Source organism: Deltaproteobacteria bacterium (genome assembly GCA_009692615.1).
GTDB lineage: Bacteria > Desulfobacterota > Binatia > UBA9968 > UBA9968 > DP-20.
Genome location: SHYW01000029.1, coordinates 1 through 49,908 on the forward strand (window position 1 = coordinate 1; position 49,908 = coordinate 49,908).

Below are 49,908 nucleotides of genomic sequence, written 5' to 3' on the forward strand. Positions count from 1 at the left end.
CGGCCTCAACCACGGTGATCTCGCTGCGATATACTCGTTGAATTACGTCTAGTCGTTTCTCGTCTTTCATTGTCAGGGTTGTCATCCTTCCACCCTGACATAATTACGTTGCCGTTAACCCCTGACATAATCACTTTGCTACAACAGGGTTATTTGCGAATAGACAAAGGTAAGAGTTATATTGGAAACATGAATTTCAATTTGCCTGGTGTACAAATGGAAGTGAGTTTTCCTACCGGAGGCAAGGTATGAGAAAAACCATCGACATAAAATCGTTAACGTCAAGGACTCTTACACGCCCCAGGGGGACAGAAGCCTTCCAGCAACTTTTACCCTTGCTCTTGTCGAATGCTGAGATTGAGCTGTCACTAACTTCGAAAGACCCTGTTTCCAGTTCGTTTCTTGATGAAATTGTTTTGCGGAGTTCCGAGAAGCAGGTACTCAAAAGAATCGTATTTGTAATCGACTCAGCTGAATTACTGAGAAAATTGGAACGAATATTCTCGTTCCGTCTTGAGTGTGGCAGGTATCGGTGGGTCAATGAGAATACCGTCAAGAATATCGATGCCATTTCGTCTGAGATGGAAAGTCCCTCGGAAGAAATAAAGGATAGGCTTTAGACGAGATTTACATTAGAAGGATTTCACCAAATCTGTCTCGCCATCTCCACGATCGTATCTAGCTTCCGCCACATCTCGTCTTCGCTCAAAACTTTCGAGTCGATGCCGCCAAAGCCACACTGGGGGCTGAGGGCTAATTGTTCTAGCGGCAAGTATTTGCTTGCTTGATCGATGCGGCGTTTTAGGTCGTCGACGGTTTCCATGTCGGAGTTTTTTGTCGAGACCAAACCGAGGACAACGACTTTGTCTTTCGGCACCAGGCGGAGCGGTTCGAAGCCGCCGGCGCGGTCGCTGTCGTATTCTAACAGCAAGCGTTGGTGTTTGAGGGTGTTGAAGAGTTCTTCGGCGATGGCGTCGTAGCTGCCTTCACGGTGCCATTGGGGGACGAGCTTGCCGGTTTTGGGATCGATCGTGCGGGCGTTGCCGCGGCAGATGTGAATGCCAAACGTCACGCCGGGGAAGCCTTCGATGAGTGCGTTGTCGGCGTCGATGGAGCGTTGGAAATTTCTTTCCGGGTCTTCGCCGCGGGAGCGCATTCTCTCCAGCGAGACTTTGTCGACGTAGGCGGTGTAGCCTGGGGCGTCGATTTGAATGTACTTACAGCCGGCGTCTACTAGTTCCGCGATGATCTTCCTTTCGATTGCGACGAGATGTTCGACGAAGTCGTCGAGGCCTTTGTAGACATTCAACGACGCTTCCCATTTGAAACGCTGGGCGATGCGGTCCGGGCCGAGGACCGTGACCTTGGCCGGAACTTTGGCGACGCTCTGAGCGTAGCGAAACTCTTCCAGCGGCAAGTTGCGTACGAGCGTTAGCCGCTCAGCGGCGCCGCGCCGGGTGATGATCGCCGGGCCGGCTTCTTCGAAGTTTTGCTCGGCACGCTCCAGCGGCGTTTCGTTCAAGTCACGCTTCTCGTAGTAGAGGCCAATGTTCTTCGGCACGTCGAAACCGGTGACGCATTCGGAAAAACTTTCTTGAAAGCTGTGGCGGCGAAACTCGCCGTCAGTGACGACGGGGAAACCGTGGGCTTCTTGCTTCTCGATGACGTCGCGAATCGCTTGGTCCTGGGCCTGCGCCAATTCAGCTTTCGACGCTTGACCGCGGTCGTAGCGGGCGAAGACATCTTTCAAATTTGCCGGACGCACCATGCTGCCGATGTGATCGATGCGCAGGTTGTTCAATTCATTTGTCATAATTTCCTCCAAGAAAAATCGCTGATCGCTGAGACTACATGAATTCGACGAAAATTGAATTGGCGAGCATCAACCCCTTGGGCGTCATGCTGAGAAATTTGCCGCGCTGTTGTAAAAATTCAGCTTCGAGCCAAGTGGCGATGCGCGGATAGAATGCTTCCGGCGATTTGCCGAATCTGCCGCGAAACAATTCGCTGGAGATCCCTTCGGTCAGCCGCAGCCCAAGAAACAGAAACTCGCCGGCGGCCTTGGCGAAATCTATCTCTTCATGTTCGGCGATCGCTTGGTTGGTTTCTTTCACCTGCGCCATGTAACGGGCGGGATTTTTTTCGTCGCTCCAGCGCCGGCCGGTGACGCCGTCGGCGTTGCGCCGGTAACTATGGGCGCCGGCGCCGATGCCGAGATAGTCGCCGATGCGCCAGTAGTTGACGTTGTGGCGCGAGTGCAAACCGGGGCGCGCGTAGTTGGAGATTTCATAACGCGGCAAACCGGCGGCGCTGAGTTTGCTCTCGATCAATTCCGCCATGGCGATCTCGTTGTCTTCGCTCAGGTGCGCCAGTTTTCCCGAGCGATAGTCGTGATGAAAGGGCGTGCCTTCTTCGAAAGTTAAATTGTAGGCGGACAAATGGGGCGGTTGAAATTCCAGCGCGATGTCTAAATCGAGCGCCAATTCTTCGACCGTTTGCCCAGGATTGGCGTAAATCAGATCGAAGCTGAAGTTGTCGAAGCCAGCGTTTTTGACAATCTTGAGCGCTTGCTTGGCTTCCTCAGCGTCATGCACCCGACCGAGAAATTTCAGCAGCCGCGCTTGGAACGACTGCACACCGACGCTGATGCGGTTGACGCCAGCGGCACGATAGCCGGCGAAATAGGCCGCATCGACGGTGCCGGGATTGGCTTCCATGGTGATTTCGCAGTCGGCGGCGACGGGAAACGTCGTGGTGGCGCGCTCCAGTAAAGTCGCGATGCTCGCGGGTTTGAAAGTCGACGGCGTGCCGCCGCCGAAAAAGATTGTCTGCACCGTACGGCCGTGCCAGTCATCATTCGCGCCGTAAAACTCCAGCTCGCGCAGCAAGGCGCCGGTATAACGGCTCTCCGGAATGTCCGCGACGACGTGGGAGTTGAAGTCGCAGTAGGGACACTTGCTGATGCAGTAGGGAATGTGGATGTAGAGAGAAAACGGTTCGGCGGTCATCTTGGTGTCATCTTAAGCGCAGGCCCTGGCTCAGTTCAAATCGATTACTCAGTCAGTTTGCCATTTGGACGAGCGATTGTGTACCATGAACGTCACTTTCACGTCCGATTGAGCGACGACAATTCCAATCGATGGAGGCAGCTTGGCAACGACCCTGGCATCGCAAACTCCAGCGCTTCAACCACAAGCGCATCCCTCGCCGGTTTCCGCAATTGGTTTTCACGGCCAGGGCGGTACGCTGTTCGGCATTCAGATCGTCAATCTGTTTCTAATCATCATTACTTTGGGAATTTATTCCTTTTGGAGCCGCGTCCGAGTGCGTCGCTATATGTTGAGCCAGACCGAGTTCGAAGGCGATCGCTTTGCCTATCATGGCACCGGCCGAGAACTGTTCAACGGCTGGCTCAAGGCGATGTTGATCTTCGCCCTGCCGTTGACGGTTCTGGGCGTGTTGCAGGCGTGGGCCGATATGGAGTCCGGTTTCTACGCGCTGCTGCAAATTCTTGCCTACATGATCGCGGTATTTTTTATTCCGATTGCCACGGTGAATGCGCGCCGTTACCGGCTCAGTCGTTGCTCTTGGCGCGGCATTCGTTTTTCGTTTCGCGGCGGGGTACGCGACTTCGTCAATATTTATGTCAAAGGCTGGTTGCTCACGTTGATCACCTTTGGACTCTACTATCCGATCTGGCAGAATCGCCGGCAGAGCTTTCTCCTCGGCGATTCCTATTTCGGCAATCAACGATTGGCCTTCGATGGCCGAGGCAAAGATATCTTTCTTGGCTTTGTGCTCCATTTGCTGCTTACTTTACCGACGCTGGGACTGTGTTGGGTTTGGTATGGGGCGCGGGTGCAGCGTTACTTCGCGGCGCACACGCTCTTTCAAGCGGCGCGTTTTCGCTCCAGCGCCACCGGCGGCGGCATTCTCGGTTTATGGCTCGTGAACGCGCTGCTATTCGTTTTCACGCTGGGCTTAGCGTGGTCGTGGATCACGGTGCGTAACGCGCGCTACTATCTCGGCCATCTCGCGGTGGTCGGCGATTTCGATGTTACGAACGTGACCCAAGAGGCGCAGAGCGCAACGGCGACCGGCGAGGGGTTGTCCGGCTTTCTCGATCTTAACTTCGATCTCGGTTAGTGGATAATTTAAATTACTATGCAGCTGCAATGGTCCGGCCACTATCTCGACGGCAAGAGCGCCAAGCGCCAACGCGCGGCGATCTATCTGGAGCCCACCGGTTTGCGTATCGATATCGATGGCGGCGCAACGCTGCTCTGGCCCTATGGTGAAATCAATCAGACCCAGGGCGCCTATGCCGGCGAGCAGGTGCGGCTTGAACATGGCGGCGATTTGGCCGAAGCGCTGCTGATCGACGATGAAAGATTTTTAACTTCCTTCCACGAATTATTATTGGGGCGACCGAGCGGATTCTTCGATCCGCGCACGAGTAATCGGCGGCTGCGGCTGACCGTCGTCGCGGGCTGTGCGTCAGTCGTGCTGGTCGTCAGTCTTTATTTATGGGGCATTCCGACGCTGGCGCGCGTGGCGGCGCCCTGGGTGCCGGTGTCGTGGGAAGAGCGACTCGGGCAAAACACGCTCGAATATATCGCGCCGGAAAATCAGCGCTGCCACGATCCGGCGCGTCAGGCGAAGATCGAAGCGATCGTGCAAACGCTTTTGGCGGCCCAGGGCGAGAGCAATTATCGCTTCAAGATTTACATCGTCAATCAACCGATCTTCAACGCGCTGGCGGCTCCCGGCGGCCATATCGTGATTTTTCGCGGCCTGCTCGATCGCACCGAGAATGCCGAGGAGCTTGCCGGAGTTCTCGCCCATGAACTGCAACATGTGCTCAAGCGCCATGTGACCCGGGCGCTGCTCGAATACGCCTCCTCGAGCTTTCTTTTCGCCGCGCTGGTGGGCGACGTGAGCGGCATCGTCTCCTTCGGTGTCGAGGCGGCGCGGATGCTGGCGCAGATGCGCTTTAGCCGGCAGCATGAACTGGAAGCCGATGAAGCCGGTGTGAAGATGCTCCATGCGGCGCGGGTCGATCCCGCCGGTATGATAGCTTTCTTCGAAGCGATTAAAAAAGAAGAGGGCAAGCTGCCGGCGGCGCTCGCCTATATTTCCACCCATCCGCAAACCGACCAACGCATCGCGCGCTTGACCGCACTCACCGCAGCGACCCCAACCAAAGCGCAAAAACTCCTACCCAATGATTCATGGGATGATTTGAAAAAACTCTGTCCGGCCCCAGCGAAAACTGCGAAAGAGTAGAAAATTCAGTGGTTTGAATTCACCCAGAGCGGTTGTTATAGTCGCCGCTGGAAATTCGATCGAGAGAATTCTAGCGAGGCGCCCATGGCGGTTCACGAGCATAAAGAAAAAGGCAAAAAAAGCATTCGCTGTTTCGTCATTACCGTGAGCGATACCCGCGACGAGACGAGCGACACCAGCGGCCAGACGATCAAGCAGTTTTTAATCGACGAAGGCCATCCCGTCACGGGCTATCGGATCGTCAAAGACGAGCCCGTCGACATTAACGCACTACTCGAGCAAGCGCTGGGGCAAAGCGATGTCGATGCGGTGATCGTCAACGGCGGCACCGGCATTTCGCCGCGGGACGGCACGTTCGAAGTGGTCGATCGCTTCTTAGAGAAAAAACTCGACGGCTTCGGCGAACTGTTTCGCTACTTGAGCTATCTCGACATCGGTTCGGCGGCGATGATGAGCCGCGCCGCCGCCGGTACGGCGCGCGGCAAAGTGTTGATCTCTCTGCCCGGCTCCAAAGGCGCGGTGACTTTAGCGATGGAAAAGTTAATCTTGCCGGAAATTCGCCACATGGTGTCGCAGCTTCAGGGCAAATAGGGCAGATGAAGATTCGCGTCAAATTTTTCGCCATCCTGCGCGAGCGCGCGGGCTGCGGCGCCGTGGAAAAAGAATTGGCCGACGGCTGCACGGTTGCCGATCTGTGGCGCGAGCTGCAGAAAGATTATGCCAAGCTCGATGTGCCGGGGATTCGCATGTTGTACGCCGTCAACCAGAACTATGTCGGCGTCGATCAACAGCTCAAGGATCAAGACGAGGTGGTTTTTATTCCGCCGGTAAGCGGAGGTTGTTAAGAATGTTTCAGGTCACGAACCAAGCGATCGATTTGCAGAAGCTGATCGACTACGTCACCGACCCCGAGGCCGGCGCCATCGCGACGTTTATCGGCACGACGCGCAATAGCAACGAAGGCCGCAAAGTCATCGCGCTCGACTACGAAGCTTACGGCGAGATGGCCGAGAAAGAGTTGGCGCGCATCGGCGCCGACGCGGCCAAGAACTGGCCGATCTGCCGTATGGCGATCTTGCATCGTCTGGGGCCAGTGCAGATCGGTGAAGCGAGCGTGGTGATCGCGGTTTCCTCGGCCCATCGCGATGCGGCGTTTGCCGCTAGCCGTTTCGCCATCGAAGAGATCAAGAAAACCGTGCCGATCTGGAAAAAAGAAGTATTCGAGGGCGGCGAGGTGTGGATCGGCACGCAGACCGGACAACGGCTGCCGCAGAGATAGAGAATCGAGACAGAGACAGAGACAGAGAGGGGGGAGGCGGAGCGGTCTCTGTCTCTTCTCTCTGTCTATTTTTATCACATGGAACCTACATTGTTCGCCGCGTTCGGCTTGGGGCTGGTATTGGGTATTCAGCATGCTCTCGATCCCGATCATTTGATCGCGGTGTCGACCATTGTTAGCGAGCAGAAAAATTTCAAGTGGGCTTCCCTGATCGGGGCGTTCTGGGGCTTGGGCCATACCACAACGTTGTTTTTGGTGGGTCTAGTCGTCATCGGTTTGCGTGTGACGATTCCGCCGCGGCTGGGATCCAGCTTAGAACTCTTGGTCGCGCTGATGTTGGTGATCCTCGGCGTCAATGTCCTGCGCAAAACCTTCGGCGCCGAGCGCGTGCATTTACATACCCATAGCCACAACCCGGAAACTCACACGCACTTTCATGTGCATGAAAACCCGCAGCAAGACCACGGCCATCTGCATCAGTTCAAAGCCATGCGCCGGCCGTTCATCGTCGGCATGGTGCACGGCTTGGCCGGCAGCGCGGCGCTCATGCTGCTGGTGTTGTCGACCATCGAATCGCCGCTTGGCGGCTTGCTCTACATCGTGATTTTCGGCTTGGGCTCGGTGGGCGGCATGCTGCTTTTGAGCGGCATCATCAGCTTGCCGTTCATTCTCACGGCGCAGCGATTCACCGTGATGAACCGCTGGATTAGAATTTGCGCCGGCATCGCCAGCATCGTTTTCGGAATATTTTTAGTCTGGGAGATCAGCACCGGGCTCGGCTTGCTTTGATCCAATCCATGCCGATGGCGGGCTACGTCAATCGCTATACTCGAGCCGTCAGGCAATCCGCTGCACGGAATCTTGTGGTAGGGAAGCGACGAAAGCTTTCAACGCACGATCGAGATATTCAGCGTCCTTCGATTCCAAGGTCACTTTAACTTTGTACTCCGGCAGATCGAGCACCGGATAGGAGCCGAGCATGAGCTCGGGAAACTTGACCAGCAGATCGTTCAACATGGTCGCGATGACGCCTTCGCCGTGGCGCACGTAGACATTCTTCAAAAAATAGGGCGCGTCACGGAACAGCTCTTTAATGGCGTGAAAACGTTCTTGTAAAATCTTCGGGATGCCAGGGAAAACATAGACATTGTGCATCTGCACGATGGGCGCAAACGGCGCCTCGGCGCAGAGCAGCGCGGCGCCCTCGGGAACATTGGCCATGCGCAGCCGGGCTTCGTTCAAATCAGTGCCGAGGCGCCGGCGCATGCGCGCTTCGATGTCGGGATGGCGCACGACTTTGACGCCGAAACCATGGGCGATGCCTTCGATGGTGACATCGTCATGGGTCGGACCGATGCCGCCGGAGGTGAAAACGAAATCGCAGCGTTGGGAAAATTCCAGAACCTCACGGCCGATCAACTCGATTTCGTCCTGGATGGTCGAAATCTTTTTTACTTCGACGCCGAGCTGGCGCAGCTCGGTGCAGAAAAAATGCGAGTTGATGTCTTGGGTTTTGCCCGAGAGGACTTCGTTGCCGATGATGACGATGCCGGAGGTTTTCGCCATAGTGGGTATTCCTTAGCGCAAAGGGATTGAGTTCGCCAGCGGTTCCACATCACAGGTCGAATTCACTACAACTCATGAAAAAATTACATTTGGCGCTGGGGCAGACGTACTTGCACTTCTGATTGACCAGCTTGGTATTGCAGATGGGACAGAAGTCCCACCAGTTTTCCGGCTCTTCGGGCTCGGTTTCCGACTCATTCATACGAGTTAGCTCCGGCAATGTTCTCTGAATAGCCAAACAATAACTCACTGCGGTGAAACTTTAAAGCCGCGGCGCGCCTTGGCGTGGCAGAATCCATGAATATTTCCTTTGATTGAACCGCAAGTTACTTTATAATTCTAACTTCGGACAACGACGCGAGACAAATGCACGAACTTGGGGTAATTCTATTGGCTGCGGGGCAGGGTACTCGGATGCGCTCGGCTCTGCCCAAGGTCCTGCACCCGCTTGGCGGTAAAGCGCTATTTCTTCACGCTTTGGAGCGGGCCCAACAGTTGAAACCAAAGCGTATCGCCGTGATCATCGGCCACGGCGCCGAGGCGGTACGCGAAGCTTACACCGGCAGCGATGTCACTTGGGTGATTCAAGAGCAACAGTTGGGCACGGGACATGCGGTGCTCTGCGCCAAAGATGGGTTTAAAGATTTTGCCGGCGAGCTGCTGATTTTGAGCGGCGACGTGCCGCTGATTCGCGAGCAAACCTTAAGAGCGATGCTCGAGCGTCATCATCGCGCGCAGGCAGCGGCGACGTTGCTCACCGCGGTGCTGGAAAATTCTCACGGCTATGGACGGATTGTGCGCAGCGGCGCGGGTGCGATTACCGGTATCGTTGAAGAGAAAGATGCCAGCGACGACCAGCGCCGGATTCACGAAGTGAATGCCGGCGTTTACGTCGTTTCGGCGCCGTTTCTGTTCGCCGCCTTGGGCGGGGTGAATAACAACAACCGGCAAGGCGAATATTATTTGCCCGACATTGTCGCCATCGCTCTGGAACAAAATAAATCGGTGGAAACCTTTGAAGTCGACGACCGGCGCGAAATGATGGGCGTCAATACGCGACAGGAGCTCGCCTTTATGGAAAAGACTTTACGCGAGAGCGTTAATCATAAGTGGCTGCTGGCAGGCGTCACCATGAAGGATCCTGACACCACTTACATCGATGAGGGCGTGGTTATTGGCAAAGACACGGTGATCGGCCCTAACACCCAGCTGCGCGGCAAAACCGTCATCGGCGAGCGTTGCCAAATCGACGGCAGCGCATTTTTAACCGATGCCGAGATTGGCGACGACGTGCATATTCGCTTTTCCGTGGTGATGGCGAGCTGCCGGGTGGAACAGGGCGGCATCATCGGTCCCTTCGCGCATCTCAGACCGGGCACGGCGCTCGGCCCCAACGTGCACATCGGTAACTTTGTCGAAGCGAAGGAAGCGAAGTTGGGCGCCGGCACCAAGGCGAACCATCTCACCTATCTCGGCGATGTCACCATCGGCCGCGACACCAACATCGGCGCCGGCACGATTACTTGCAACTACGACGGCTTTCAAAAATATAAAAGTAAGATCGGCGATCGCGTCCAGGTCGGCAGCGATACCACGTTGGTCGCGCCGATTACGTTGGGCGACGATGTTTACGTCGCCACCGCGAGCACGGTGCGCCACGACGTGCCGGCGGGATCGTTGGTGTTCAACACGCGCGAAGAAAAAGTGCGCGAAGGGTGGACAGCGCAAAAGCGTCAGCAAATGAAAGGTAAGAAAAAATAATGTGCGGGATTGTCGGCTACATCGGTCATAGAGAAGCGGCGCCGTTGATTTTAGCAAGTCTGCGCAAACTCGAGTATCGCGGCTACGACTCGGCGGGTATCGCGGTCTTGCACGACGGCCAGGTGGCGATCCGGCGCGCCGAGGGCAAACTCAATAATCTCGAAACTTTACTCCAGCGCCAGCCCATGACCGGCGCCGTCGGCATCGGCCATACCCGCTGGGCGACCCATGGGCGGCCAGCGGAGACCAACGCCCATCCGCATCGGGCCGGTGATGTCGTCGTGGTGCATAATGGCATCATCGAAAATTATCTCGAACTGAAAGAGCAGCTGAGCAAGCGCGGCACCCATTTTAGCTCGGAGACCGATTCGGAAATCGTCGCCCATTTAGTCGCGGAGAAAGTTGCCAAGGGCGTCGATTTTCTCGACGCGGTGCGGCGCACGCTCAAAGAAATTCACGGCTCCTACGCTTTGCTGTTTCTCAACCGGCGTGATCCTGAGCGTTTGATCGTGGCGAAAAACTCCACGCCCATCGTCATCGGTTGGGGCGAGGGCGAAACTTTTATCGCGTCGGATATTCCGGCGCTGCTCGATCACACGCGCAAAGTGACGTTTCTCGAAGATGGCGAAATCGCCGAAGTAAAGGTCGGTTCCTATCGATTGCTCAACGGCAAGGGGCAGACGATTCGCCGGCCGGTCAAAGAAATCACCTGGGACGCGGTGGCGGCGCAGAAGGGCGGCTATGCGCACTTCATGCTCAAAGAGATCCACGATCAACCGCGCGCCCTGGCCGATACGTTTCGCGGCCGCATCGCTCTCAATGACGGCCGGGTGTCGCTGGAAGATATCCAGCTCAAGGCCAGCGAAGTGAAGCAGATCACTCGGGTTCATTTGGTCGCTTGCGGCACCGCGTGGCATGCCTGTCTCGTCGGCAAGTTTTTGCTCGAGGAGATCGCCGGCATTCCCGCCGAAGTCGATTACGGCTCGGAGTTTCGTTACCGCTCGCCGTTGATGGATCCCAAATCGATTCTACTCATGGTCAGCCAGTCCGGCGAGACCGCCGACACGCTGGCCGCCACCGATATCGCTCAAGCGAAGAAGGCGAAGATTCTCTCGATCTGCAACGTCATCGATGCCTCGATCCCACGTAAATCCCATGGCGTGCTTTACACCCACGCCGGGCCGGAGATCAGCGTCGCAAGTACTAAGGCTTTCACCACGCAGTTGACAGCGCTTTATTTATTGGCCGTGGCTCTCGGTCGGCTCAACGGCAAGCTCAAAGCTGGCGCGGCGCGAAAATTACTCCGCGACTTGATGCATCTGCCCAGTTGGATCGAAAAAGCTTTGGAGTGTGAAGAGCAGGTCAAAGAGCTGGCGCAGGATTTGATGCATAGCCGGGATTTTCTCTACCTCGGCCGGGGCATCAATTATCCGATCGCGCTTGAAGGCGCGCTCAAGCTCAAAGAGATTTCTTATATCCACGCCGAGGGTTATCCCGCCGGCGAGATGAAACATGGGCCGATCGCCTTGATCGATGAAACCATGCCAGTGGTGGTGCTGGCGCCGCGCGATCGTTACTTTCAAAAAACCGTGAGCAATCTGCAAGAAGTCCACGCCCGCGGCGGCAAAGTGATCGTTCTCACCGACGACGCCAAAGCCGCTCGTGAGTTAAATGCCCACCGGGTCTTGACGCTGCCGAAGGCTTCGCATTATCTTACGCCCATCGTGATGACGATTCCGCTGCAACTGTTGGCTTACTATATCGCTGTGCAGCGCGGCACGGACGTCGATCAACCACGCAATCTCGCCAAAAGTGTAACCGTCGAATGACGGCGCTGGGCGCGCGCGGATCAGCGCAACTCCAGCGCACACTGATTTCGCTGCGTCATCGTAACTTCCGATTGCTGTTCTGCGGCACCAGTCTTTCCCACGTCGGCGATTTCATCCAAGCCATGGCCCAAAGCTGGCTGGTGTGGACCATGACCCATTCACCGTTTCTGCTCGGCGTCATCGGTTTTTGCCAAGCGGTACCGCGCTTGCTGCTCGGCGCCGTCGGCGGCGCCATCGTCGACCGCTTGGAGCGGCGCCGCTTGTTGATCACCACTCAAGTGTTGGCGATGCTGCAAGCGTTTTGCTTTTGGGCCTTGGTCTATTTCGAGCTGATTCAATTTTGGCATTTGGTGCTTTTGGTGTTGGCCTTGGGCACGATCAATTCGCTCAACCAGACCGCGCGCCATTCCTTGATCAACAATTTAGTGCCGCGCGAAGATCTGATGAACGCCATCGCGCTCAATTCATCGCTAGCCAACTTGGCGAAAATCATCGGCCCGTCCTTGGGCGGCGTGCTCATCGGCGTCATCGGCGTGGCCGGCTGTCTGTTCGTCAACGCCGTCAGTTTCGTCGCGATCATCGTCACGCTGGTGGTGATGGAGTTTCCCGAAATCAAAGGCCGGTCCATCGAAGAGACTCCGTTCTGGCAAGAGGTCAAAGAAGGGTATCAATTTTTACGCGGCGAACGCCGGCTCTATTCCGTTCTCTTGTTGACTTATGCGGTGGCGCTGGTCGGCACGCCCTATTCGCGATTTCTCCCAGTGATCGCCACCGACGTGCTCCACGCCGGGCCGACGACTTTCGGTTTACTCTTGGCCGCGCCGGGCGTGGGCGCGGTGATCGCCGGTTTGGGCATCGCGTCATTGGGCCGGCTGCGGCGCCGAACTCATTTTGTCGCCATGAGCGTGTTCGCCTTTTCGGCTTCCTTGATAATGTTTTCGTTTTCCCGCTCGCTGCCGTTTTCAATCTTGTTCCTCTTTCTCGTCGGTGCCAGCAACATCGCTTTTCGCGCGGTATCGAACTCCATCGTGCAGATGGAATCGCCACCGGAACTGCTCGGCCGCATGCTCAGTTTATTTTTCATGGACAAAGGGCTGTGGTCGTTCGGCACATTGTTTATCGGCAGCGTCGCCCATCTGATCGGCACGCCGCGGGCGATGACGATCTCTGGGATCGCCTGCGCGCTCGCCGCTTCGGCGTTGCTCTACCAACAGCGGCAAGTCAGAGACCTGCCGCCGCCGGAAAAATTAAAGCAGCACGTCGCGCAATAATCTCGCGGCGTCTTCCGGTGCCACCGAATTGATGTGCGATCCCGAGCCCAATTCAAAACCGGCGGCGCGTGACAACTGGGGCAAGATTTCCAGATGCCAGTGATAGTGTTGGCTGTGATTGGCATCGGTGGGCGCCGAGTGGAGAAAATAATTGAACGGCGGATTGTTCAATCCACGGTTAAGCCGGGCGATGATTTCGCGCAGGGCGCGGCCGAATTCAATCAAGTCTCGGTCGGCACACTCCTCAAAAGCAGCGCTGTGAATTTTCGGTAGAATCCATGTTTCGTATGCAAAGCGCGGCGCGAACGGACACATGGCGATAAATCTTTCCTGGCTGAAGATCACCCGTGCGGGCGCTGCGCTTTCGCGCTCAATGACATCGCAGTAAATGCATCGATTGGTTGCTAAGTAATGCACCTGGGCGCCGTCGAGTTCATCGGCGGCTTCTCTCGGTATATGGGGCAAGGCGATCAATTGCGAGTGAACATGCTCAAGCGTCGCGCCGGCGCGATCGCCTTGATTCTTGTAGAGCAAGAGATAGCGCCAGCGCCGGTCTTTGCTCAGCGCGCGCATGCGTTCGCGGTAGGCGCGCAGCAAGTTGGCAATTTCATCTTCATCGAGCGTGCCGATATTGACCACGTGCGCCGCGCTTTCGACGATCACATCATGGGCGCCGATGCCGTTCTCCGCTTGGTAGAAATCATCGCTCGCGCCCTGCCATTGGCTGGCGGTTTCCACCGCGGAATATTTGTTGGGGACCACGCGCACGCGCCAACCGGGTCCATTGGCTTGACTGTCGGGATCGCGTAACGCCCAGAGTTCCGGCGGCGTTTGCGCTTCGTTGCCGGCGCAAAAGGGACAGGGTTCCGATTGCTGCTCGGAGTTGTTCCTGCCCAATTGGCGCGGCCGCTGAGCGCGCTGGGTGGCGATGGTCACCCAACGATTGCTGATCGGGTCTTTTCGGAATTCCGCCACGTGTTAGACCGTTTGGCGCGCATTCGTCCTTCGGACAAGTCCTTTGGCGTAAAAATAAAATTCCGACGAGCCGTGGCGGGTGGCGTCCGGTTTGGTGCGCTGGACATCGGCGAACTGTTGTTTCAATTCCGCGGTAAAAATTTGCAGGTCGGTGCTGATGAAGCTTTTGATCAACAGCACGCCGCCGGGGCGCAACATGGCGTTGGCGACCGCCAGCGCAGTGCGATTCAATTCCAAGCAGCGCGCCATGTCGGCGTCGCGAATGCCGCTCAGCCTGGGAGACAGGTCGGAGAGCACGCAGTGAGCCGCGCCGCCGAGCAGTTCGTTGATCTGGCGCTGTACTTCGGCGTCGGTGATATCGCCGTTGATCAGCATCACATTGCGTTCGGCCAGCGGTTGGATCGGCTGGAGATCGACGCCAATCACCTTGCCGCTGGGGCCGACCAGCTTGGCCGCGACTTGCAGCCAACCGCCGGGGGCGGCGCCCAGATCGAGGACGCCGTCGCCAGGTTTCATGAGGCGGTAATGCTGTTGCAGTTCGAGCAATTTATAAGCGGCGCGGGAACGATAGCCATCCTGTTTGGCTTTTTTGAAATAACTGTCTTGAGGCTTATAGTGCATGGCCAGTTGTACAATTTATGCGGCGAAATTAAAAAGGCCCAGCCTGAGACGCAGACTGGGCCTTTTTAATGCGATTCAAATTTATTTCAGCGCGCGGCTTTGACTTGAAATTCGACGCGGCGATTGACGGCGCGCGCCCAGGCGGTGTCGGTGCCGATCAACGGTTTGTTCTCGCCCAAGCTGGCGGTCGAGATGCGGCCGGTGTCGACTCCCTGTGCGACGAGCTCTTTCATCACCATCTGCGCCCGCTGCAGGCCGAGTTTTTGATTGTAGTCGTCGCTGCCAAGGCTGTCGGCATGGCCTTCGATGACCACTGTCACGTCAGCTTTTTCCTTGAGCCGTTGGGCGGCCAAGTAAACCTGGCCTTTGCCGAGGTCGGTGAGATTAGCCGAATCGAAGGCGAAGGCGACCTGGGGAAAAACTAGTTTTTCGACTTCGACGATTTTCTGCACCTGGACTTCTTTGACGACGATTTTTTCAACCGGTACCTCGACGATTCTGACGGTTTCCGGTGGGGCGAGCGACGCCGGCGCTTTGGGCGGCACGGCGGCGAGCCGAGTCGGGGTTTGCGCTTGAGCTTGGGGCATTGAGCGAGAATAACTTGCACTTGACGCGCGGCCCGGTTCGACGAGCAGCGACGGATGGGGCCGATGACCGAAAAAGGCTTCCTGGGGCTCGGTGGCGCTGACAATGAAATGAAACGGCCGCATGACCGTCCACTCGGTGAGCCAGCCGATCGGATGCATCAGATAGGCGGCGAGGCGTAGTGGGTGGGACTGAGTGTCCTCGTAGTCGTCCCAAGCCGCCCACGCCGGCCGAGCGCTAAGCGCCAGGGCGCACAACGCTGCGCCGAGCAAAATTCGTGAAGCCTTCATGAGACCCCTCCTTAAAACAACGATTAAAAATGAGTTTAAGGGCTACCGTAATCGTTGTCAAATTTTTGTTTTGGCGGTTATTTCATCCTTCTACTTGTAACCGGCCGGTGCTTGGACTATGAGAAGAAGCGATTTTGCCGAAACCAATTCGATAGGTTGAGCGAGAACGATGACTATGGCTGTAAGCAGCGAAAAAAAAGGCCGAGCGTTGTGGATTACCTGGGAGCGGCCACCGCTCAATGTCCTCGATATCGGGCTGTTGCGTGAGTTGGACCAGGCGTTGGTCAGCTGCGCGGCGGACCCTGAAGTTGGCGTTGTTGTGCTTCAAGGCGCCGGCGTGCGCGCTTTTTCCGCCGGTGTCGACATCAAAGATCATAGCGCCGCCAAGGTGCCGGAGATGCTTGAGGTCGTCCATGGCGTGATTCGCAAATTACTCGCTCTGCCGCAAGTGACGATAGCTTTAGTGCGCGGCGTTTGTCTCGGCGGCGGCTGTGAAGTCGCAAGCAGCTGCGATTTCATCGTCGCGGCGGAGGATAGCGTTTTTGCCACGCCGGAGATTCTCGTCGGCTGCTATCCGCCGGTGGCGCTGGCGCGCTTTGCGCGCTTGATCGGCTATCATCGCGCCGCGGAAATGATTCTCACCGGCCGGCGCTTCAGCGCCCAGGAAGCACAAACCATGGGGCTGATAAATCGCGTCCATGGGGCGGGCGAGCTGGATGCCGGCATGCAGGCGCTGTTGGACGAGTTGCTGGGGAAAAGCGGTGCGGTGCTGCGCATAACGGTCAAAGGGCTTCGAGAACTATCCCTGAACGAATTCGACGCTGCGCTCAAGCGCTCCGAGCAAATCTATTGTCAGGAACTATTGTCGACCCATGACGTTGAAGAAGGTGCCCAAGCATTCCTCGAAAAGCGCCCGCCGCTTTGGCGCCATCGATAAAGATTTCCCAAGCATTTCAGGGAGCTAAGCGATATTCGCCGTTGTCAATTCAATTCCCTGTGCAAGTCGGTTTCCAAAACCTCACTCATATGTTAAGTTTTCGCTTCCATGGCTGATTTCGAGGTCAAGATCGCCACCGAGCCTGGTGAAATTGAAGAGGCGCAGCGCCTCCGCTTTGAGGTTTTTAACCTTGAGCTTAACAAGGGGCTTCAGGAGTCGTACGCGCGCGGCCTCGATATCGATGAGTTCGATCCGTTTTGCCAGCATTTGATCGTCCGCCATCTCAAAAGCGGCGACGTCGTCGGTACCTACCGCTTGCTGCTCGGCAGCCAAGCGCGCCGTCATATCGGCTTCTATTCGGAAAAAGAGTTCGACCTTAGCAGAATTAAAATGCTCGACGGCGAGCTGCTCGAACTGGGCCGCTCCTGCGCGCGCAAAGATTATCGAGATCGCGCCCTGGTGCCGCTCATGTGGGAAGCGATCACGGCTCATGCGCGCCAGCATAAGGCTCGTTACGCCTTCGGCTGCGGCAGTCTTTACACCACTGGAACGGACCAAGTGAGCGCCATGTTTGCGCTGTTGAAAAAGAAATATTACGCGCCCGAAGCGCAACGGGTCATGCCGCTGGAAGCTTGCCGATTCAAAGATTTGGCGGAAGATTTCATCATCGAAAATGAACCGGCGCTGTTTCAAAAGCTGCCGGGCTTGATCAAGGGCTATCTGCGCGCCGGCGCGGTGGTCTGCGGGCTGCCGGCGTTGGATGCCGAGTTCGGCACGGCGGATTTCTTCGTCATGCTCGATTTCGCCAAGTCGAAGAAAGAATATTTTAAGCGCTTGGGCATGGCGGCTGAAAAGGGCAATGATGCGCCTGCTTAAGTTAACCGCATTTCTATCGATCTGGGCGTTCTTTTTCGGCTTGGTCGCTACCGCCCATCTGTGGATTTGCATTCTCGGCCTGGCCAACCGTTGGAAGATCATCACCCGCTTGAATCGCAGCTTCACCTTGCTGATGCGGGCGATTCTCAATATCAAAGTTACCGTCGAAGGTGACGAGGGACAATTGGAACGGGGCGGCTACGTGATCATCGGCAACCACGTCAGCTACGTCGACGGCATCGTGCTCGGCAGTATTTTCCCCATCGTGTTCGTCTCCAAACGCGAGGTCAAAGGCTGGCCGGTGGTCGGCCAGTGGAACACCCTGTGCGGCTCGATCTTTATCAATCGCCAGCGCAAAGAGCTGGTCGGAGCGCTGGTCGAGGAAATGTCGCGTAAGCTCAAACAGGAAGCGAACATTCTACTGTTTCCCGAAGGCACTTCGACCAACGGCGAACGGATGTTGCCGTTTCAAACCGTGCCGCTGGCGGCGCCGCTGCGCAGCCGTTCGATCATCGTGCCGACCACCATCGCTTACACCAGCATCGACGACAAACCGATAAACGCGGCCAATCGCGATCGGGTCTTTTGGTACGGCGATATGGATTTCATCTCGCACTTTTGGAAGTTGCTGGGGCTCTGCAGTGTCGAAGTGTTGGTGACGATTCAGCCGAAGATCGAGTGCTTTCGCTACCCGGACAATTCCAATGGCAGAAAAAAACTGGCCGAGGACTGCTACAACAGCGTCCTCGGCCGGGTGACGGAAAACAAAGCGGAAGAGGATGACGATGGCGTGGAAGAAGGCGAGCCGCTGCAGCCCAGTTAGCTCAACTGCTTTTTAATATTCTCGACAAACTCTTTGAGCATGGAGTCGGCTTTTTTGCGGATGATCGGTTGGCCGAACTCGCCGATCTTGCCCAAAATATTCACATCGGTCTCGACCACCAGCTCGGTCAGATTGGCGCTAATCTCTTTCAGGCTCATGGTGGTTTTACCATTGACCGCGCCGGCCGCCATGCGGTCTTTGGCTTCGGCCCGTAGCGCGGCGCGCCAAGCGGTTTTATTTTGCTCTTCGAGAATGATCTTACCTTGAAGATTTAACTTGATCGGGCCGACGCGCACGGTGAGCGCGCCCTCGTAAGTGGTATCGTCGATCTTGCTGACGGAGTCCACTCCGGGCAGCGACTTGGCGACCTTCGGTACGTCCATGAGAAAATTCCACAAAGGTTCGCGGGCTACGGGAATCTGCGCGGTCTGGCTAAATTTCACTTCTTTTTGCCTTTCTTCTTGGCGCTTTTCTTTTTCGCCGCGGGTTTCGGCGCGGCTTTGACTTTCGCCTGTTGGCGAATGTCGGCGAGAGCTTTTTCCAGCGCGCGCCGGACAAACACCGCGGCCATGTCTTTTTTGTAAGCCGCCGAGCCCCGGAAATCGCTCACTGGGTCCACCGCGCCTTTGGCTTTCTCGCCGGCTTCGGCGAAGGCTTCGGCTTTGAGCGGTTGGCCGCGCAGCACCGCTTCCGCTTCGGTGGCGCGAATCGGCGTGACGCCGACACTGCCCAGGGCGATGCGGACATCGGTGATGATCTTATTGTTCTTATCGAGAGTTAACACCGCGGCTGCCGACACCGTGGCGTAATCGTCCGCTGTGCGCGGTAGAAATTTGATATAAGCCGCGCCGCTGTTGGCCGCCACTTTGGGCACGAACACTTCGGTGATGATTTCATCGGCTTTGAGCACGGTCTCATAATAATCGGTAAAAAAGGCGTCGAGAGGGATGATCCGGCTACCGTTGGCCGAAGTCACTTTCACCGTGGCGCCGAGAGCGATTAAGCTCGGCGGCGGATCTTGGTTGGGATCGGCATGGGCCAAGCCGCCGCCTACCGTCGCCATGTTGCGCACTCGTAGCGTGGCGACATGGTGATAGGTTTCCGCCAACATGGGCAAGCGCCGACGCACCAACGAGGAACTTTCGACTTCTCTGTGGGTGGCCAAACCGCCGATGCTCAAGCCGCCATCCTTGATTTCAATTCCGTTCAAACCGCGCACGTTGCGCAGTGCGACTAAGCAGCTCGGGCGCACGAGGCGCTGCTTCATCATAATCACCAGCGCGGTGCCGCCGGCGATCAACTTGGCTTCATCGCCAAACTCTTTCAGCGTCGCGTGGACTTCTTTGAGATTTTTCGGGGTGCGGTATTCAAAAGGTATCATGGCTGTGTCCTTATTATTTGGCGAATTGATGCGCTTTTTGAATCGACTCGATGATTTTGTAGTAGCCCGTGCAGCGGCATAGGTTACCCATCATCCAATCTTTGATCTCTTCTTCATTGGGCTTGGGATTTTCTTTCAGCAGGGCGGTGGCCGCGACCACTTGGCCCGGCGTGCAGATGCCGCACTGAAAGCCGCCGTATTGGATAAAACTTTTTTGCACCGGATTGAGTTCGCCGTTCTTGGCCAAGCCTTCCACCGTGGTCAGGTCGTGACCGTCTGCCATGACCGCGAGGGTCAAGCAGGAGCTGATCATGTCGCCGTCCATCAGCACCGTGCAGGCGCCGCAGACACCGACGCTGCAACCTTCTTTGGTTCCGGTGAGGCCGACATCGTAGCGGATGCAATCGATTAACATCCGGTTGGTCGGAACGTCTAATTCGACCTTTTTGCCGTTGACCTTAAATTTGATCTTCTTATTCATCGTGGTTCCTTTCTCGACAAACGCTGGCGCGGAGTTTTCAGTGCGGACCGGAAAAACTCGCTAAGGTTTGGTTATAGAAAGAAATAGACGAAACTGCAAGCCGTTTTTACACCAAATTTCATAGTAAATTACGACTTGTCGTCGAGTTCGCCGCGAGCTGATCGGCGCCGTCGCTAACTTAGAACTTGATCACCGAACGAATGCTTTTACCCTCATGCATGAGGTCGAAAGCCTCGTTGATCCGCTCCAGCGGCAGCGTGTGGGTGATCATCGGATCGACTTTGATCTCGCCGCGCAAATATTTTTCGACGTAACCCGGCAGCTGCGTACGGCCTTTGACGCCGCCGAAGGCGGTGCCGCGCCAGACTCGGCCGGTGACCAGCTGAAACGGCCGGGTGCTGATCTCTTCGCCAGCGGCCGCCACGCCGATGACGATCGCTTCGCCCCAGCCCTTGTGGCAGCATTCCAGCGCGGCGCGCATGGTTTTGACGTTGCCGATGCATTCAAACGAATAGTCGACGCCGCCATCGGTCAGATCGACGATGACTTGTTGCACGGGCGTGCCGTCAGCAGACGGAATGACAAAGTCGGTGGCGCCCAACTGCTTGGCCATTGCAAATTTCTTCTCATTGGTATCGACGGCGATGATGCGCTGGGCTTTCGCCATCACCAAACCTTGAATCACGCTCAAGCCGATGCCGCCCAAACCGAATACCGCCGCGTTGGAGCCTGGCCGCACTTTCGCCGTGTTCAGCACCGCGCCGATGCCGGTGGTGATGCCGCAACCGAGCAGGCAGACTTTGTCGAGGGGCGCGGCGGCATTGATTTTCGTCAGGGCGATTTCCGGCAGTACCGTATATTCCGAAAAAGTCGACGTGCCCATGTAATGCAAGATAGTGTTGCCGCCTAGCGAAAAACGCGAAGTGCCGTCCGGCATGACGCCTTTACCTTGGGTTAACCTGATTGCGCCGCAGAGATTGGTCCGTCCTGATTTGCAGAACTTACACTCGCCGCACTCGGGAATGTAAAGCGGGATAACATGATCGCCGGCTTTGACCGAGGTCACGCCGGCGCCGACTTCCATGACTGTGCCGCCGCCTTCGTGGCCCATGATCGCCGGGAACAGTCCTTCGGGATCTTTGCCCGAGAGCGTGTAAGCGTCGGTATGGCAAACGCCGCTGGCGGCGATTTTTACCAGCACTTCGCCTTTTTTCGGTCCGGCGACTTCAACTTCTTCGATGGCCAATGGCTTGCCCGCTTCCCAAGCGATGGCGGCGCGTGATTTCATAGACTCTCCTCTTTCGTTGGTTAAACGCTTACCGAAAACTCCTTTTTTCCTTACCAGGAACTCGGGTTAATTAAAATCGCCGGCTGCGATCCGAATTTCCCCCGCGTATGTCTCGCGCCACGGGCACCGATTGGTGGCGCGCCGCAGGGGCGCTGGTGCCCTGCGGAGCCGTCTCAATCGGCGCAATCGTCGTCGTCGCCCGATTACTTCAAAAAAAGCGATGGTGCGATTAACGACACATCGGGCCATTCGAGATTAGTTGGCCGCGAGTCGAAAGAATCTCCGCGCGGCATGGGAGCTGCTCTATGCAGCAGAAGCCCTCGGAGTATCCGGGTCGCGCGACGGACCGGCTCAACCAAGAAGGCGCGGTCCCTGGTTCGACGTTCGTGAGACGAGAATTTTGAGCATGAAAGCAGCGTGAAGCTAATGTTGGATCAAGCGATGGAATCGGAGTCGTCAATGTCAATTGCGTCAATTGCCAGCACTACAGAGCGCGGAGGTCTGCGTATGAAACGGTCGATCACAGCAGCGATGGTCGTCATGATGAGCATGCTCTATGCGGTGTTTTGCCAAGGGCAAATCCTCGGCACGGGGCAGCTCGGCACGGCGCGCCGCAGCCACACGGCGACGCTCATGCAGGACGGCAAGATTCTCATCGTCGTCGTCGACGACGCCAACGGCCTGGTCGGCCAGGCGGAAATCTTCGATCCCGCTTCGCTCACTTCATCTAATATAGCGGCGAGTCCGATCGCTTTGCGCACCGATCACACGGCGACTTTGCTTTCTGACGGCCGCGTCTTGATCATCGGCGGTGTCGACAGCAACGGCTTGCTCGGTTCCACGGAATTTTATAACCCTTCCAGCGTTCCCGCTCCTTCATTTAGCGCCGGCCCCGCGCTCATGCGCGCGCGCAGCGGCCATTCGGCGACAATGCTTAGCGATGGAAAAATTTTGATTGTTGGCGGCGAGTCCAGCGGCAGCGCAGAAATTTTCGATCCGGCGACGCAAAGTTTTTCACTAGCGAGCGGCAGCCTCAACACGCCACGCCAATACCACAGCGCGGCTTTGCTCAACAGCGGCAAAGTTCTGATCGCCGGCGGCGTGGTCGGCACCAACACCACGCTCATCTCAGCGGAAATTTACGACCCGCAAACGCAAACGTTCACTCCCGCAAGCGGCCAGATGCAAACTCCGCGCGGCTTCGCGCTGTTGCGCGTATTGCCGGACGGCAAAGTTCAAGTGATCGGCGGCGACGGCGAATTTTCCATGGAGATGTTCGATCCGGCGACCAATTCGTTCATCGCGCTCGCCCATATTCCGCTGCACCAAGATTATCTCGATAGCATTCTCGCCAGCCGCACGCGCTCGGCGTTGATCACCACGATCATCCAACAAAATCCCGTGCTCCAAGGACAGCCGGAATTGACCGCGGAAATCATCGCGCTGCTCAATCGTTTGGATCACACGGTAACGGAAATCCCGCAGTTGAACAAAGCCTTGATCGCCGGCGGCGTCAACGACGCCGGGCAGATCTTAAATTCCGCGACAATGGTGAGCAGCTCAGCCGCGACGATCACGACCGATAAATTCGACTACGCGCCGGGCCAGACGGTCACAATCACGGGCAGCGGCTTTCAGCCGAACGAAACGGTGTGGATGCTCTTCCACGAAGAGCCGGAGACACACGCAGACGTAACGATATCTTCGGTGGCCGATGGCCAAGGAAATTTTACCAATTTGGATTTCGCGCCAGCCGAGAACGATCTAAATAGAAATTTTACGCTGACGGCGATCGGTCAGTCTTCAGGTTTTACGGCGCAGACGGCGTTTAGGGATGCGCGGCAATGGACACTCACTCTTGCGGGAGCTGGCGCCGGCTCCGTGACGATCGACACGACTTCTGGCGCGAACCCAGGAACCGTCAATGCCCCTGTGTCTTGTGGCGGTACCGGTACCAATGTGACGTCTCAGACAGTCATGAGTACCTGCGCACCAAACATCTCTCTTTCCAACAACAGTGCGACTGGCACGTTGACAGCGACGCCCAATGGTACGTCGTTCTTCGCCGGGTGGAGCGCTGCTGCTAATTTTATAGGCTGCACTACCACGAGCCCGTGCAGCTTTAGTGTGACAGCAGCTAGTCCGGCGCTGACCGTCACGTTCAGCCCTAGAACCGCCACAACAACGACGGCAGCGAACGCGACGTCAACTTTCAAAACAACCAGTCAGACAGTGACATTGAGTGCAACGGTGACGTCAACATCGACCGTGAACGAAGGGACAGTCACCTTTACGGTGAAGGACGGCGCGACGATGATCGGCAGCGCGACGACATCGGGCACAGTCACTGCAGGAAGCGCCAGCGTGAGCTACTCATTGCCGGCAGCTACGGCAGCGAAGGTGTATACAATTCAGGCGGTGTACAATCCGGCTGCTTCGAATCCGCGGTTCAACACGAGCAGTGACAATACCAAGACGTTAACGGTCAACGCTGCGAGCACGACAACGACCGCGGCGAATCAGACGACGACGTTCAGCACGAGCGCGCAGAACGTGACTCTGTCGGCGACGGTGACTTCAGCGGCGGGAACGGTGAACGAAGGCACGGTTACATTTACGGTGAAAGACGGCGCGACGACGATCGGTAGCGCGACGACATCGAGCACGGTGTCCGGCGGCAACGCCAGCGTGAGTTATTCGTTACCCGCGGCGACGACGGCGAAGACGTATTCGATTCAAGCGACGTACAATCCATCTACCAATTACACGACGAGCAGCGACAACAATAAGACTTTAACGGTCAACCCAGCAAGCACGACGACATCGGCAGCGAATCAGACGACCACGTTTAGCCAAGGCGCGCAGAACGTAACTCTTTCGGCGACGGTGACTTCGGCGGCCGGCACGGTGAACGAAGGCACGGTTACATTTACGGTGAAGGACGGCGCGACGACGATCGGCAGCGCGACGACATCGAGCACGGTCTCCGGCGGCAACGCGAGCGTGAGTTACGCATTGCCAGCAGCGACGACGGCGAAGACGTACACGATTCAAGCGACGTACAATCCGGCTGCCTCCAATCCCAACTTTACGACCAGCAGCGACGCCACCAAAACGCTGACGATACAAAAGGCTGACACCACCACATTAGCGGCGAACAAGACGGCCACTTTCAGCAGCACCGATCAAACGGTGACTCTAACCGCGACGGTAACGTCGGCGGCCGGCACGGTGAACGAAGGGACAGTTACGTTTACAGTGAAACAAGGCGCGACGATTATTGGCAGCCCTGTGACTTCAGCGACGATCACCACCGGCAGCGCCAGCGCTAACTTCACGTTGCCTGGCGACACGGCGGCGGTCACGTACACGATTGAAGCGGCCTACAGTGGCGGCACCGACTTTAACACCAGCAACGACAACACTAAGACACTTACAGTGCAGAAGGCCGATACCACAACTGCAACGGTCAATGCCAGCGCTACGTTTAGCAACGCGGATCAGACCGTTTCGCTGAGCGCGACGGTAACCTCGACGGCGGGCACGGTGAATCAAGGCACCGTGACTTTCACGATTAAAACGCTGGACGGCTTGACCACCATCGGCACTCCGATCACTTCGGCCACGGTTTCAGGCGGCAATGCGAGCGCAAGCTTCACCTTGCCTGCAAACACAGCGGCTGGGGATTATAAAATCGAAGCAGTCTACAGCGGCGGCAGTAATTTCAACGGCAGCAGCGACACCACTAAGAAGCTAACCGTAACCAAGGCAGCGATCGTAACGACGGTTACAGTCGCCGATGCGACGTACGATGCATTACCACATGGCGGCACCGCCTCGGTGACAGGTCCTGGCCTTAACCAAGCGCTGACAGTCACCTACACTGGCATCAGCGGTACCACTTATGGTCCGTCGACGACCGCGCCGACCAACGCGGGCACCTACAGCGCGTCGGCGAGCTACGCGGAGAGTGCTAACTACTTCGGCTCAAGCGACAGTAAGAACTTCACGATCAACAAGGCCGACAGCGCGACCACGCTCTCGGGCACCGGCAGCTTTACTTACGACGCTCTCGCTCATGCGGCGACCGCGAATGTCACCGGCGTTGGTGGATTGAATCAGGCAGTTCCAGTTGTTTATAGCGGCAACTGCTCCGCGGCGCCGATCAACGTGGCTGAAACTCCATGTACCGTCACGGCAACTTTCGCAGGCGATGCCAACCACAACGGTAGCAGCGCAACGGGAACAATCACGATCACCAAGGCCACGAGCACAACGACGGTGACCGTCGTTGACGCGACCTATGACAGCAATCCGCACGGCGGCAGCGCAGTGGTGACAGGCGTGGGTGGACTCAACCAAGCGTTGACGGTTTACTACGCAGGCACGGGCAGCACCGTTTATCCTTCGTCGACAATTGCGCCGACTAACGCGGGCGATTACAGCGCTTCGGCGAGTTTTGCCGGCGACGCCAATCACAACGGTTCGAGTGATTCCAAAAACTTCACGATCAACAAAGCGGCTAGCATAACCACGGTCACAGTGGCGGGCGGCGTGTCGTTCCCCTACGACGGCAACTCGCATCCTGCGACGGTGTCTGTGACTGGCGTCGGCGGATTGAGCTTAACTCCAGCGCCGCTGTACAGCTGCGGCCATGCGCCGATCGATGTCGCGGACACCGGCTGCACGGCGAGCTACACCTACGCTGGTGACGCCAACCACAACGGTTCGAGCGATTCGAAGACCTATACGATCACCAAAGCGGCGAGCACGACCACGGTGACCGTCTCTGATGCGACCTACGACGGCAATCCGCATGGTGGGATCGCGAGTGTCACAGGTGTTGGCGGCCTCAACCAAGCGTTGACTGTTTACTACGCCGGCACGGGCAGCACGGCTTATCCTTCGTCGACAATTGCGCCGACCAACGCGGGCACATACAGCACGTCGGCAAGTTTTGCTGGCGATGCCAATCATGACGGTTCCAGCGATTCGAAAAACTTTACGATCAACAAAGCTAACCCAATCGTCACGGCGACGGGCAATACTTGCACCTACGATGGCAACCCATGCGCGGGTAGCGGCTCGGCGATCGGCGTGCAGGGTGAAAGCCTGACGCCGGTAACGGTGGCGTACAAGGATGCGCTAAACAATCTGCTGACCTCAGCGCCCGTGGCCGCGGGGGTGTACTTAGTGGCGGCTCGCTACGCGGGCGACGCGAACTACAACCAGAAGCAAAGCGCGCCGGCGGCGATTACGATCAACAAAGCCGCGAGCACGACGGTGGTGACGGTTGCCGATGCGACCTACGACAGCAATCCGCACGGTAGCAGCGCAGTGGTGACAGGCGCCGGTGGCCTCAATCAAGCGTTGACGGTTTACTACGCAGGCACGGGCAGCACGGTTTATCCTTCGTCGGCCATTGCGCCGATCAACGCGGGCAGCTACAGCGCGTCGGCGAGCTACGCCGGCGACGCCAACCACGATGGCAGTTCGGACTCTAAGAATTTCACGATCAACCAAGCGTTCCAGACGATCACGGTGACGCTGGAACCGCCGTTGAACGCTTACTTCGGTCAGACGTTTACGGTCGCGGCGACGGCGAACTCGGGTCTCGCGGTCTCAATCGGCAGCTCTGGAAGCTGCTCCGGTTCCGGCAGCGGCTCGGCGCTGATTACGATGAATGCGGGGTCTGGAAACTGCGCGATTACTTTCGATCAGATCGGAGATTCCAACTATCAAGCGGCGGCGCAGGTGTCGCGCAACGTCACCGCGCTCAACACCGCGCCGGTGGCGCAGGCGCAGAGCTTGACGACACCCGAAGACGCGCCGTTAGTGGTGACGTTAAGCGGCAGCGACATCGACAACAGCGGATTGACCTTCAGCATCGTCAACCTTGTCAACCTCCCGGCACATGGATCGCTCGGTATCATTGGCGCGCAGTCCTGTACCGCGAGCGGAATCGGCGCCAACTGCACGGCGACTGTGACTTACACCCCAGCGGCTGATTTCAACGGTAGCGACAGCTTTAGCTTCAAGGTCAACGATGGCCAAGCTGATAGCAACGTCGCCGCCGTCTCGATCACGGTCAGTCCGCTGAACGATACGCCGACGGCTAATTCACAGACGGTGACGGCTAACTCTGGCGCACCGCAGTCGATCAGCTTAACAGGGATCGACATTGAAACGCCCGACGGGTTCCTAACGTTGAAGATTGTCACGCTGCCCGGGCAAGGCACCTTGACGGATGGGCTTAATAATATTCTCGCGGTGGGCAGCACGCTCACCGGCAGCCCGGCGAGCGTAATTTACACGCCACTTTCGAGTTACGCGGGACCGGACAGCTTCAAGTTTACAGTGACAGACCGCGGCGACCCCGATGGTTGCGCGAGCGCTCCTTGCTCGCCTGCTTTGACAAGCCCGGAAGCGATGGTGTCGATCAGCGTCACGGACGCGACTGCCCCTGACACGATCATCACCAGCATGCCGGCGTCGCTGAGCAACAATCCTGCCCCGACCTTTGAGTTTACGGGTACTGACAACGTGAACACGGCGGGAGAATTAGTGTTTGAGTGTAAGCTCGACACCGGTGTTTTCCTGGCTTGCACGAGTCCAGTACATTATTCCGGCCTATCGGAAGGCGCGCACACCTTCCAAGTCCGTGCCAAAGACAGCACAGGTAATCTCGATGGCATAGAGGCGAGTTACACCTGGACGATAGATTTGACGCCTCCAGACACAGTGATCGACTCAGGTCCTTCGTCATTCAGCAATACCGCGACGGTCACCTTCACTTTCCATTCGACGGAGAACCGCAGCACGTTCCTGTGCACGGTTGACAGTTTGCCAGTGGCCTGCGGCGGTGGAACCTACACCACCGCCAGCTTGAGCGATGGCCAACACACTTTCACCGTGGCCGCCGTGGACCTGGCTGATAACGTCGATCCGACTCCTGCCACTGCGACCTGGACGATCGACACGTTGGCGCCCGATACCACCATCAACAGCAATCCAGCCAATCCGACGACCAGCACCAGCGCGACGTTCGTTTTCAGCAGCGCCAATTCGCCGGGCGACACCTACGAATGTCGTCTCGATGGAATCCCAGCTAGTTTCACGCCGTGCTCAAGCCCGGCCAGCTACACCGGTCTTGCCATGGGCACCCACACCTTCGAGGTCCGAGGTAAAGATGTTGCGGGGAACATGGAAACCAGCCCGGCCATGTACAACTGGACGATCGGCGCAGTCACGCTGGAGAACTACACCATGGACAGCAACTTCAAGCGCTTCGACGGCTTCGATGTGGTCTTTGGCAAGGGCTCGGGATCGTCTTTAAAGATCAACAGCACGAATCCCGATTCGTTCCACTACCAGATCAAGCTGACAAACAATACCGGCACGCCGATCGGCGCCGCTTACGGCAACTTGGCGACGGCGATCATCACCGTACCCGGTTTGACCTCCTGCGGCGGCGTGCCATGTAGCACGATGATAAGTTCTTCGTTGGCAGATCCCGCTTTCATCGTTAGGGGTAAAAAGGTCGTCCATGTGTCACCCGGCCATCACGAGCGTGATGACGGCGACGATGATGACGACATGCCGGTCACGATTCAGTACAAAAGCAGTGGTAGCTGCGAGGTCAGCGGCGGCTACAGCTCGACGCTGCCGTCGAATGGCGCGCCCAAGTGCATCAAGATCACCGGTTTCTCGATCCCGGTGAAACACGCCGCGCGCATTCGTCTCAACTTCCAATTCCGCCTTAAGGGCACGGACGGTTGGAATGCCAATGCGCAGCAGCTCTTCTACGCGGGCTTCGTGTTCCGCGCGGCGACGTCAGTGAACTTTGGCGGGAACATTCAAACCGCTACCGACGCCACAGGCCTCGTCGGCGCTGGCAAGAAGGCGACAGCGATCGGCGGTTACGCTTTCAACAACCTGGGTGCGCCGCTCAGCGGCTACGCGGTTCGCATATTCACCAAACCTGGCTATGCCTCCTGCACGGACAACTCAAAGCTGATCGCCCAAGAATCGGTGGATACCAACGGTTTCTACTACATCTGGCGGTCGGGCCTGAGCCAGACCAACACTAACGCGCCCAGCTTACCGTCGGGTGTGCAGTACGCGGTCCAACTCTGTAACGGCGCCACGCAGGTCGGCTTGAAGTCGATCGACAGCAAGCTGCGCGACAAGGAGTTCGAGCAAGTGGACTTCGATTTGTAAAACTAAGCCAGTCGATCGATAGATTGGCGCCAAGCAAAAAGGGGGACTCCGGCGAGTCCCTCTTTTTTTGCTAAAATCACCAGCAGCAAGCCGTTGGCCGATCCACTCCGATGGCCGCGAAACCGGGCGTTGCTGTTGCAATTCTTCGGTCATTTGTGGGAAAGGTTAGAGACTAATTGAAGGAGGTGACGCGATGTTTCTTGAAATGAGAACCTATGTGTTGAAACCCGGGATGACGAATAACTTCGTCGAACGGTTTGCCGAGGGGTTGACGGCTCGGCTGCAATTTTCCAAATTGCTCGGACTATTCTGCTCGGAAGTGGGCGGGCTCAATCGTGTGACTCATGTCTGGCCCTACGAGAGCTTCGAAGAGCGCGAGCGGATCGGCGGCGAGGCGCGCAAGACCGGCAAGTGGCCGCCTAAGACTCAAGAGTTTATCGTCACGCAAGAAAATAAAATCATTCAGCTGGCGCCCTACTCACCGCCGCTGCCGGAAAAGAAAATGGGCGAACTTTATGAGTTTCGTACCTACACCTATCAGCCGGGCGCGATGCCGACGGTCTTTGAGCGCTGGGGCAAAGTCATCGGCGCGCGCACCAAAGTCTCGCCGCTGGTTTTCGCCGGGCAGACGGTCATCGGGCCGCTTAACCAATATATTCATGTTTGGGCCTACAAAGACGCTGGCGAGCGCGAGCGCCTGCGCGCCGAAGCGTCCAAGACTGTCGAAGGCTGGCCGCCGCCGACCCGCGAGTTGTTGGTCATGCAGGAAAACACCATCATGACTCCCGCGCCCTGCGCGCCGTTCAAATAAGCCAACAATCGATTCGCTCGTTTCACCGCGCGCTACGACGGCGGCGGTTAGGATTTTACGCGGGAGAGCTCAACGGCTCTCCCGCGTTTTTTAAATCGCGGATTCAATGCCCATGCTTTACAAATCGCTGATTCGCCCCATTCTGTTTCGCAAAGATCCCGAGGAAAGCCATGAACTGATCCTGCGGATGTTGGCGCGGATGGAATTTCTCTACGGCACGCTGGAGGATTGTTACCGAGTCGAAGATCCGCGCTTGGCGGTCAAGATAGATTCGCTGACCTTGGAAAATCCCGTCGGCCTAGCCGGCGGCTTCGATAAGAACGTCACCGCGCCGAAGATGATCTCGGCGTTCGGTTTCGGTTTCATGGAAGTCGGCGCGATCACCGCCCAGGCCCAGCCTGGCAATCCCAAGCCGCGGCTCTACCGCTTGCCCGAAGACAACGCGCTGATCAATCGGCTCGGTTTCAACAACGAAGGCGCGGCGGCGCTGGCGATCAAGCTCGATCGTTTGCGCGCGCGAGGCGGCCGGCCGAAGATTCCTCTGGGCATGAACATCGGCCGGACGAAAATCGTCGAGACCAAAGATGCGGTGGGAGATTTTCTCGCCTGTTTCGAATTATTATTTCCCCACGGCGAGTTTTTTACCCTCAACGTCAGCTCGCCGAACACTCCCAACCTGCGCGACTTGCAGGAAAAAGGATTGCTGCGAGAATTATTGACCGCCGTGCAGGAGAAAAATCGCGCGTTGTCGGCGCGGGCAAACAGCGCGCTCAAGCCGGTGTTCGTCAAGATCGCCCCGGATATGGAATTCGCCCAAGTCGACGAGATCATCGATGTGGTCGAGCAGGTAAAACTGAGCGGCATCGTCGCCACCAACGCGACGGCGTTCATGCGCGACGGTTTAAAATCGCCCAACGGTCCCCAGCCCGGCGGTTTGAGCGGCCGGCCGATCACAGCGATGGTGACCAACTTCATCGCGCATATTTATCGGATCACTCAGGGCCGCCTACCGATCATCGGTGTCGGCGGCATTTTCACCGCTCAAGACGCGTACGACAAAATCATGGCCGGCGCCAACGCGGTGCAGATTTATACCGGCTGGATCTTCGAAGGCCCGGGGGCGGTGAAACGGATCAATAAAGGTTTGTTGCGCTTGCTGGAGCGCGACGGCTTAAAAAATATTTCCGAGGCCGTCGGGCGCGGCGTGAAACTTTAGCGGCGAACTACGCCAGTCCTTTGATTCGTTCGTAGTCTTCCGGCGCGTCGATGTCCATGAACGACACTTCGTCCTGCCAATCGACTAGCGCCAGTTTCTCGCGATGGGTTTCCAACAGCGCGCGGCCGCCGCGGTCGCCGGTGAGCTTCAACAAATCGGGAAACAGCTCGCGGTGAAACAACACCGGATTGCGCGCTTCGCCGTTGAAACTGGGCGCGACGATGCGCGCGTCGCTGGCGGCAAATTTCTCGATCAACGAGTTGATCAACTCTTTGCCAATCAAGGGCTGGTCGCCGAGCAAAAACATCACGCCTTCGCTTTGCGGGTTGGCGGCCCACAAGCCGGCGGTCACTGAAGTGCTCTGGCCGTGGTCGGCGGCGTAGTTGAGCAGCCAAAACAGGCGCTCGTCGGCGACGCGGATCTCCCGGCGCACCGCGGTCAAATCCCGGGCGACGCAAATGATCTCACCGAGATCGGAAGCCAGCGCGCTTTCCAAGACCCATTGCAGCACAGGTTTGCCGCCCAGCGGCAGAAACATTTTCTGCTCGCCCATCATGCGTTCGGCGCGGCCGGCCGCCAAGATTACAGCTGAGATCATGATCTTGATGGGTCCGTTTTATTAGCTCTGGACAACTTCTTTGACCGGTTCTTGGCCGGCGTAGCTGGTGATCACGGTTCTTTCGACGCCGCAGCCGAGCAGTTTTTGCGCCAGACTTTGCGCTCGCTCCACCTGCTCCGGGCTGTCGGCTTGATTGATCACGGCGACGCGGCGACTCGCCGCTGGTATCCCTTTCCAACAGCCTGCTGGATGTTGGACCAGTTCAACGATTCGTTCCTCGGTCATCATTTCTTTTTCGTCAACTTGCAACAGCGCTGTGGCCCGTTCGGCGCGATGGATCCAAGCCGGGTCAAGCGGCTTGTCGAGCACGCCGATCGCCATCAACCAAATGGTTAACTGAGAACTCGCGGGAATCACCGGCTCGCCGTCGCCGGGAATTTTGAACAATCGTGACGCCGCGCCGTCGGCCTCGACTAGGATCGCATCGAATTGACTGGACTGGTTCATGGCATCGAGCCAATCAGGGGGAATGCCGAGCAACTTGCCCTCTTCATTGATCGCCGCGCCGGCGCCGATCACCACCGGCGCCGCGATGTCGGCGCAAGCTTCGCGCAACGCCGCGAGTTGCTCGACGAGAAACAGGCGGTCGACATGGGGCTTGTTGGGCTTGAACATTTTGGTCGTGGTGGTGACGAGAACTTTGCTGCCTTGGTCGCGCAGTTCGCGCGCTAGACGGAACAGCGTCGTGGTTTTGCCGCCGGCGCCGATCAAGGCCGCCATCTCGCCGCGGCGCAAGCCCAGCGCTTCGCTCAACTGCATGGCCCTGTCACCTAACTCTTTCACCGTGGAGATGCAAGCAAAAAGTCTGGTTTTCGTTTTGATCGAGCTTGCGTCCATGACGGCTTCGGCTTGAAAGGGTGAACGCTTTTGGTTAACGTCCGTGCCATGTCACGAACGTTTAGCATCGAAGTGGCCAAGGATTATTTCAACTTCGCGTCGGCGCATTTTCTCATCTTCGCCAACGGCCAGCGCGAACCTTTGCATGGCCACAACTATCAAGTGTCGGTGAAGCTCGAAGGCGAGTTGGACCGCGCCGGCGTGGTGTTGGATTTTATCTCGTTCAAACCGATGGTGAAACGGATCTGCGATGGCCTCGATCACCGCACGCTGATTCAGCGCGACAGTCCCAACCTCAAAGTGCGCCGGCGCGCCAGCGAGATCGAAGTGCGCTATCGCCGGCAAAAGATCATTTTGCCGAAGCAAGACGTCATTCTGCTACCGCTGGTGAACACCAGCACCGAGCTGTTGGCCGAACATGTGGCCAATCTGATCCGCCGCGGCATCAAGCAAAAATTTTCCGGTGCCAAGATCCGCTCTCTGGAAGTCGGCGTCGAAGAGGCGCGCGGCCAACGGGGCATTTACCAAGGCGAGTTTTAGCCGAGGATTAGATTCACCGCGCTCGGCTATTTCGGCAGCAGAAAAATTTGCCGCATGTCGTCGCGCAGTTTCTGGAATTCTTCCGCGCTCGGCTCTTCCATGAAAATCGTCCGCTGCGGCACTTGATCGGCGCCGGGAAATGCCGGCGCGACTTGTGGGTAGAGCACGAATTCCCCGGTCTCGGCCATGGCTTTCTGACCTTCCAACGAGCAAATATATTCGATGTAGAGGCGGCCGGCGTTGCCATGGGGCGCTTTGCGGTTGACGCCCAAGTAATTCACGTCGGCGAGATATTTATTCAACCGGGCGAAGTCGATGGGGCCTTTGTATTGTCCGACATATTTTAAATAGGTCAAACCCAGCGCGGCTTCGCCTTTGACCACGGTGTTGACGATGGGGGCGAAGGACTCGACCATGAACGGTTGCTGCTGGGCTAAGCTCTTGGCGAACTCGCGCCACTTGACGCCTTCGTACTTGTCCAAGTCGGCGAGAAACTGCGCCGTCGTCGTATGGCGCGCCGGATCGGGGATCGTGATCTTGCCTTTCCATTTGGCGAGCAGCAGATCTTGAATGGTTTTCGGCGCCTCGTCCTTCTTGACCAAAGTCGTGTTGTACAGAATGCTGATGGGATTGAAGCGCCACGGCGTGAGCAGCTGATCGGCTTCGAGAAACTGCTTGGGATATTTGCCCGCCGCCGGCGGTTGGTACTTGGCAAAAATACCTTCGGCCTTGAGAATATATTGCGGCCCCTTGTTGCCCTCGATAACATCGAAGGGCGCCGTGCCGACGCGCCACTCGTTGAGCGCGCGGTCCAACACGCCGGTGGTCGAGGCACGCCAGTATTCGACCTTGATGCCGTATTTTTTTTCAAAAGGTTCATTGATGACCTTCATGGTCTGCGGCGGCACGGCGGCGTAGACGACGACTTTGGCTTCTTTTTTTGCCGCCTCGATGTCGGCGCTTTGGGCGGTTGCCCGAGAAGCGCCGCACAGACCGGCGAGCATCAGTAAAGGGGCGAGCGCATAGTAGGTCCGGCAATATTTTTTCATCGTCAGCTCTCCGTGATCGTCAATCTCGGCCGACGATAGGCACGGCGTCGTGGCTTGTCAATGCAACAGTCGGTGTAGTAACTGTCTCGTTCAACCATGTTTTAAGGAGAACCTTCAATGCCATTCTTAATTCGCGCCGAGGAAGTCACCGGATTGTTGACCATGGAAGCGGCGATCGATGCGGTGGAAGCGGGCTTCCGTGAATGGGGCCGTAGCGCCGAGCTCAACGGCCCGCGCCGGCGCATCACCACTCCCGAGGGTGTGCGCGTGAGCGTTCATCCCGGCGGCGTGCCGTCGCTGGGCGGCATCGGCGTGCTCGCCCACGCCGAACATGTGGCGGTGTCGAAGGAAGTGCAGACCTACCACAACATGGGCGGTCCGGTGACGGTTCTGTTCGACACCAAAGACGCGTCGCTCCAAGGGATGATCGTCGGTCGAATTGGGTTGCGCGAAATCGAAGCGGAGCGGCCGACGCCGATGCGCACGGCGGCGACCAGCGCGGTCGGAACCCGCTGTCTGGCCCGCAAGGACGCCACGAGGCTCGGTATCCTCGGCGCTGGCGGCGAAGCCAAGTATCATTTGTTGGCGCTATCAAAAATTAGCAACTTTCAAAGCGCTAAAGTTTTCTGCCGCACGGAGAAAACCCGCAATGAATTTTGCCGCATGATGGAAAAAATCGTTCCCTGCGATTTGCAACCGGTGGCGAGCGCGCAACAAGCGCTGCAAGGCGCCGACGTGGTTTTGACCGCGACCAATTCCAATGTCGCGGTGTTCGACGGCGACTGGTTGGAGCCCGGCACCCATGTGACGTCGATCATGGGCGGCAACGTCGGTTTGGTCAACGCCGGCATCGCCGCCACCAAACGGCGTGAACTCGACGACACGACGATCCGGCGCAGCGACGTGATCGTGGTCAATTCCCGCGAACAGGCGATTCAAGACGAGCAGGGCGATCTTTACGATCCGGTTCAGGCAGGCTTTTTAACCTGGCAAAGAGTTGGCGAACTTGGCGCGTTGCTCAATGGCATGATTCCGGGACGTGTCGATGAAAAGCAGATTACGCTATTCAAGAACAATGCCGGGCAAGGCATCGCGGACGTGGCGATTGCTAGCAAAGTTTTTTCATTGGCGCGCGCGCAGGGCATGGGCATTGAATTCTGACATTGCGCAACGACTGGTTAATGGAATGATCGACACGATTGACGGGAGACAGCCATCTGCTCGTCAACGTCACTGCGCCAGCACCCAGCGCGCGACTTGGTCGTGGCGCGCGAACCAGACATCGGGGAAACCTTTCATGTAGCGGAGCAGTTCGTGCAACATCGCCGACATCAGCGGCCGGCCGCCGAAGTGGCAATGGACGGTGAGATTGAGCAGCGACGGCGCTTCGTGTTTATGCAGGTAGTCGAAGGTATCTTTATGCACGTTGTAAAAATCCCGCGGGCTCGAGCGCAGCGTGCGGTTGTCGGTGAAGTCGCTGTGGGCGATGGCGACCAGTTGGCCTTTTGGAGTTTCGACTAAGTAGGGCAGGTCGGTGTCGTTGTAGTCGCCGTGCCAAATAAAATTTTCTTCCGCTAAGAATTCCGCGGTGTGCACCGTGGGTGCCGCCACCGGGCTGAACCAACCGACCGGCGCTGTGCCGACCGCTTCGGTGATGATCCGCTTACAGCGTTGAATCACTGCCTTTTCTTCTTCCGGTTCGAGATAGGGCAATACTAAATCTTGAGTGTAAGAATGGCCGGCGATCTCATGGCCGCTGGCGTGTAATTTTTTTACCGCTTCGGGAAACAGCTCCGCTGCTTTGGCGTTCAAACAGACGGTCGCTTTGACATCGGTGTCGTCGAGGATGCGCATGAAGCGCCAGATGCCAGTCTTGCCACCATACTGCGACCAAGAGATGCCCAACAAATCCGGCGTGCCCGGCTTGAGCGAAGTGGTCATCGGCGAATAGGGCGGCGCTTTGCCGTCCGACCAGACTTCGAACATGATCGTCACCATGACGGTGAGTTTTTTTTCGGCGGGCCAGTTGGTGATTGTTTGCGCCATGATTGCTCCGTGTGATGGTCGTGTTCGTGTTCGTGGGCAATTCGCTAAATTCTGAAACCGTTTTGCCACAGGGTGGCGACTTGGTTGAGATCGCTCTGGGGAATTTCCACTTCCGCTGCGGCGGCGTTGTCGCGCATTTGCGCTTGGTTGCGCGCGCCGGGGATGGTGATGCTTACCGCCGGATGGGCGACGCAGAACGCCAGCGCCGCTTGCGCCATGGTTTGAACCCCGCCGTGAACTAAAAGGCGCAGCTGCTCGACTTTGGCCAACTCCTGTTTAAACGGCTCGCCTTTGAAACTGCGGGCGCGGACATCTTCGCCTTGAAAGCGTTGTTCGTCGGCGACGGTCATCTTGCCGCTGAGAATTCCTCGGCGCAGCGGCACGCGGGCGATGATGCCGACATTGGCTTGCCCGGCCAAGGGAAAAATTTTCTCGGCCGGTTCCTGGGCCAGCAAGTTATATTCGACTTGAATGGTTTCGGCGCGCCCGTCTTTGACCGCGGCGACGCCTTCCTCCATGGAATTGATCGACACGCCGTAGTGGCGGATTTTGCCCGCTTGTTTGGCGCGCGCCAACACCTCCCACACTTCGCCTCGTTCGATGACGTCGACAGTGGGATTGTGCAGTTGATAGAGATCGATATAGTCGGTTTGCAGCCGCTGCAAACTTTCGTCCATCACCCGGCTGATGTAATCCGCGGCGAAGATGCGCTTGCCGCGGTTCGGCCCGGTCATGACGTTGCCGCCCTTGGTGGCGAGTATGACTTTGTCGCGCTTGCCTTTGAGCGCGCTGCCGAGCAAGGTTTCCGAGTAGCCGGCGCCGTAGGCGTCCGAGGTGTCGATGAAGTTGACGCCCAAATCGAGGGCGGTATCGATGGCGCCGAGGGATTCGTCATCTTTCATCGGCCCGAAATGGCCGGCGTGCACCATGGTGCCGAGGCCGATGACGCTGACGCGGAGGCCGGTTTTGCCGAGCAGGCGGTATTTCATGACACTCAACATAAAACAGCGACGCGGTTTACTGCAAGTGTCTGGTGCACAACGGCTGCAAGCGGTCTGGGAACTTTTTCGCCGAGCGGTTCGTTATGGCCGTGGAGAACCACGCGATTGGACACGACCTACACGCTCTATTACAATGGCCCGGCCGTGACTCGAAGCGATGTGCGCCAGCAAGTAGCAGGGCGGGAGAGATTTTCTTCGGAGATCCTCGGCTATCTCGATCATCTCTACCGGGTGGCGTTTCATCTGGTGCGCAACGATGACGAAGCGCGGGACTGCGTGCAGGAGACCTGCGCCCGGGCGTTCAGCGCCTACAGCCAATTCACTCCCGGCAGCAATCTGAAGGCCTGGCTGACGCGAATACTCTATAATTTCTTTTTCGATTCTTATGCGCGTAACAAACGGATGGTCGCCATCGACGATTTATCCGACGCCGACCAGGGTAAGGATTCTTGGCAAACTGTGCGCACCGATCAAGCGGCACCGGATCAACAATTCTTGCAAAAGGATCTCGGCGTCAAGGTTGGCGCGGCATTGAAAAAAATCCCCGAAGAATTCCGCGCGCCGATCGTCTTGGTTGACATGGGCGACTTTTCTTACGCCGAGGCGGCGGAAATTCTCTCTTGCCCCATCGGCACGGTGCGTTCGCGTCTGTCGCGCGGTCGCAAACTGATGCACAAACAATTGAGCGGATACCTGGGCAAAAGCGGGGCGGATCGATAAGCCATGCGTTGCGAGGAAGCCCAAGAACTGATCACGGCGCGAGTCGACAACGAGCTGCGCGCTGACGAACGAGTCGCTATCGACGCGCATTTAAAAATTTGCGCCGATTGCGCGCTGACGTTCGAGCAGGAAAGTCTCTTGAAGCGGCAGATCCAAGCCAGCAGCCAGGAGGTTACGGCGCCGCTGGCGCTGCGTCGCGAGATCGAAGGCAAGCTCGCCGGCCGTGAATCCAGACAGGCGGCGCGATTCGGCGCGTGGTTCGAAGCTTTCACCTGGCGGCCGACCATTGCGTTGGCGGCTGTGCTGATTGCGGCAGCGACGCTGCTTTACGTGAAATGGCCAGCGCCGAACGTCGGCATGGCGGCATTGGCGACGCATCAAAAGATTCTCAGCGGCAAAACTACTTTGGTTCGTTCCAACGATCCGGTTGAAGTACGGCGTAAATTGGCGCGCGCGGTGGGCGAGCGCTTTCAGCCGGTGGTGTTGGATTTCTCGATGATGAAGCTCTACCCGGTCGCGGGCTTCGTCGAGCGCATCGGCGGCCGCGAAGTGTTAGTGACGGTTTACCAAGGTGAAGGTCCGGCGGTCACCTGCTTTACCTTTCTCGGCGGCGAAACCGACGCGCCCGGCGAAGCGGAAAAGTTCTACGACTCCGACATGCGGCTTAACTTCTACTCGTTTTCGCGCGATGGCCTGAACGGCGTGCTGCATCGCGAAGGCGGCGTGATCTGTTTGCTAGTTTCAAAAATGGCGCCGGCGGATTTGCTGGCCTTGCTGCGCGGCAAATCGGCGCACGCGTGATCGGGTGGGATTGGAGTGTTGGAGTATTGGAATGATGGAGTGATGGTTCGGTCCGGATCGCCCAACACTCCAGCACTCCACACTCCAATCTCCCAGCTCTGATTGACAACCTGGCGCCAATTCCTTACTCTTCACTTGCCCATCTACCCTGGCGCTGAGCGGGCGTAATTCAGTGGTAGAATGCCAGCTTCCCAAGCTGGACGTCACGGGTTCGAGCCCCGTCGCCCGCTCCATTAATCTTTCATCGCTTTATCGACCAAAGATCTGAAGAATCTACAAGTCATTTCAACATTATCGTTGCATCCGCGCACTCGCGGGCTCCTCGTTGCCGTTTCGGGTGGACAATCAGCGGGAAAATGAGTAAGCAGAAACGAGACGTTGGTTGGGAGAGATTATGGCGCAACTGAAACTTACTTTGGCTTTATCGCATTATGATCGGCATCTGCCGTTGTTCGACGGTTCGGTGACGGCGAATGGCGTTGACTTGCAGGTCTTGGAAGTCGGCCAGTCGAGTCCGCTCAAGCATGGCCAGGATCGTCACGAGCGCATGCTGCAAAAGAGCGAGTTCGATATTTGCGAGCTGTCGCTATCATCGTATCTGATCGCCAAGAGTCGCGGCATGCCGTTTACGGCGATCCCGGTGTTTCCCCGCCGGCTGTTTAGCTTGTCGCAGATGTGGGTGAACAAGAACGCGGGAATCAACTCGCCGAAGGATTTGCTCGGCAAGAAAGTCGGCCTGAGCACGTTTCAGACTACTCTTTCGGTGCTGGCCAAGGGCGATTTGCAATCCGAATATAGTGTCCCATGGCGCGACATCGACTGGTATATTTCCAAAGACGAAGCGGTGCCGCTGAAGCCTATGGACGGCGTGCGTATGCAGCTTGTCAAGCCGGGACAAAAAATCGGCGCGATGTTGGAGCAAGGCGAGATTGCCGCGCTGATGGTGCCTCATCCACCCAAGGAAGCGCTACGTGGTGGCGGTAATATTCGCCGGTTGTTCGCCGATCCTAAGACGGAAGAGGCGAAGTACTTTAAAAAAAATGGTTACTATCCGATCATGCATGTGGTGGCGTTCAAAGATTCCGTCCTAAATAAAGATCCTTGGCTGGCGAAAAGCGTCGCTGGTGCCTTCGACAAGGCGAAAAAGGCTTGCCTCGAATACTATGACGATCCCAACTGGTCACGCTTCGTTTGGGGGCGCCATTTATTCGAAGAAGAGCGCGCCGCTTTCGGCGACGATCCGTGGCCCCACGGTCTGAAAATGAATCGCGCCAATCTTGAACGCTTTGTCGGCTATTCGCTCGATCAGGGGCTGATGGAGAAAAAGCTCGCGGTCGAAGAAATGTTTGTCGACACGGATGATTGACCGCGGAGACGTTTATGGCGCTCGTGGTGAAATGTCCAACTTGCCGTAAAGAAGTTTCCTGGGAAGGAAATCCCTGCCGGCCGTTTTGCAGCGAGCGTTGCCGGACCATCGATCTCGGTGCCTGGACCGAAGAGCGTTTTAAGATTCCTGGCGATGATGACGATTTGGACGCGCTGCTGAGCGAATTAGATGACGACGACGATGAAGCTCGTTAGCTGGTTTTTCCCATGACCATTCATCCCAGCGCTATTATCGATCCCAAAGCTGAGATTGACTCGGAAGTTGAGATCGGTCCTTACGTGGTCATCGAAGGGGCGGTCAAGATCAAGCGCGGCACCCGGGTGATGGCCCATGCTTATCTCACCGGTTGGACCGAGATCGGCGCGGACAACGAGATTCATCCCGGCGCGGTGCTTGGCGACGCGCCTCAGGACAAAGCTTACAAGGGGCAGGAAAGCTATTTAAAGATTGGCGACGGCAACATCTTTCGCGAATATGTTCAGGTGCATCGCGGCACGGCGGCAGGCTCGGCGACGGTGATTGGCAATGATAATTTTCTCATGGCGACTTCCCACGTCGGCCATAACTGCAAGCTCGGCGATAACGTTATCCTCGCTAACGGCGCTTTACTCGGCGGCCATGTTGAGGTTGGCGATAATGTGTTTATTTCCGGCAACTGCGTGGTGCATCAGTTCGTGCGCGTCGGTGATTTTGCGCTGATGCGCGGCCTCAGCGGCACCAGCCGCGACGTGCCGCCCTACGCGATCATGGATTGGCAACACACCGTGCGCGGCGTCAACGTGGTGGGTTTGAAACGCGCGGGATTCGACGACAAACGGATACGCGCGATCCGGGCGGCGTTTCGCATCTTGTTCCGCAAGGGGCGGAATTTGGCATTGGCGGTCAAAGAAGTAGAGGAAGTCGGGACGGCCAACAGCGATGTGTTGGCCGTCTTGAATTTCATCAAAAGTTCGAAGCGCGGAGTCTGCTTCGGCGCCGATTAGGGTCGTGGTGTTGACGGAGCGGCGGCGATCTTCTCGGGTTGCGGCGCATCCGGCGCGGCACCGACGAAATAAATCGGCTCGCTGCCCTTTAAGTGACTCGGCGTGACCACGTAGTTGCCGCGCACCGCCGGATAGATGATGTTGTTGGCGACATCCGCGCGACCGCCGCTCAACACGTAACCAATCCCGCCCGTGAGCAATCCCAATCCCGCGTAGGTGACCTTGGCGGGAATGTAAAAGACGCTAGCGAGAGCCGCTCCGACACCGTAACCCGCCTCTTGGCCGACAGGCTCAGCGATTTGATCCGCTGACTGCGCGAACAAAGGGCTCGACATTACGGTAACCAATGACGCTAGGGCAATGCCCTTGAGCAATTGTGTTTTCATGCCCCGAAGATAACGCAGAGATGTGTTACTGTCAATAATTGAATTTTATAAAAATTTAAATTTATGGGATAAATTTATTATTGCTTAACGTCAGAGTAACGGCCAACTTAGTAGTTAGTGATTACAGTCAATAAAATACTCAGCCTGTTCTGAGTAACGATAGATTTTCAGAATAACGTTATTCAATTACCCAGCTAAAAAGTAGCGCTGATAGCAGGCGCGGATTTTTTCCCGACGCTGTCGATAGTCTTGCAAGAGTTTAGCGCCGAGTTTTGGCGCTGAGCGCGGGCCGGTTTTGGTCGCATGGCCGTAGCCTAACGCTTTGGCGATACCATCGATGCGGCCGGGCTCGGCGTCGAAGGCGTCGATGGATTGGTCGCGCTCCAGGCGCAAGCGGTGATCGAGCCGGCGCAGGAATAGGTAACCGTCGGCGAGCAACTTATGCTCTGCCGTTGTGATGATCTTGGTTTCTTGCAGAGCGTTGAGCGCCGCCAAGGTTTCGCGCTGGCGCAGCCGGGTCAAACGATGGCCGTGGGCGAGCTGCAACATTTGGCTGAGAAACTCGATATCGACCAAGCCGCCGCGGCCTTTCTTGAGATTGAAGCGCGTGTCATCCTCGCCGGCAAGCTCGCGCTCCATGCGCATGCGTAGATGATGGATCTCCGCGACGCCGTCAGTTGGAAGTTCGTCGCCGTAGGCAAAGCGTTCGATGATTTTCTCGACCGCTTTGCCGAGGCTTGGGTCGCCGGCGATGAAGCGAGTCTTGATCAGCGCTTGGCGCTCCCACAATTGCGCCGCGCTTTGGTGATAGTCGCGATAAGCGTCGAGCGCGCAGACAATCGGCCCCGCCTTGCCTGACGGGCGCAGTTGCATGTCGATCTTATAGGCGATGCCTTCTTTCGTTGGCGCCGATAAGTATGTAGGAAGCTTTTGGCCGAGGCGGACGAAATATTCATGAGCCGGTAATTTCCCCTGCGGTCCGCCGGCGCTCTCGGCGTTTTCCGCGGCATCATAGATAAACACCAGATCGAGATCGGAATTGTAGTCTATCTCTCGGCCACCCAACTTGCCGCCGCCGATGACTACGAATCGGCCTTTCGTCACCGCGCCAAATTTTGCCGTCAGTTCTCTCAATGTTAGATCCAGCGCTGCCTGCACACAGGAGTCAGCCAAGTCGGCAAGCTGGTGCAACACCGGCATCAACTCAATGCTGCCGCCGAGGTCGTGTAAGCCGATGCGGATGAACTCTTCGGTCTTGTAACGGCGCAGGGCGTTGAGCTGGTCTTCGAGGTCGGTGAATTCTGCTAGCGCGGTGCTAAGTTCGGCGAGCATCGTGCTCTTCGATTTCTCGATGCGGGTCAGGTCGACGCGAATCAAGGTGTCGATGATCTCTGGGCGCTTGAGGAACAGATCGGTGAGAAACTGGCTGTCGGCGAATAGCGTGATGAGCAGCCGCATCGTCTCGGGCTTCTCCGCCAACAGCGTCAGAAAGCCGGTGCGCCCGCCGATGCGGTGGCTGAAATCGGCGAGATTGAACAGCGCCCGATCCGGTGCGCCTGACTTGGCGATCTCGGCGATCAGCGCCGGGCCCAACGTGCGCATGACTTTCAAGCGTTTGGGGCTCGGCGGCGAGTAGATTTCGCCGTCGCGCACGGCGAGCAGATTTTCATAAGCTTTTGCCGGCTCGGCGAAGCCCACCTTGGCCAATTGCTTGGTGATCGCCGGCTCATTGTCGAGATCATTCCAGATCGCGCTCTCGAGGCTGGCGCCTTCGCTCGCGATCTCTTTTTGCGCGCTGTAAAAGAGCCGATCGAAGATGCCGCGCACGGTATTGGTGTAGCGATGATGATCGCGCCAGAAAAGTTCGCGCTCGCTTTGCTTACCTTTGCGTGTGTAGCCCATGCGGCGCGCGTAGGCTTGCTCTTCGTCTTGACCTTCGGGGATCGAGTGGACATGGCCTTCCTGGACGATTTGCACTTTATGCTCGGCTTGGCGGAGAAAGCGGTAGGCTGCGATCAGTTGGTCGCGCTCTTCTATTGAAATGAATTTCAGCCGTGCCAATTCCGCCAACGCTGGCAGCGTGCTCGGCCCGCGTAAACTCACCTCGTAACCGCCGTTGACCAGTTGCAGCGCTTGAGTGAAGAACTCGATCTCGCGAATGCCGCCGTAGCCGAGCTTTAGATTTCGCTCTTTGCCGTCGCTGGTGAGCAGTTCGTTTTCGATGCGCGACTTCATATGGCGCAGCTCGTCGACCGTGGTGTAGTCGAGGTAGCGTCGATAGATAAACGGTTCGAGTTCTTTGAGAAAGTTAACGCCGAGTTCGACATCGCCTGCTACCGACCGCGCTTTGATCATCGCGGCGCGTTCCCAACATTGACCCCAGGACTCATAATAGAGCATCGCCGAATTCACCGACTGCACCAACGGACCGTTGGCGCCGAGCGGGCGCAAGCGCAGATCGATGCGAAAAACGAATCCGTCTTCGGTGACATCGCCCATGGCGTTAATAATTTTCTGCCCGACGGCGCTGAAAAATTCCCGCGGACCGACTTTGCCTTTGCGCCCACCGCTGCTCTCCCCTTCATCGTCTTGGTAGAGAAAGATGACGTCGACATCGGAACTGAAGTTAAGCTCGCGCCCGCCCAACTTGCCCATGCCGATGACGACGAAACGATTGGGCTTGTTCGATCCCGGCGAGTTGAGTTGGCCAAAATCTTTTTCCACTTCGGTGCGGGAAAAACGGTAAGCCGCGTGCAGTGACGCTTCGGCCAAGGCGGTCAGCTCGCGCACGGTTTCTTCCATGGTCACCGACGCCAGCAGATCGCGTGTGCCGATGCGCAGGTATTCGCGCTGTTTGTGGCGGCGCAGGGCGGCGCAGAAATCGTCGAAGCTCGCGGCTTTCTTGATGACGGCTTGGAGATAGTGCTGGTGTTTGGCGACGGTTTTCTGACGAAGGGAAATTTGGCGTCTAAAGAAATCGGGCCAGTTTACTCCGGTATGGATCAGCACGTCGCTGAGAAACGCGCTGCTGCCGAGGAGACGGAGCAGGTCGATTAGCTGCTTGTTAGGGATCTTTATGAGTGTCTGAGGATGGCTTGCGGCGATGAGCCGCTGCAAATTATTTTCCGCGAGCCGGGGCGACGGACTTTCTTCGAGCAGTTTTCGGTAGCGACGGGTGATGACCGACGGGCTTATTTTCATAGCCATGAAGCGAAGCTAAATCCTCGGTCGTAGCATTGCAACGAGTCGGCGATTTCTTGTTTCTCGACTTAGAAATTGCCCCAACTCGTCACCCGCACGGGTGTGATCGCGATCATTGGCCGCTTGCCGATGGCCATGGTCCAGTACTGGGGATATTTTTTGCGCAATCGTTGCACGGCTCGCCGATGGTTTTCGCCGCGGCTTAACACGCGCGCTTTGCCGAATACCAGAACGTAAGCCAGCTTGCGCCAGTCTTCATCATAACGATCGATGACCAAAGCGACGTTGGGATTTTCGGCGATGTTCTTCAGCCGCTTGAGTTTGCTCGGCGCGGCGCGTTTGGGTTTCTCGTCGATGGGCGAGAAGAATCGTTTGCCGTCGTAGACGAAACAGATCGGAATGACGTGGGGCTGGCCGGAGTTGTCTGACGTCGCGAGATGCGCCGTGCGGGCGGAGCGGAGAAGGCGCGAGGCACGAGCCGTGAGGAGCGACATAAAAGGCGATAGGCAGCAGGCATTAGGCAATAGTGAGCAGCAAAGAGTCTCGGAATTCTCCTCTTACTATTGCCTGTTGCCTCATGCCTATTGCCTTCCTAGATCTTAAACTCTCCCACCACATTGGGCGCGAAGATTTCTTCGACGGTGAGTTTGCGCGCCAACAAACCCTGGTCGCCCATGTAGCGAATTAAATGTTCGAGCAAGTGGCGGTTGGCTTCGACGCCGTAGGGCCACCAGTCGGGACCGAAGATCTCGCGCATCTGTTCGCGCTCCCAAGGCAGCCACGGCAGGGTGCAGGCCATGGTGTTCGAGATGTGCATGTTTCTAATCGCTACGTCTTTGGCTTCGCAAAAGGCTTTGTACAGGCTGCGGGCGATCCATTGGTTTTTTTCGTAGACTTCTTTCTTGATCACCAACACATGCATGATCGGAAACATTTTCGTGCGTTTGTAATATTCGATTTCCACGTCTTTGTAGTTGGGGAACAAGCGCTTTACTTTGGGACTGCCTTTGACGAAGCATGACGGCGCGCGCGCCGAAATCAGCGCGTCGATCTCGCCGCTCTCCAACATTCCATTCAACGTTTTGTCATCGGCGATCGGGTCGAGTTTGATTTCCGGCGGCAGGGTGAGCTTGACCCGCTCTTTTCGGCCGGCTTCTTCCTGGCCGCCGGTAAACCAGTGCATGTCGGCGGTCTTGACGCCGTAGTCGTCGTTCAAAAAGCCGCGAATCCACACCGCCGCGGTGATCGAATATTCCGGCGCGCCGATTTTCTTGCCTTTGAAATCGGCCGCCGTTTTGATGCCCGAGTCGGTGTTGATGAACACGCACGAGTGGCGGAAGTAACGCGACGGAAAAATCGGGATGGCGACAAACGGCGAGTTGCCGCGGCTGATCATGGTGACGTGATTGGACAACGACATTTCCGAAACGTCGAATTCCTGATGATGGCCCATGCGCCAGAAAATCTCTTCGGCTTCCAGCGGCACGTAGTTGATGCGAATGCCTTCAGCTTGCACGTCGCCGGTGCGCAGCGCGACGGTGCGGTCGTAGTTGCCGCAGCCGACGGTTAGAAATAATTTTTCCACTTTTTATCCTCCCGAAAATCTATGCGTGAGTCGTGACGCTGAGTCGCTAAACCAAAAAAATCCGAAATTCGAATATCGAAAGCGGCCCCGCGGATCGAAACAAACGAGGGCCAAACAAAACCCAAAGAAAATCCAAAACGCCGAATCCGAATAGTCCGTGCTTGGAACATTCCCTTTGTTTTTGGTCATTTGAATTTGTTTTGGATTTCGTGCTTCGAAATTCGGATTTGTCTTACTTCGTGTCCCAGCGCGAGTAGCGTTGGGCGATGGCGATTAGAATTACCGAAATCAGCGAGATGACCAGACCGATGGCGGCGACTCGGCCGCGCATACCGTCTAAATAGAGAAAATAAAGCAGCGGGCCGAGCGGTTCGGCGCCGGGGCTGTATAAAAATAACGTCGCGCTGAACTCGCGCATGAAGATGGTCACGAGAATGATCCAGCCGGCCATCACGCCGGGACGCATCATCGGAATCAATATGCGCCGAAAGGTGGCGAGAAATCCGGCGCCGCAGACGATGGAGGCTTCTTCCAATTCTTTGTGCACTTGGATGATCGTGCTGGTGACGGCACGCAGGCCGTAGGGCAAAAAGCGGGTGACGTAGGCGATGAGAATGATCCAGATCGTCGCATAAACCGGAATCGGAAAATCGACATAGGCCCAGAGCAATCCTAGCGCCATGGCCGTGCCGGGAAACGCCCAAGGGATGAATACCAAACCTTCGATCAAGCCGCGCCCGGCGATTTTCGTTCTAACGGTAATGTAGGCGGCCAGCGACGCCAGCAACATGCACAGCGTGGCGCCGACCAGCGAGAGGATCAGACTATTGATAAACGCCTTGTGGACGCGCGGCGTGGCCCAGACATATTGAAAATGCGAGAGAGTTAAATTGTGCCAGGTCTGCCAGGTCGGCACGTGGTAGTAGGGGAGGATTGACACTAACGTTAAAACTAAAATCGGCAACACGACTAGCAGGATTAGCAAAAAGAATGCGACACCGGTGGCGGCGTAGCGCCAGGGGCCGAGCTCGATCTGGTGCGGGCGAAAGCCTTTGCCGGTGACCGTAGAAAATGACTCTACTTGGGAAGTGAAGCGTCGATAGAGATAGACGAAGAACAAGGCGACGAAGAGAATGCCGACACCGTAGGCGGCGGCGAGGTTGTGATTGGTCGGAAACGAGCCCAACGCTTCGCGCCAAATCTTCGTCGTGAAGACTTCGATGCGCGCGGGCAGGGCGATGATCGCCGGCGTGTCGAAACTCTCCACGGCACGGACGAAGTTCAGCGTTCCCGCGGCGAGGATTGCCGGTCGGATGAGCGGGAAGGTTATGCGGTGCATGACGCCGAATTCGTTCGATCCCAAAGTCTTGGCCGATTCTTCCAGCGACGGGTCCATGCTTTTCATTGCCGCGGCGACGATCAAAAACGCCAGCGGCGTCAGGATCAGTGCCTCGACGAAGATCAACCCCGGCATGGAGTAGATGTTGAACGGCCCCTTCTCCATGCCAAAGAGCCTCACGAACAGGCCGTTGATCAAACCATTGCTCGGGTTGAGCAACATCACCCAGGAGATCGAAACTAAGATCGGCGGCAAGATGTTTGGGATGATCGCCGTCAATTCAAACAAGCGGCGCCAGGGCGCGTCGGTGCGGATCGTGATCCACGCCAACGCCAGCGCGAAGAGCACCGAAAGTCCCGAAGCGCCGATGCCGAAGATGAACGAGTTCAACATCAGCGAATAGGCTTCGGGATCGCTGTAGGCTTTGACGTAGTTTTGCAGCGTGAAGTGGCCGGGGACTCCCAGCGGCGCGTCGGTGAGGCTGCCGTAAAAAAGAAAATAGGTCGGGTAGAGACTAAGAAAGGCGATGATGCCGCCGACGATGAGAAACACCCAACTGATCGGTTGGCTCAAGAACGCACCGACGCGGGAGCGACTCCAGGCTGAAGTCAGCGGCGGCTCGCCAGCAATAATAGTTTGGTCGACCGACACGAATAGATCCAGTTAGCGGAGAAAAATTTTCTCGTACTCTTTTTTCTTGTCGGCGAACTCTTTGGTGCTGAGATCGTCCATCTCGACGAAGCCGAGCTTGTCGGCACCGGCCAGCGGCGGCAAGATGCCTTTGCGGTTGACGAATTCGCCCAGTTTCGACATCGTGTTCATGCTCTCGTCGTCGAGGAAGTAGTCGATGAAGGCTTTGCCGGCATTGACATGAGGCGCTTTACTTCCCAGCGTAATATAGCTGGCGTCGCCGATTAATTTGGCGTCTCTGACATAATCCACCGGTGCGCCCTGTTTACCGTGAATGTAAGCGTACTTGACGTAGGTGATCGCGACGGGGAATTCACCGCTGGCGACGCGTTCGGCGGCGGGCAAGAGCGATTCGACCCAGGCCGGCTTGTTGGCGGCGAGGTCGCGCATGAATTTTTCGCTTTTCTCCTTGCCCATGATTTTATACAAACTCGCCAGCCACTGGGTCGTCGTGGTGTGCTGGGTCGGGTCGGGCATGACGATCTTGCCTTTGTATTGCGGCTTGGCGAGGTCGTCCAACGATTTGGGATATTCAGTGGGCTTCAAACCAGACTTATTATAGACCACGCCGATGACGACGTTGCGGTAGCGCGGGCCAAGCAGGGGATCGATGACATCCTTGGGAAAATCGCTATTGGTCGGCGAATCGTATTTCTGAAAGAAGCCGTCTTTCTGCATCAGGCGCATGACGTTGTCGGCGGTGACGATCACATCGGCGAGCGGTTTACCGGCGCGAAACTCGCTCATCGCCCGGTCCATCACTTTGGTTGCTGAGGCGCGAAAGTATTCGACCTCGATGCCGAACTTTTTGTGAAAGGACTGCATGATCGAGTCCATCGTGTCGGACTCGAGGGAACCGTAGGCGACGATCTTGCCTTCCTTTTTGGCGGCTTCGATAAGTTTGGCGTTTTGCGCGTCAGCGCCGGTGGAAATGACTAGCACGCCAAACAGTAGGCTTATGAAGGCGGATAATTTTTTGCTCATGCTGCCACGGTTCCTTTATATTACGTTGACGGATGGTCGGCCCGAAGCGGAGCCGATGTTTTCAGATTTCACCTGGTGAGTCAAGCAAAGGTTTGCCGACTGTTGTAGCAAAGTGATTATGTCAGGGGTTAACGGCAACGTAATTATGTCAGGGTGGAAGGATGACAACCCTGACAATGAAAGACGAGAAACGACTAGACGTAATTCAACGAGTATATCGCAGCGAGATCACCGTGGTTGAGGC

43 protein-coding genes and 1 tRNA gene are annotated in these 49,908 nt (G+C 57.0%); 23 read left to right on the plus strand and 21 right to left on the minus strand.

Annotation, left to right across the window (positions count from 1 at the left end):
• Nucleotides 1-643 precede the first annotated feature (643 nt).
• Nucleotides 644-1,813: a hypothetical protein gene (locus EXR70_09225; protein MSP38657.1), complete on the minus strand. Its 1,170-nt coding sequence runs from the start codon at nt 1,811-1,813 to the stop codon at nt 644-646.
• Between the two features lie 34 nt (nt 1,814-1,847).
• Nucleotides 1,848-3,008 carry a radical SAM family heme chaperone HemW gene (gene hemW, locus EXR70_09230; protein MSP38658.1) on the minus strand — a complete coding sequence of 387 codons (1,161 nt, stop codon included), beginning with the start codon at nt 3,006-3,008 and terminating at the stop codon, nt 1,848-1,850.
• 121 nt (nt 3,009-3,129) lie between these two features.
• On the opposite strand from hemW, the gene EXR70_09235 reads away from it, so the two are divergent.
• The 6 genes from EXR70_09235 (at nt 3,130) to EXR70_09260 (ending at nt 7,354) form a co-directional block, all read left to right on the plus strand.
• Nucleotides 3,130-4,146, plus strand: coding sequence for a DUF898 domain-containing protein (locus EXR70_09235; protein MSP38659.1), 1,017 nt, complete (start codon nt 3,130-3,132; stop codon nt 4,144-4,146).
• An 18-nt stretch (nt 4,147-4,164) separates the two neighbouring features.
• Nucleotides 4,165-5,286: a M48 family metallopeptidase gene (locus EXR70_09240; GenBank protein MSP38660.1), complete on the plus strand. Its 1,122-nt coding sequence runs from the start codon at nt 4,165-4,167 to the stop codon at nt 5,284-5,286.
• Nucleotides 5,287-5,370: 84 nt separating this feature from the next.
• Nucleotides 5,371-5,877: a molybdenum cofactor biosynthesis protein MoaB gene (locus EXR70_09245; GenBank protein MSP38661.1), complete on the plus strand. Its 507-nt coding sequence runs from the start codon at nt 5,371-5,373 to the stop codon at nt 5,875-5,877.
• A gap of 5 nt (nt 5,878-5,882) precedes the next feature.
• The gene (locus EXR70_09250) at nt 5,883-6,131 is read left to right on the plus strand and encodes a MoaD/ThiS family protein (GenBank protein MSP38662.1); all 249 of its coding nucleotides are present in this window, start codon (nt 5,883-5,885) and stop codon (nt 6,129-6,131) included.
• A 2-nt stretch (nt 6,132-6,133) separates the two neighbouring features.
• Complete coding sequence (locus tag EXR70_09255) at nt 6,134-6,565, plus strand: molybdenum cofactor biosynthesis protein MoaE (GenBank protein ID MSP38663.1); 432 nt, start codon at nt 6,134-6,136, stop codon at nt 6,563-6,565.
• A gap of 78 nt (nt 6,566-6,643) precedes the next feature.
• Nucleotides 6,644-7,354, plus strand: coding sequence for an urease accessory protein UreH (locus EXR70_09260; GenBank protein ID MSP38664.1), 711 nt, complete (start codon nt 6,644-6,646; stop codon nt 7,352-7,354).
• A 48-nt stretch (nt 7,355-7,402) separates the two neighbouring features.
• Here the strand turns inward: EXR70_09260 and EXR70_09265 are convergent, their stop codons facing one another.
• A complete protein-coding gene (locus tag EXR70_09265) occupies nt 7,403-8,131 on the minus strand; it encodes a competence/damage-inducible protein A (GenBank protein ID MSP38665.1) in 729 nt (242 codons plus the stop codon).
• 366 nt (nt 8,132-8,497) lie between these two features.
• Here EXR70_09265 and glmU point away from each other — a divergent pair, with 366 nt between their 5' ends.
• The 3 genes from glmU to EXR70_09280 are packed head-to-tail and all read left to right on the plus strand — an operon-like array spanning nt 8,498 to nt 12,992.
• Nucleotides 8,498-9,892, plus strand: coding sequence for a UDP-N-acetylglucosamine diphosphorylase/glucosamine-1-phosphate N-acetyltransferase (glmU, locus tag EXR70_09270; protein ID MSP38666.1), 1,395 nt, complete (start codon nt 8,498-8,500; stop codon nt 9,890-9,892).
• A complete protein-coding gene (glmS, locus tag EXR70_09275; protein MSP38667.1) occupies nt 9,892-11,721 on the plus strand; it encodes a glutamine--fructose-6-phosphate transaminase (isomerizing) in 1,830 nt (609 codons plus the stop codon). Before glmU ends, glmS begins: the two co-directional genes overlap by 1 nt.
• Nucleotides 11,718-12,992, plus strand: a complete 1,275-nt coding sequence (locus EXR70_09280) for an MFS transporter (protein MSP38668.1) — start codon at nt 11,718-11,720, stop codon at nt 12,990-12,992. The genes glmS and EXR70_09280 overlap by 4 nt, the downstream gene beginning before the upstream one ends.
• Here EXR70_09280 and galT read toward each other — a convergent pair.
• The 3 genes from galT to EXR70_09295 all read right to left on the minus strand — a co-directional run bounded on the left by galT (nt 12,969) and on the right by EXR70_09295 (nt 15,463).
• Nucleotides 12,969-13,967, minus strand: coding sequence for a galactose-1-phosphate uridylyltransferase (galT, locus tag EXR70_09285; GenBank protein MSP38669.1), 999 nt, complete (start codon nt 13,965-13,967; stop codon nt 12,969-12,971). The two genes, EXR70_09280 and galT, sit on opposite strands and share 24 nt — an antisense overlap.
• Before the next feature lie 3 nt (nt 13,968-13,970).
• Nucleotides 13,971-14,588, minus strand: coding sequence for an RlmE family RNA methyltransferase (locus EXR70_09290; protein MSP38670.1), 618 nt, complete (start codon nt 14,586-14,588; stop codon nt 13,971-13,973).
• Between the two features lie 86 nt (nt 14,589-14,674).
• On the minus strand, nt 14,675-15,463 hold the full coding sequence (locus EXR70_09295; GenBank protein ID MSP38671.1) for an OmpA family protein: 789 nt from the start codon (nt 15,461-15,463) through the stop codon (nt 14,675-14,677).
• A gap of 169 nt (nt 15,464-15,632) precedes the next feature.
• On the opposite strand from EXR70_09295, the gene EXR70_09300 reads away from it, so the two are divergent.
• From EXR70_09300 to EXR70_09310, 3 genes are all read left to right on the plus strand, one after another.
• On the plus strand, nt 15,633-16,400 hold the full coding sequence (locus EXR70_09300; protein ID MSP38672.1) for an enoyl-CoA hydratase: 768 nt from the start codon (nt 15,633-15,635) through the stop codon (nt 16,398-16,400).
• A gap of 108 nt (nt 16,401-16,508) precedes the next feature.
• On the plus strand, nt 16,509-17,276 hold the full coding sequence (locus tag EXR70_09305; protein MSP38673.1) for a GNAT family N-acetyltransferase: 768 nt from the start codon (nt 16,509-16,511) through the stop codon (nt 17,274-17,276).
• Nucleotides 17,161-18,099, plus strand: a complete 939-nt coding sequence (locus EXR70_09310; protein MSP38674.1) for a 1-acyl-sn-glycerol-3-phosphate acyltransferase — start codon at nt 17,161-17,163, stop codon at nt 18,097-18,099. The genes EXR70_09305 and EXR70_09310 overlap by 116 nt, the downstream gene beginning before the upstream one ends.
• On the opposite strand, the gene EXR70_09315 is transcribed toward EXR70_09310, so the two are convergent.
• From EXR70_09315 to EXR70_09330, 4 genes are all read right to left on the minus strand, one after another.
• Nucleotides 18,096-18,542, minus strand: a complete 447-nt coding sequence (locus tag EXR70_09315; GenBank protein ID MSP38675.1) for a hypothetical protein — start codon at nt 18,540-18,542, stop codon at nt 18,096-18,098. The genes EXR70_09310 and EXR70_09315 overlap by 4 nt on opposite strands.
• A complete protein-coding gene (locus EXR70_09320) occupies nt 18,539-19,480 on the minus strand; it encodes a xanthine dehydrogenase family protein subunit M (GenBank protein ID MSP38676.1) in 942 nt (313 codons plus the stop codon). Before EXR70_09320 ends, EXR70_09315 begins: the two co-directional genes overlap by 4 nt.
• A 13-nt stretch (nt 19,481-19,493) precedes the next feature.
• Nucleotides 19,494-19,961: a (2Fe-2S)-binding protein gene (locus EXR70_09325; GenBank protein MSP38677.1), complete on the minus strand. Its 468-nt coding sequence runs from the start codon at nt 19,959-19,961 to the stop codon at nt 19,494-19,496.
• 178 nt (nt 19,962-20,139) lie between these two features.
• Nucleotides 20,140-21,249, minus strand: coding sequence for an S-(hydroxymethyl)glutathione dehydrogenase/class III alcohol dehydrogenase (locus EXR70_09330; protein MSP38678.1), 1,110 nt, complete (start codon nt 21,247-21,249; stop codon nt 20,140-20,142).
• Between the two features lie 417 nt (nt 21,250-21,666).
• Between EXR70_09330 and EXR70_09335 the strand changes: the two genes are divergently transcribed.
• From EXR70_09335 to EXR70_09345, 3 genes are all read left to right on the plus strand, one after another.
• A complete protein-coding gene (locus EXR70_09335; GenBank protein ID MSP38679.1) occupies nt 21,667-29,469 on the plus strand; it encodes a hypothetical protein in 7,803 nt (2,600 codons plus the stop codon).
• A gap of 193 nt (nt 29,470-29,662) precedes the next feature.
• Nucleotides 29,663-30,280, plus strand: coding sequence for an NIPSNAP family protein (locus tag EXR70_09340; protein MSP38680.1), 618 nt, complete (start codon nt 29,663-29,665; stop codon nt 30,278-30,280).
• 106 nt (nt 30,281-30,386) lie between these two features.
• Nucleotides 30,387-31,496, plus strand: a complete 1,110-nt coding sequence (locus EXR70_09345) for a quinone-dependent dihydroorotate dehydrogenase (GenBank protein MSP38681.1) — start codon at nt 30,387-30,389, stop codon at nt 31,494-31,496.
• A gap of 7 nt (nt 31,497-31,503) precedes the next feature.
• Here the strand turns inward: EXR70_09345 and EXR70_09350 are convergent, their stop codons facing one another.
• Nucleotides 31,504-32,094, minus strand: a complete 591-nt coding sequence (locus EXR70_09350) for a nucleotidyltransferase family protein (GenBank protein ID MSP38682.1) — start codon at nt 32,092-32,094, stop codon at nt 31,504-31,506.
• 21 nt (nt 32,095-32,115) lie between these two features.
• A complete protein-coding gene (gene yqeC / locus EXR70_09355) occupies nt 32,116-32,952 on the minus strand; it encodes a putative selenium-dependent hydroxylase accessory protein YqeC (GenBank protein MSP38683.1) in 837 nt (278 codons plus the stop codon).
• A 48-nt stretch (nt 32,953-33,000) separates the two neighbouring features.
• Between yqeC and EXR70_09360 the strand changes: the two genes are divergently transcribed.
• The gene (locus EXR70_09360; GenBank protein MSP38684.1) at nt 33,001-33,492 is read left to right on the plus strand and encodes a 6-carboxytetrahydropterin synthase; all 492 of its coding nucleotides are present in this window, start codon (nt 33,001-33,003) and stop codon (nt 33,490-33,492) included.
• A 26-nt stretch (nt 33,493-33,518) separates the two neighbouring features.
• Here the strand turns inward: EXR70_09360 and EXR70_09365 are convergent, their stop codons facing one another.
• Complete coding sequence (locus EXR70_09365; protein MSP38685.1) at nt 33,519-34,541, minus strand: extracellular solute-binding protein; 1,023 nt, start codon at nt 34,539-34,541, stop codon at nt 33,519-33,521.
• Nucleotides 34,542-34,658: 117 nt separating this feature from the next.
• Between EXR70_09365 and EXR70_09370 the strand changes: the two genes are divergently transcribed.
• Nucleotides 34,659-35,702 carry an ornithine cyclodeaminase family protein gene (locus tag EXR70_09370; GenBank protein MSP38686.1) on the plus strand — a complete coding sequence of 348 codons (1,044 nt, stop codon included), beginning with the start codon at nt 34,659-34,661 and terminating at the stop codon, nt 35,700-35,702.
• A gap of 69 nt (nt 35,703-35,771) precedes the next feature.
• On the opposite strand, the gene EXR70_09375 is transcribed toward EXR70_09370, so the two are convergent.
• Together EXR70_09375 and EXR70_09380 are read right to left on the minus strand one after the other, a co-directional pair.
• Nucleotides 35,772-36,587: a polysaccharide deacetylase gene (locus EXR70_09375; protein ID MSP38687.1), complete on the minus strand. Its 816-nt coding sequence runs from the start codon at nt 36,585-36,587 to the stop codon at nt 35,772-35,774.
• A 44-nt stretch (nt 36,588-36,631) separates the two neighbouring features.
• Nucleotides 36,632-37,588 (minus strand): aldo/keto reductase, encoded by a 957-nt coding sequence (locus tag EXR70_09380; GenBank protein MSP38688.1) that lies wholly within the window; start codon nt 37,586-37,588, stop codon nt 36,632-36,634.
• Here EXR70_09380 and EXR70_09385 point away from each other — a divergent pair.
• The 6 genes from EXR70_09385 to EXR70_09410 all read left to right on the plus strand — a co-directional run bounded on the left by EXR70_09385 (nt 37,499) and on the right by EXR70_09410 (nt 41,479).
• Nucleotides 37,499-38,308, plus strand: coding sequence for a sigma-70 family RNA polymerase sigma factor (locus EXR70_09385; protein MSP38689.1), 810 nt, complete (start codon nt 37,499-37,501; stop codon nt 38,306-38,308). The two genes, EXR70_09380 and EXR70_09385, sit on opposite strands and share 90 nt — an antisense overlap.
• Nucleotides 38,309-38,311: 3 nt before the next feature.
• Nucleotides 38,312-39,109 carry a hypothetical protein gene (locus EXR70_09390; GenBank protein ID MSP38690.1) on the plus strand — a complete coding sequence of 266 codons (798 nt, stop codon included), beginning with the start codon at nt 38,312-38,314 and terminating at the stop codon, nt 39,107-39,109.
• Nucleotides 39,110-39,267: 158 nt separating this feature from the next.
• Nucleotides 39,268-39,342 (plus strand) — tRNA-Gly (locus tag EXR70_09395).
• Nucleotides 39,343-39,503: 161 nt separating this feature from the next.
• Nucleotides 39,504-40,475 (plus strand): 4,5-dihydroxyphthalate decarboxylase, encoded by a 972-nt coding sequence (locus EXR70_09400; protein ID MSP38691.1) that lies wholly within the window; start codon nt 39,504-39,506, stop codon nt 40,473-40,475.
• 14 nt (nt 40,476-40,489) lie between these two features.
• On the plus strand, nt 40,490-40,690 hold the full coding sequence (gene yacG, locus EXR70_09405; GenBank protein ID MSP38692.1) for a DNA gyrase inhibitor YacG: 201 nt from the start codon (nt 40,490-40,492) through the stop codon (nt 40,688-40,690).
• Nucleotides 40,691-40,702: 12 nt separating this feature from the next.
• A complete protein-coding gene (locus EXR70_09410) occupies nt 40,703-41,479 on the plus strand; it encodes an acyl-ACP--UDP-N-acetylglucosamine O-acyltransferase (GenBank protein ID MSP38693.1) in 777 nt (258 codons plus the stop codon).
• Here EXR70_09410 and EXR70_09415 read toward each other — a convergent pair.
• From EXR70_09415 to EXR70_09440, 6 genes are all read right to left on the minus strand, one after another.
• The gene (locus tag EXR70_09415; GenBank protein MSP38694.1) at nt 41,476-41,865 is read right to left on the minus strand and encodes a hypothetical protein; all 390 of its coding nucleotides are present in this window, start codon (nt 41,863-41,865) and stop codon (nt 41,476-41,478) included. The genes EXR70_09410 and EXR70_09415 overlap by 4 nt on opposite strands.
• A 186-nt stretch (nt 41,866-42,051) precedes the next feature.
• Nucleotides 42,052-45,072 (minus strand): bifunctional [glutamate--ammonia ligase]-adenylyl-L-tyrosine phosphorylase/[glutamate--ammonia-ligase] adenylyltransferase, encoded by a 3,021-nt coding sequence (gene glnE, locus EXR70_09420; protein ID MSP38695.1) that lies wholly within the window; start codon nt 45,070-45,072, stop codon nt 42,052-42,054.
• Between the two features lie 62 nt (nt 45,073-45,134).
• Nucleotides 45,135-45,560, minus strand: coding sequence for a TIGR03668 family PPOX class F420-dependent oxidoreductase (locus EXR70_09425; protein ID MSP38696.1), 426 nt, complete (start codon nt 45,558-45,560; stop codon nt 45,135-45,137).
• Between the two features lie 98 nt (nt 45,561-45,658).
• Nucleotides 45,659-46,651 (minus strand): ABC transporter substrate-binding protein, encoded by a 993-nt coding sequence (locus tag EXR70_09430; GenBank protein MSP38697.1) that lies wholly within the window; start codon nt 46,649-46,651, stop codon nt 45,659-45,661.
• 232 nt (nt 46,652-46,883) lie between these two features.
• Entirely contained in the window at nt 46,884-48,641 is a 1,758-nt protein-coding gene (locus EXR70_09435; protein ID MSP38698.1) for an iron ABC transporter permease, read from the minus strand.
• A gap of 12 nt (nt 48,642-48,653) precedes the next feature.
• Nucleotides 48,654-49,664, minus strand: coding sequence for an extracellular solute-binding protein (locus tag EXR70_09440; GenBank protein MSP38699.1), 1,011 nt, complete (start codon nt 49,662-49,664; stop codon nt 48,654-48,656).
• Between the last annotated feature and the right edge of the window lie 244 nt (nt 49,665-49,908).

Excerpts from the sequence above, each read along its gene's own strand:
- EXR70_09225 (MSP38657.1), bottom strand. The coding sequence starts at position 1,813 with ATGACAAATGAATTGAACAACCTGCGCATCGATCACATCGGCAGCATG.
- hemW (MSP38658.1), bottom strand. The coding sequence starts at position 3,008 with ATGACCGCCGAACCGTTTTCTCTCTACATCCACATTCCCTACTGCATC.
- EXR70_09240 (MSP38660.1), top strand. The coding sequence starts at position 4,165 with ATGCAGCTGCAATGGTCCGGCCACTATCTCGACGGCAAGAGCGCCAAG.
- EXR70_09245 (MSP38661.1), top strand. The coding sequence starts at position 5,371 with ATGGCGGTTCACGAGCATAAAGAAAAAGGCAAAAAAAGCATTCGCTGT.
- EXR70_09250 (MSP38662.1), top strand. The coding sequence starts at position 5,883 with ATGAAGATTCGCGTCAAATTTTTCGCCATCCTGCGCGAGCGCGCGGGC.
- EXR70_09255 (MSP38663.1), top strand. The coding sequence starts at position 6,134 with ATGTTTCAGGTCACGAACCAAGCGATCGATTTGCAGAAGCTGATCGAC.
- EXR70_09260 (MSP38664.1), top strand. The coding sequence starts at position 6,644 with ATGGAACCTACATTGTTCGCCGCGTTCGGCTTGGGGCTGGTATTGGGT.
- EXR70_09265 (MSP38665.1), bottom strand. The coding sequence starts at position 8,131 with ATGGCGAAAACCTCCGGCATCGTCATCATCGGCAACGAAGTCCTCTCG.
- glmU (MSP38666.1), top strand. The coding sequence starts at position 8,498 with ATGCACGAACTTGGGGTAATTCTATTGGCTGCGGGGCAGGGTACTCGG.
- glmS (MSP38667.1), top strand. The coding sequence starts at position 9,892 with ATGTGCGGGATTGTCGGCTACATCGGTCATAGAGAAGCGGCGCCGTTG.
- EXR70_09280 (MSP38668.1), top strand. The coding sequence starts at position 11,718 with ATGACGGCGCTGGGCGCGCGCGGATCAGCGCAACTCCAGCGCACACTG.
- EXR70_09290 (MSP38670.1), bottom strand. The coding sequence starts at position 14,588 with ATGCACTATAAGCCTCAAGACAGTTATTTCAAAAAAGCCAAACAGGAT.
- EXR70_09295 (MSP38671.1), bottom strand. The coding sequence starts at position 15,463 with ATGAAGGCTTCACGAATTTTGCTCGGCGCAGCGTTGTGCGCCCTGGCG.
- EXR70_09300 (MSP38672.1), top strand. The coding sequence starts at position 15,633 with ATGACTATGGCTGTAAGCAGCGAAAAAAAAGGCCGAGCGTTGTGGATT.
- EXR70_09305 (MSP38673.1), top strand. The coding sequence starts at position 16,509 with ATGGCTGATTTCGAGGTCAAGATCGCCACCGAGCCTGGTGAAATTGAA.
- EXR70_09310 (MSP38674.1), top strand. The coding sequence starts at position 17,161 with ATGCCGAGTTCGGCACGGCGGATTTCTTCGTCATGCTCGATTTCGCCA.
- EXR70_09320 (MSP38676.1), bottom strand. The coding sequence starts at position 19,480 with ATGATACCTTTTGAATACCGCACCCCGAAAAATCTCAAAGAAGTCCAC.
- EXR70_09325 (MSP38677.1), bottom strand. The coding sequence starts at position 19,961 with ATGAATAAGAAGATCAAATTTAAGGTCAACGGCAAAAAGGTCGAATTA.
- EXR70_09330 (MSP38678.1), bottom strand. The coding sequence starts at position 21,249 with ATGAAATCACGCGCCGCCATCGCTTGGGAAGCGGGCAAGCCATTGGCC.
- EXR70_09340 (MSP38680.1), top strand. The coding sequence starts at position 29,663 with ATGTTTCTTGAAATGAGAACCTATGTGTTGAAACCCGGGATGACGAAT.
- EXR70_09345 (MSP38681.1), top strand. The coding sequence starts at position 30,387 with ATGCCCATGCTTTACAAATCGCTGATTCGCCCCATTCTGTTTCGCAAA.
- EXR70_09350 (MSP38682.1), bottom strand. The coding sequence starts at position 32,094 with ATGATCTCAGCTGTAATCTTGGCGGCCGGCCGCGCCGAACGCATGATG.
- yqeC (MSP38683.1), bottom strand. The coding sequence starts at position 32,952 with ATGGACGCAAGCTCGATCAAAACGAAAACCAGACTTTTTGCTTGCATC.
- EXR70_09360 (MSP38684.1), top strand. The coding sequence starts at position 33,001 with ATGTCACGAACGTTTAGCATCGAAGTGGCCAAGGATTATTTCAACTTC.
- EXR70_09365 (MSP38685.1), bottom strand. The coding sequence starts at position 34,541 with ATGAAAAAATATTGCCGGACCTACTATGCGCTCGCCCCTTTACTGATG.
- EXR70_09370 (MSP38686.1), top strand. The coding sequence starts at position 34,659 with ATGCCATTCTTAATTCGCGCCGAGGAAGTCACCGGATTGTTGACCATG.
- EXR70_09375 (MSP38687.1), bottom strand. The coding sequence starts at position 36,587 with ATGGCGCAAACAATCACCAACTGGCCCGCCGAAAAAAAACTCACCGTC.
- EXR70_09385 (MSP38689.1), top strand. The coding sequence starts at position 37,499 with ATGGCCGGCGTGCACCATGGTGCCGAGGCCGATGACGCTGACGCGGAG.
- EXR70_09380 (MSP38688.1), bottom strand. The coding sequence starts at position 37,588 with ATGTTGAGTGTCATGAAATACCGCCTGCTCGGCAAAACCGGCCTCCGC.
- EXR70_09390 (MSP38690.1), top strand. The coding sequence starts at position 38,312 with ATGCGTTGCGAGGAAGCCCAAGAACTGATCACGGCGCGAGTCGACAAC.
- EXR70_09400 (MSP38691.1), top strand. The coding sequence starts at position 39,504 with ATGGCGCAACTGAAACTTACTTTGGCTTTATCGCATTATGATCGGCAT.
- yacG (MSP38692.1), top strand. The coding sequence starts at position 40,490 with ATGGCGCTCGTGGTGAAATGTCCAACTTGCCGTAAAGAAGTTTCCTGG.
- EXR70_09410 (MSP38693.1), top strand. The coding sequence starts at position 40,703 with ATGACCATTCATCCCAGCGCTATTATCGATCCCAAAGCTGAGATTGAC.
- EXR70_09415 (MSP38694.1), bottom strand. The coding sequence starts at position 41,865 with ATGAAAACACAATTGCTCAAGGGCATTGCCCTAGCGTCATTGGTTACC.
- glnE (MSP38695.1), bottom strand. The coding sequence starts at position 45,072 with ATGGCTATGAAAATAAGCCCGTCGGTCATCACCCGTCGCTACCGAAAA.
- EXR70_09425 (MSP38696.1), bottom strand. The coding sequence starts at position 45,560 with ATGTCGCTCCTCACGGCTCGTGCCTCGCGCCTTCTCCGCTCCGCCCGC.
- EXR70_09440 (MSP38699.1), bottom strand. The coding sequence starts at position 49,664 with ATGAGCAAAAAATTATCCGCCTTCATAAGCCTACTGTTTGGCGTGCTA.